The organism is Pseudoalteromonas sp. NZS37, assembly GCF_015864265.1.
GTDB lineage: Bacteria > Pseudomonadota > Gammaproteobacteria > Enterobacterales > Alteromonadaceae > Pseudoalteromonas > Pseudoalteromonas arctica.
Map to the genome: position 1 here is coordinate 1 of NZ_JADYXL010000005.1, position 57,671 is coordinate 57,671.

General features: G+C 38.2%; 58 protein-coding genes, 1 rRNA gene and 1 pseudogene (1 of these 60 running past the window's edge). 34 read left to right on the forward strand and 26 right to left on the reverse strand.

Translation table 11 applies throughout. From position 1 onward, the window contains the following. The first annotated feature begins 82 nt into the window (after positions 1-82). A 5S ribosomal RNA gene (gene rrf / locus I6F47_RS10485) occupies positions 83-197 on the forward strand. Here rrf and I6F47_RS10490 read toward each other — a convergent pair. Then, positions 189-587, reverse strand: a complete 399-nt coding sequence (locus I6F47_RS10490) for a hypothetical protein (protein ID WP_197183795.1) — start codon at positions 585-587, stop codon at positions 189-191. The genes rrf and I6F47_RS10490 overlap by 9 nt on opposite strands. A gap of 346 nt (positions 588-933) precedes the next feature. Between I6F47_RS10490 and I6F47_RS10495 the strand changes: the two genes are divergently transcribed. The 5 genes from I6F47_RS10495 (at position 934) to ihfA (ending at position 6,730) form a co-directional block, all read left to right on the forward strand. Beyond that, entirely contained in the window at positions 934-1,989 is a 1,056-nt protein-coding gene (locus I6F47_RS10495) for a DUF2066 domain-containing protein (RefSeq protein WP_010554011.1), read from the forward strand. Further along, the gene (gene hda / locus I6F47_RS10500) at positions 1,989-2,699 is read left to right on the forward strand and encodes a DnaA regulatory inactivator Hda (RefSeq protein ID WP_007580342.1); all 711 of its coding nucleotides are present in this window, start codon (positions 1,989-1,991) and stop codon (positions 2,697-2,699) included. The genes I6F47_RS10495 and hda overlap by 1 nt, the downstream gene beginning before the upstream one ends. A gap of 345 nt (positions 2,700-3,044) precedes the next feature. Continuing rightward, positions 3,045-4,025 (forward strand): phenylalanine--tRNA ligase subunit alpha, encoded by a 981-nt coding sequence (pheS, locus tag I6F47_RS10505; protein ID WP_002960692.1) that lies wholly within the window; start codon positions 3,045-3,047, stop codon positions 4,023-4,025. A gap of 15 nt (positions 4,026-4,040) precedes the next feature. After that, complete coding sequence (gene pheT, locus I6F47_RS10510; RefSeq protein WP_197183796.1) at positions 4,041-6,428, forward strand: phenylalanine--tRNA ligase subunit beta; 2,388 nt, start codon at positions 4,041-4,043, stop codon at positions 6,426-6,428. Positions 6,429-6,430: 2 nt separating this feature from the next. Beyond that, positions 6,431-6,730, forward strand: coding sequence for an integration host factor subunit alpha (ihfA, locus tag I6F47_RS10515; protein WP_002960690.1), 300 nt, complete (start codon positions 6,431-6,433; stop codon positions 6,728-6,730). Between the two features lie 239 nt (positions 6,731-6,969). Here ihfA and I6F47_RS10520 read toward each other — a convergent pair whose 3' ends face one another. After that, entirely contained in the window at positions 6,970-7,770 is an 801-nt protein-coding gene (locus I6F47_RS10520) for a DUF2989 domain-containing protein (RefSeq protein WP_197151143.1), read from the reverse strand. Between the two features lie 174 nt (positions 7,771-7,944). On the opposite strand from I6F47_RS10520, the gene I6F47_RS10525 reads away from it, so the two are divergent. From I6F47_RS10525 to ccoG, 10 genes are all read left to right on the forward strand, one after another. Further along, positions 7,945-9,387 carry a glyceraldehyde-3-phosphate dehydrogenase gene (locus I6F47_RS10525; protein ID WP_010554014.1) on the forward strand — a complete coding sequence of 481 codons (1,443 nt, stop codon included), beginning with the start codon at positions 7,945-7,947 and terminating at the stop codon, positions 9,385-9,387. A gap of 183 nt (positions 9,388-9,570) precedes the next feature. Next, entirely contained in the window at positions 9,571-10,698 is a 1,128-nt protein-coding gene (locus I6F47_RS10530; protein ID WP_010554015.1) for a M14 family metallopeptidase, read from the forward strand. A 376-nt stretch (positions 10,699-11,074) separates the two neighbouring features. Beyond that, complete coding sequence (locus tag I6F47_RS10535) at positions 11,075-12,577, forward strand: alanine/glycine:cation symporter family protein (RefSeq protein ID WP_010554016.1); 1,503 nt, start codon at positions 11,075-11,077, stop codon at positions 12,575-12,577. A gap of 139 nt (positions 12,578-12,716) precedes the next feature. Continuing rightward, the gene (locus I6F47_RS10540) at positions 12,717-13,043 is read left to right on the forward strand and encodes a hypothetical protein (protein WP_007580349.1); all 327 of its coding nucleotides are present in this window, start codon (positions 12,717-12,719) and stop codon (positions 13,041-13,043) included. A gap of 1 nt (position 13,044) precedes the next feature. Next, positions 13,045-13,326 (forward strand): YeaC family protein, encoded by a 282-nt coding sequence (locus tag I6F47_RS10545; protein ID WP_007378333.1) that lies wholly within the window; start codon positions 13,045-13,047, stop codon positions 13,324-13,326. Continuing rightward, positions 13,316-15,997 carry a DUF349 domain-containing protein gene (locus tag I6F47_RS10550; protein WP_197183797.1) on the forward strand — a complete coding sequence of 894 codons (2,682 nt, stop codon included), beginning with the start codon at positions 13,316-13,318 and terminating at the stop codon, positions 15,995-15,997. The genes I6F47_RS10545 and I6F47_RS10550 overlap by 11 nt, the downstream gene beginning before the upstream one ends. 366 nt (positions 15,998-16,363) lie before the next feature. After that, complete coding sequence (locus I6F47_RS10555; protein WP_002960677.1) at positions 16,364-16,918, forward strand: DUF1439 domain-containing protein; 555 nt, start codon at positions 16,364-16,366, stop codon at positions 16,916-16,918. 68 nt (positions 16,919-16,986) lie between these two features. Then, on the forward strand, positions 16,987-18,291 hold the full coding sequence (locus I6F47_RS10560; protein ID WP_197183798.1) for an ABC1 kinase family protein: 1,305 nt from the start codon (positions 16,987-16,989) through the stop codon (positions 18,289-18,291). Positions 18,292-18,384: 93 nt separating this feature from the next. Next, a complete protein-coding gene (locus I6F47_RS10565) occupies positions 18,385-19,803 on the forward strand; it encodes a sigma-54 interaction domain-containing protein (RefSeq protein WP_197183799.1) in 1,419 nt (472 codons plus the stop codon). A gap of 144 nt (positions 19,804-19,947) precedes the next feature. Next, entirely contained in the window at positions 19,948-21,330 is a 1,383-nt protein-coding gene (ccoG, locus tag I6F47_RS10570; RefSeq protein ID WP_197183800.1) for a cytochrome c oxidase accessory protein CcoG, read from the forward strand. A gap of 25 nt (positions 21,331-21,355) precedes the next feature. Here ccoG and I6F47_RS10575 read toward each other — a convergent pair whose 3' ends face one another. The 3 genes from I6F47_RS10575 to I6F47_RS10585 form a co-directional block, all read right to left on the reverse strand. Beyond that, the gene (locus I6F47_RS10575; RefSeq protein ID WP_197183801.1) at positions 21,356-21,775 is read right to left on the reverse strand and encodes a hypothetical protein; all 420 of its coding nucleotides are present in this window, start codon (positions 21,773-21,775) and stop codon (positions 21,356-21,358) included. Positions 21,776-21,920: 145 nt separating this feature from the next. Beyond that, positions 21,921-22,844 (reverse strand): M14 family metallopeptidase, encoded by a 924-nt coding sequence (locus I6F47_RS10580; protein WP_197183802.1) that lies wholly within the window; start codon positions 22,842-22,844, stop codon positions 21,921-21,923. Between the two features lie 114 nt (positions 22,845-22,958). Beyond that, positions 22,959-23,696 (reverse strand): hypothetical protein, encoded by a 738-nt coding sequence (locus I6F47_RS10585; protein ID WP_197183803.1) that lies wholly within the window; start codon positions 23,694-23,696, stop codon positions 22,959-22,961. Positions 23,697-23,978: 282 nt separating this feature from the next. Here I6F47_RS10585 and I6F47_RS10590 point away from each other — a divergent pair, with 282 nt between their 5' ends. Both I6F47_RS10590 and I6F47_RS10595 read left to right on the forward strand, forming a co-directional pair. Beyond that, positions 23,979-26,828 (forward strand): UvrD-helicase domain-containing protein, encoded by a 2,850-nt coding sequence (locus I6F47_RS10590; protein ID WP_197183804.1) that lies wholly within the window; start codon positions 23,979-23,981, stop codon positions 26,826-26,828. Positions 26,829-26,954: 126 nt separating this feature from the next. Continuing rightward, positions 26,955-29,225 (forward strand): putative bifunctional diguanylate cyclase/phosphodiesterase, encoded by a 2,271-nt coding sequence (locus tag I6F47_RS10595; protein ID WP_197183805.1) that lies wholly within the window; start codon positions 26,955-26,957, stop codon positions 29,223-29,225. A 77-nt stretch (positions 29,226-29,302) separates the two neighbouring features. Here I6F47_RS10595 and I6F47_RS10600 read toward each other — a convergent pair whose 3' ends face one another. From I6F47_RS10600 to I6F47_RS10610, 3 genes are all read right to left on the reverse strand, one after another. Then, positions 29,303-29,701, reverse strand: coding sequence for a hypothetical protein (locus tag I6F47_RS10600; protein ID WP_024590534.1), 399 nt, complete (start codon positions 29,699-29,701; stop codon positions 29,303-29,305). A gap of 1 nt (position 29,702) precedes the next feature. Next, positions 29,703-30,617: a zinc dependent phospholipase C family protein gene (locus I6F47_RS10605; protein ID WP_197173371.1), complete on the reverse strand. Its 915-nt coding sequence runs from the start codon at positions 30,615-30,617 to the stop codon at positions 29,703-29,705. Between the two features lie 96 nt (positions 30,618-30,713). Then, the gene (locus tag I6F47_RS10610) at positions 30,714-31,301 is read right to left on the reverse strand and encodes a hypothetical protein (RefSeq protein ID WP_197183806.1); all 588 of its coding nucleotides are present in this window, start codon (positions 31,299-31,301) and stop codon (positions 30,714-30,716) included. A gap of 262 nt (positions 31,302-31,563) precedes the next feature. Between I6F47_RS10610 and I6F47_RS10615 the strand changes: the two genes are divergently transcribed. Together I6F47_RS10615 and I6F47_RS10620 are read left to right on the forward strand one after the other, a co-directional pair. After that, positions 31,564-33,201: a cyanophycinase gene (locus I6F47_RS10615; protein ID WP_197183807.1), complete on the forward strand. Its 1,638-nt coding sequence runs from the start codon at positions 31,564-31,566 to the stop codon at positions 33,199-33,201. Positions 33,202-33,304: 103 nt separating this feature from the next. Further along, positions 33,305-33,553, forward strand: coding sequence for a hypothetical protein (locus tag I6F47_RS10620; RefSeq protein WP_007580368.1), 249 nt, complete (start codon positions 33,305-33,307; stop codon positions 33,551-33,553). 73 nt (positions 33,554-33,626) lie between these two features. Here the strand turns inward: I6F47_RS10620 and I6F47_RS10625 are convergent, their stop codons facing one another. From I6F47_RS10625 to I6F47_RS10635, 3 genes are all read right to left on the reverse strand, one after another. Beyond that, entirely contained in the window at positions 33,627-34,382 is a 756-nt protein-coding gene (locus I6F47_RS10625) for a DUF1266 domain-containing protein (protein ID WP_197183808.1), read from the reverse strand. Further along, positions 34,366-36,477 (reverse strand): CDC27 family protein, encoded by a 2,112-nt coding sequence (locus I6F47_RS10630; protein ID WP_197183809.1) that lies wholly within the window; start codon positions 36,475-36,477, stop codon positions 34,366-34,368. Before I6F47_RS10630 ends, I6F47_RS10625 begins: the two co-directional genes overlap by 17 nt. A 75-nt stretch (positions 36,478-36,552) precedes the next feature. Further along, positions 36,553-38,211, reverse strand: a complete 1,659-nt coding sequence (locus tag I6F47_RS10635) for an Hsp70 family protein (protein WP_165722333.1) — start codon at positions 38,209-38,211, stop codon at positions 36,553-36,555. 419 nt (positions 38,212-38,630) lie between these two features. On the opposite strand from I6F47_RS10635, the gene I6F47_RS20595 reads away from it, so the two are divergent. The 6 genes from I6F47_RS20595 (at position 38,631) to I6F47_RS10660 (ending at position 43,780) form a co-directional block, all read left to right on the forward strand. Next, the gene (locus I6F47_RS20595) at positions 38,631-38,828 is read left to right on the forward strand and encodes an integrase arm-type DNA-binding domain-containing protein (RefSeq protein ID WP_331458555.1); all 198 of its coding nucleotides are present in this window, start codon (positions 38,631-38,633) and stop codon (positions 38,826-38,828) included. Positions 38,829-38,873: 45 nt separating this feature from the next. Next, positions 38,874-39,209: a phage integrase central domain-containing protein gene (locus I6F47_RS20600; RefSeq protein ID WP_231609212.1), complete on the forward strand. Its 336-nt coding sequence runs from the start codon at positions 38,874-38,876 to the stop codon at positions 39,207-39,209. 866 nt (positions 39,210-40,075) lie between these two features. Further along, the gene (locus I6F47_RS10645) at positions 40,076-41,017 is read left to right on the forward strand and encodes a retron St85 family RNA-directed DNA polymerase (protein ID WP_197183810.1); all 942 of its coding nucleotides are present in this window, start codon (positions 40,076-40,078) and stop codon (positions 41,015-41,017) included. Between the two features lies 1 nt (position 41,018). Next, on the forward strand, positions 41,019-42,629 hold the full coding sequence (gene ptuA, locus I6F47_RS10650) for a retron Ec78 anti-phage system effector ATPase PtuA (RefSeq protein ID WP_197183811.1): 1,611 nt from the start codon (positions 41,019-41,021) through the stop codon (positions 42,627-42,629). After that, positions 42,613-43,368: a retron Ec78 anti-phage system effector HNH endonuclease PtuB gene (ptuB, locus tag I6F47_RS10655; protein WP_197183812.1), complete on the forward strand. Its 756-nt coding sequence runs from the start codon at positions 42,613-42,615 to the stop codon at positions 43,366-43,368. Before ptuA ends, ptuB begins: the two co-directional genes overlap by 17 nt. A gap of 43 nt (positions 43,369-43,411) precedes the next feature. Then, positions 43,412-43,780 (forward strand): Fic family protein, encoded by a 369-nt coding sequence (locus I6F47_RS10660; RefSeq protein ID WP_331458556.1) that lies wholly within the window; start codon positions 43,412-43,414, stop codon positions 43,778-43,780. Here the strand turns inward: I6F47_RS10660 and I6F47_RS10665 are convergent. Next, positions 43,773-43,925, reverse strand: a complete 153-nt coding sequence (locus I6F47_RS10665; protein ID WP_165722321.1) for a hypothetical protein — start codon at positions 43,923-43,925, stop codon at positions 43,773-43,775. The genes I6F47_RS10660 and I6F47_RS10665 overlap by 8 nt on opposite strands. Positions 43,926-44,407: 482 nt before the next feature. On the opposite strand from I6F47_RS10665, the pseudogene I6F47_RS10670 reads away from it, so the two are divergent. Further along, positions 44,408-44,817, forward strand: a pseudogene (locus I6F47_RS10670) (LexA family protein). A gap of 80 nt (positions 44,818-44,897) precedes the next feature. After that, positions 44,898-45,566 carry a hypothetical protein gene (locus I6F47_RS10675; protein WP_197183814.1) on the forward strand — a complete coding sequence of 223 codons (669 nt, stop codon included), beginning with the start codon at positions 44,898-44,900 and terminating at the stop codon, positions 45,564-45,566. 31 nt (positions 45,567-45,597) lie between these two features. Here the strand turns inward: I6F47_RS10675 and I6F47_RS10680 are convergent, their stop codons facing one another. After that, on the reverse strand, positions 45,598-46,077 hold the full coding sequence (locus tag I6F47_RS10680; protein WP_197183815.1) for a hypothetical protein: 480 nt from the start codon (positions 46,075-46,077) through the stop codon (positions 45,598-45,600). A gap of 73 nt (positions 46,078-46,150) precedes the next feature. Beyond that, a complete protein-coding gene (locus I6F47_RS10685; RefSeq protein WP_197183816.1) occupies positions 46,151-46,363 on the reverse strand; it encodes a hypothetical protein in 213 nt (70 codons plus the stop codon). A 140-nt stretch (positions 46,364-46,503) separates the two neighbouring features. Between I6F47_RS10685 and I6F47_RS10690 the strand changes: the two genes are divergently transcribed. Beyond that, positions 46,504-47,538 carry a hypothetical protein gene (locus I6F47_RS10690; protein WP_197183817.1) on the forward strand — a complete coding sequence of 345 codons (1,035 nt, stop codon included), beginning with the start codon at positions 46,504-46,506 and terminating at the stop codon, positions 47,536-47,538. 29 nt (positions 47,539-47,567) lie between these two features. Further along, positions 47,568-48,335, forward strand: coding sequence for a hypothetical protein (locus I6F47_RS10695; protein ID WP_197183818.1), 768 nt, complete (start codon positions 47,568-47,570; stop codon positions 48,333-48,335). An 87-nt stretch (positions 48,336-48,422) separates the two neighbouring features. Here the strand turns inward: I6F47_RS10695 and I6F47_RS10700 are convergent, their stop codons facing one another. From I6F47_RS10700 to I6F47_RS10750, 11 genes are all read right to left on the reverse strand, one after another. Next, positions 48,423-49,598, reverse strand: a complete 1,176-nt coding sequence (locus I6F47_RS10700; RefSeq protein WP_197183819.1) for a recombinase — start codon at positions 49,596-49,598, stop codon at positions 48,423-48,425. Between the two features lies 1 nt (position 49,599). Next, a complete protein-coding gene (locus I6F47_RS10705) occupies positions 49,600-49,821 on the reverse strand; it encodes a hypothetical protein (protein ID WP_058549596.1) in 222 nt (73 codons plus the stop codon). Between the two features lie 98 nt (positions 49,822-49,919). Further along, a complete protein-coding gene (locus tag I6F47_RS10710; RefSeq protein WP_197183820.1) occupies positions 49,920-50,501 on the reverse strand; it encodes a 3'-5' exonuclease in 582 nt (193 codons plus the stop codon). 12 nt (positions 50,502-50,513) lie between these two features. Continuing rightward, complete coding sequence (locus I6F47_RS10715; protein ID WP_197183821.1) at positions 50,514-50,759, reverse strand: hypothetical protein; 246 nt, start codon at positions 50,757-50,759, stop codon at positions 50,514-50,516. A gap of 12 nt (positions 50,760-50,771) precedes the next feature. Further along, on the reverse strand, positions 50,772-50,942 hold the full coding sequence (locus I6F47_RS10720) for a hypothetical protein (RefSeq protein WP_197183822.1): 171 nt from the start codon (positions 50,940-50,942) through the stop codon (positions 50,772-50,774). Beyond that, positions 50,942-51,700, reverse strand: a complete 759-nt coding sequence (locus I6F47_RS10725) for a hypothetical protein (RefSeq protein WP_197183823.1) — start codon at positions 51,698-51,700, stop codon at positions 50,942-50,944. The genes I6F47_RS10720 and I6F47_RS10725 overlap by 1 nt, the downstream gene beginning before the upstream one ends. A gap of 162 nt (positions 51,701-51,862) precedes the next feature. Next, positions 51,863-52,126, reverse strand: a complete 264-nt coding sequence (locus I6F47_RS10730) for a hypothetical protein (RefSeq protein ID WP_058549599.1) — start codon at positions 52,124-52,126, stop codon at positions 51,863-51,865. A gap of 112 nt (positions 52,127-52,238) precedes the next feature. Beyond that, positions 52,239-52,403 (reverse strand): hypothetical protein, encoded by a 165-nt coding sequence (locus I6F47_RS10735; protein ID WP_016899782.1) that lies wholly within the window; start codon positions 52,401-52,403, stop codon positions 52,239-52,241. A 19-nt stretch (positions 52,404-52,422) separates the two neighbouring features. After that, a complete protein-coding gene (locus I6F47_RS10740; protein ID WP_197183824.1) occupies positions 52,423-52,827 on the reverse strand; it encodes a helix-turn-helix transcriptional regulator in 405 nt (134 codons plus the stop codon). 161 nt (positions 52,828-52,988) lie between these two features. Further along, complete coding sequence (locus I6F47_RS10745) at positions 52,989-53,714, reverse strand: zinc ribbon domain-containing protein (RefSeq protein ID WP_197183825.1); 726 nt, start codon at positions 53,712-53,714, stop codon at positions 52,989-52,991. A gap of 41 nt (positions 53,715-53,755) precedes the next feature. Then, positions 53,756-54,382, reverse strand: coding sequence for a LexA family protein (locus I6F47_RS10750; protein WP_197183826.1), 627 nt, complete (start codon positions 54,380-54,382; stop codon positions 53,756-53,758). Positions 54,383-54,516: 134 nt separating this feature from the next. On the opposite strand from I6F47_RS10750, the gene I6F47_RS10755 reads away from it, so the two are divergent. Both I6F47_RS10755 and I6F47_RS10760 read left to right on the forward strand, forming a co-directional pair. Continuing rightward, positions 54,517-54,741, forward strand: a complete 225-nt coding sequence (locus I6F47_RS10755; protein WP_197183827.1) for a transcriptional regulator — start codon at positions 54,517-54,519, stop codon at positions 54,739-54,741. 111 nt (positions 54,742-54,852) lie between these two features. Next, positions 54,853-55,092: a hypothetical protein gene (locus I6F47_RS10760; RefSeq protein ID WP_197183828.1), complete on the forward strand. Its 240-nt coding sequence runs from the start codon at positions 54,853-54,855 to the stop codon at positions 55,090-55,092. Here I6F47_RS10760 and I6F47_RS10765 read toward each other — a convergent pair. Beyond that, on the reverse strand, positions 55,052-55,492 hold the full coding sequence (locus tag I6F47_RS10765; protein WP_016899789.1) for a hypothetical protein: 441 nt from the start codon (positions 55,490-55,492) through the stop codon (positions 55,052-55,054). The two genes, I6F47_RS10760 and I6F47_RS10765, sit on opposite strands and share 41 nt — an antisense overlap. Before the next feature lie 88 nt (positions 55,493-55,580). Here I6F47_RS10765 and I6F47_RS10770 point away from each other — a divergent pair, with 88 nt between their 5' ends. Both I6F47_RS10770 and I6F47_RS10775 read left to right on the forward strand, forming a co-directional pair. Beyond that, positions 55,581-56,624: a PriCT-2 domain-containing protein gene (locus tag I6F47_RS10770; protein ID WP_197183829.1), complete on the forward strand. Its 1,044-nt coding sequence runs from the start codon at positions 55,581-55,583 to the stop codon at positions 56,622-56,624. Continuing rightward, positions 56,624-57,671: the 5' portion of a virulence-associated E family protein gene (locus I6F47_RS10775; RefSeq protein WP_197183830.1), read on the forward strand. 320 nt of this gene lie beyond the right edge of the window; 1,048 of the gene's 1,368 nt are visible here — the first part of the coding sequence; its start codon is at positions 56,624-56,626; its stop codon lies beyond the right edge, outside the window. The genes I6F47_RS10770 and I6F47_RS10775 overlap by 1 nt, the downstream gene beginning before the upstream one ends.

The following is a 57,671-nucleotide window of genomic DNA, read 5'->3' on the forward strand; positions in this document are numbered from 1 at the left end:
ACTTAGAAAGACTTAAAAAATATTATCAGATATTTTCCAAATTCAGTTAGTGCGTAGCGATACGGATTAACGCCCAAATTTGCTTGGTGACAATAGCGTTTTGGACCCACCTGATTCCATGCCGAACTCAGTAGTGAAACGAAACAGCGCCGATGATAGTGTAGCATTTACTATGTGAAAGTAGGACATTACCAGGCTTCAAATTGTAGAAACCCGTTACAGCAATGTGACGGGTTTTTTGCTGTCTGAGATTTAGTAAATAGCCAAGAGCCCATGCCGAACTCAGTAGTGAAACTAAAGCTTCGACCGATAATAGTGTAGCATTTCACTGTGGCTCTCCACCGCTGTGGGCACCACGACATTACACAAGCTTCACATTGTAAAAAGCCCGAATCTAACGATTCGGGCTTTTTTACGTCTGTAGAAAAGTGAAATGCGCGCAATAAATACACACTCACATCAACACCTAGCACGTAGGGCGGGCGAGCGTAGCGATTCCCGACGCTAAAATCACAACAAAAACCCTCAATACCCCAGTCGGCTAATACAATAGCATTTTCACTGTGACTTTCTACCGCTGTGGGCACTACGACAAGCCCACCGACTTAGCCCGTATCTAACGATTTTTTACGCCTGAAGAAAGATTAAATGCGAGCCAATAACGAATAATCTTAACCATAACATCATCAAGTACTTACATTAAATACCTTCATGATCTAACTAAACCCGAGAGGTTCGCGTTTTGAAAAGTGTAGTAAAGTTAAATGTAGGTGAATAGCGTACAACTCACTCAACTATCTTATTCATATTTAATCTTTTTTACTTTCTATAAAAGCTAATTACTTTCATTTCCTTAGATAACAAATTTAATTTTGCTTTGTTACTGTCTTTGATTTAGGATCAAATCAGTTTAAAACCAAGAACTAATAGCCTGTGTATAGATTATTAATTAGCGCCATATCCATTTTATTTTGTTTTTCTGCGTCGGCAGTTGAAGTAACTGATCTATATCAAGATATTTTAAAAGTGGATGACAAAACACGAGACACTCGATTAGCTGCGAGTCGTAAAGCTTTGCTCAATGTTTTAGTGAAAGTAAGCGGTGATGAAACTGCGGATCAAAATAAATTAGCACAGCAACGCACTAAAGATATTTCTGATTATATGCTTAAGTTTGAATATGACGAGAGAGCAAATGGACAATTGAAACTTGTTGTTAAATTTGAAGCTCGAAAGATCAATGCGTTAATCAAAGAGTTAAACTTACCTTTATGGGGAGTACAACGCCCGTTAGTCGCAATATGGTTAGGTATTGAAGACAATTGGCGCAGAGAATTAGTAACACAAGAAAGTTACCCGCAATTAGAGCAGTTAATTTATGACAAAGCAGGACGCCGTGGTCTGCCTGTCGTTGTGCCATTACTTGATTTACAAGATAGACGTTTAGTAGGTATTCCTGAGGTATGGGGTAACTTTTCAGAACCAGTAGAAGAGGCCTCTAGACGCTACAGTGCTGAGCGAAGTATTACAGCAAGAATGTATAAAGAAGCGGATAGCGAAAATTGGATTTTAGATTGGCGTTTTACTAATGATGATCAATTTGATTCAAATAGATTAACGGGCGATAAGCAGCAAATAGTGAGTCAAATGATTGATACCTTAGCTCGAGGCCTTGCAAGCGAGTACGCTATTGATCCAAATGCTTATTATGAACAAGCCGCGGCCACGCTAACATTAAAAGGCACGCAAAGTTTTGTTGATGTTGAATTAGCAAAACAAAGATTATTGAACTTAAGCGTTGTTACGCAAGTTAAAATTGTTCGTAAAACACCAGAATTTGTAGAATTTAAACTAAACCACACTGGTAACCTAAGCGATCTTAAAAAAGGGTTAGGGTTAGACTCCTCATTTAAAGATTATGAGGATCCACGCGCTTTTTATCATGTTGTTGATAAAAATAGCTTAGAGTATCAATGGATAACGCCATAATGCTAACTTCTGAGCCGATGCAAATGGCATTACCGGTTACCTTGCCGGATGACGAAACATTTGCATCGTACTTTGGTGGGGAAGATTCGTTAGAGGTTAACCATTTAAAAGATAGCTTTTCGAAGTTAGCTAAAAAGTTTCAGTATACTTATTTATGTGGGTTAGGTGATTCGGGTAAGTCTCACCTTTTGTATGCAACCTGCATTAAAGCACAAGAGCGTGGCTTATCTAATATGCTGCTTTCTATGCGCGAAGTAATTGACTTTGGACCTATGGTATTAGACGGTTTAGAAGCACTTGATGTTCTATGTATTGATGACGTGCATTTAGTTGCAGGCAATGATGCATGGGAAAAAGCACTATTCAACTTTTTTAACCGGTTTAACGAACCCGGAAAAATGTTAGTAGTAACTGCCGATTTACTTCCTAGCATGCTTAATATCTCGCTGCCTGACTTAGAGTCTCGCTTAACGTGGGGAACAACCTTTCAAATTCGTTCTATGAGTGATGATGATAAAGCACAAGCACTTGTTAAGCGCGCTCATATGCGCGGCCTTGAATTAAGTGATGAGTGTGCACGCTTTTTACTAACCCGTTTAAGCCGTGATATGCGTGCTTTATTAGATGTACTCGACAAATTAGATCATGCATCTATGGCAGCACAGCGAAAATTAACTATTCCTTTTATAAAATCAACGTTAAAGCTGTAGTAGGTCTAGAATCTAGACCCTTCTTTCAGTTATCATAAGCTATTATCAGAGCGTGTTTACCTTTCCTGATTGGAATTTGTTTAACTTAAGAGTGCTTTAATCGCGTCGTGAGGACTTTAGCGTAGTATTTATATGCGAAACCCGAACAACAAAGAAAGTAGCCTCCGAGATAAACACTTCAAACTGCATGTGTTTGGTCTTTATTTAGCGTTATTGCATGACTTATGTAGGAAACTACAGTCCAATGATTAACCTTATTTAATAACCAACCACACTGTTGTAAAGCAATCTTGAAAGGCCAACACGCTCTTAAGCAATCACCTTCTGTGAAAGGTCAGGTATCGAATGAACTTAGAAAACATATTAGCGCAAGCACTTGAGGCGGTAGCCAGTGCCAGTGAAATAGCGCAGTTAGAAGATATCAGGGTTAATTACCTTGGTAAAAAAGGCGAAATCACTAGCTTACTTAAAACGTTAGGTAAAATAGCACCTGAAGAACGTAAAGAAGCAGGCCAAGTTATAAACCAAGCTAAACAAGATGTACAAGCTGCTATCAACGAAAAGCGTGAGTTGCTAGCAAGTAAAGCACTTGAAGAAAAACTAGCTGCTGAAACTATAGATGTAACTCTACCAGGGCGTGTTATGCCTACTGGCGGTTTACACCCAGTTACGCGCACTATTGAGCGCATAGAAAGCTTTTTTGGTGAGTTAGGTTTTGAAGTTAAATCTGGTCCAGAAATCGAAGACGATTTTCATAACTTTGATGCGCTAAATATTCCAGAGCACCATCCAGCACGTGCTGATCATGATACCTTTTATTTCAATCCTAAATTAGTACTACGTACACAAACAAGTGGCGTGCAAATTCGTACTATGGAAACTGAGCAGCCACCACTGCGCATTATTTCACCTGGACGCGTATACCGTAACGATTACGACCAAACACATACACCTATGTTCCATCAGGTTGAAGGTTTAATGGTTGATACCGATGTTAGCTTTACTGAGCTAAAAGGTATTTTGCATGATTTTTTACGTAACTTTTTTGAAGAAGATATGGAAATTCGTTTCCGTCCTTCATTCTTCCCGTTTACAGAACCTTCGGCTGAAGTAGATGTTATGGGTAAAGACGGTAAGTGGTTAGAAGTACTAGGCTGCGGCATGGTACATCCAAATGTACTTAAGTCTGTGGGCATTGACCCAGAAAAATACACCGGCTTTGCTTTTGGTATGGGTGTAGAGCGTTTAACTATGTTGCGCTATGGCGTAAACGATTTGCGTGCATTTTTCGAAAATGACTTAAAATTCCTGAACCAGTTCCGTTAAGAGTGAAACAATAAAATGAAATTTAGTGAAAAGTGGTTAAGAGAGTGGGTTAATCCTGCTATTGATACGCAAGCTCTTTCGGAACAGCTTTCAATGGCTGGTCTAGAAGTTGATGGCGTTGAGCCTGCTGCTGCCAAATTTAATGGCGTAGTTGTAGGTGAAGTTGTTGAATGTGGACAGCACCCTGATGCAGATAAACTGCGTGTTACCAAAATTAACGTAGGTGGCGATGAGCTACTTGATATCGTGTGTGGTGCACCAAATTGTCGTTTAGGTATTAAAGTTGCTGTTGCAACTGTGGGCGCTGTACTGCCTGGTGACTTTAAAATTAAAAAAGCCAAACTACGCGGCCAACCTTCAAACGGAATGCTATGTGCTTTTGTTGAGCTAGGTATTAGCGAAGAAGGCGACGGCATTATGGAATTGCCAAGCGATGCACCAGTAGGCACTGATTTACGTGATTACCTAGGTCTTGATGATAATATTATAGATGTTGATTTAACACCAAACCGTGGTGACTGCTTAGGTATAAAAGGTCTAGCACGCGAAGTAGGCGTTTTAAATAGTATTGACGTAAACGTATTAGATATTCCAGCTGTTACTCCAACAATTGATGACAAAGTATCAATTGAGCTAGTTAATGAAGATGCATGTCCTCGTTACCTTGGTCGTGTGATAAAGGGCATTAACCTTGATGTAGAAACACCGCTTTGGATGGTTGAAAAGCTACGTCGCAGTGGCGTACGTTCAATCGACCCAGTAGTTGATGTTACTAACTATGTATTACTTGAACTTGGTCACCCAATGCACGCGTTTGATTTAAATGCGATTGAAGGTGGTATTAAAGTACGTAGTGCAAACGCAGGTGAAGAACTTGTTTTATTAGACGGTAACACCGCTAAATTAAACGATACAACACTTGTGATAGCCGATCATAACAAAGCACTTGCAATTGCAGGTATTTTTGGTGGTGAACAATCAGGTGTTACAGATAAAACATCTGATATATTACTTGAAAGCGCATTTTTTAATCCTGTAGCAATTGCAGGGCAAGCACGTAGCTACGGTTTACACACTGATGCTTCACACCGTTATGAGCGCGGTGTTGATTTTGCTCTACAACATGATGCAATGGAACGTGCAACAGCACTTCTTCTTGAGATTGTAGGTGGTCAAGCAGGCCCAGTAGTTGAAGCTGTTGCGGCTGACAAACTACCAAAAGTGACTGAAGTACGTCTTCGTCGTGCACGTTTAGACCGTGTTATTGGTCATCATATTGAAGATGCTAAAGTAACAGATATTCTTACGCGTTTAGGTCTTGATGTTAAAGTAGAAAATGAAAGCTGGAGTGCGGACGTACCAAGCTACCGTTTTGATATTCGCATCGAAGAAGATTTAATTGAAGAAGTAGCACGTGTTTACGGTTACAACAGCATTCCAAATGTTGCACCAACTGCAAAACTTAAAATGACGACACATAACGAAGCAACTATTGCGCTTAGCAAGTTCCGCAATACGTTAGTGACTCGTGGTTACCAAGAAGCAATTACATACAGCTTTGTAGACCCTAAAGTACAAGCTATTTTACACCCAGAGTGTAAAGCAATGGTATTACCGCACCCTATTTCAATTGAAATGTCAGCGATGCGTGTAAGTTTAATGCCGGGTTTATTAGCGTCTGTAGCGTATAACCAAAATCGCCAACAGCCTCGTATTCGTTTATTCGAACATGGTCTTAAATTTATAAGCGACGAAAGTGCAGAAAATGGTGTTTACCAAGTACCGGTTATTGGCGGCGTTATTACGGGTCTTGTAAATGGTGAACATTGGGTTGAAGAAAAACGTAACGTTGATTTTTACGATTTAAAAGGTGATGTTGAAGCCTTACTTGCAATTACTAATGATGTTACTCGCTTTGAAATTAAAGCAGAGCAGTCAGATGGACTTCACCCTGGTCAATCAGCTGTAATATATGTTGATGGCAAAAAGGTTGGTTTTTTTGGTGCTTTACATCCTCAAGCTCAAAAGTCGTTAGATATCAACAACGCAACTTTTGTTTTTGAAATTGAAATGTCAGCAATAGAAAAAAGAAATTTACCGCAAGCAGAAGGGGTGTCTAAATTCCCTTCAAATCGCCGCGACATCGCGATTTTAGTGGCAGACAGCGTTAAATCTGGCGACATTTTAAGCGTGATCGAAAAAGTTGGCGGAAATCAATTGGTTGACCTAAACTTATTCGATGTGTATAAGGGCAAAGGTATTGAGCCAAATTATAAGAGTTTGGCGATTGCTCTAACACTGCAAGCGGTTGATAGAACACTCGAAGAGAAAGATATCAATCTAGTAGTTGATAACGTGGTGGCCGAATTGGCCGAACAGTTTAATGCATCGTTGAGGGACTAGATATGGCGCTTACTAAAGCCGACATAGCTGAACACCTATTTGAAAAGCTCGGGATCAATAAAAAAGATGCCAAAGATTTAGTTGAAGCGTTTTTTGAAGAAATCCGCTCAGCGCTAGAAAAAGGCGAGCAGGTTAAGCTCTCTGGATTTGGTAACTTTGATCTTCGAGACAAAAAAGAAAGACCAGGCCGCAACCCGAAAACAGGCGAAGATATTCCTATTTCGGCACGTCGCGTGGTGACTTTTCGACCAGGTCAAAAGCTTAAAACCCGCGTAGAAGTGGGCACAAGCAAAGCAAAATAAAAAAAGGCAGCGTAAGCTGCCTTTTTATTTGCCTGAATAACCTAGTTATTAAATTATACCAACCTGCATAAATCTTTGATCAATTTAACGAATTAAATTGCACTATAACGTCGTTAAAAATGTTTTATTTAGAACAACTAGATACAAAAATTTTTGCCTAGTTCTAGCGTAATTCCCTTAACGTTAAATAGACCCCATATATAAGCAGATTGGTATTAGGTTATTTTTGCGATTATAAATTAAAACTCTCGAGGAGATACAAAATCACCTGCCATTATTTGCTGAAATGTTTGCTCTGCAAGTACATCTAGGCTGTCTAAGCTTTTACCATTCGTTATTAATTGCTGCTCAATTTCAAACACGTCAATATTTTCAATCCCCGACATTTGCGCTACTTTAGAAAATATATATGCATGCTTAAATTTATCATGTTTATAAAAAAGACTAATAAGTGATGTATACACTTCAGGATTCGGTACGTTGTCTTTTTTATTGAGTTCTAAAGTTTTATAAAGCAAATCGATGGTTTTTTCATCGTCGAACTTAATATAGTACGATGCTAAAAAAAATTGCATTTCGGCACTTTGCGTTACACTTTTGTCATTTTCTATCGCCAATAATTTTGTCAGTGCGTTTTGGTTATTATTTCGTGACCATTGGTAGTAGAGCAAACCTGGATGGTTCGTATTTTGAGTATCTTGATATAAGCGAGTCATTTCTTTAATGCTCGTTAATTGACCGTCAATACGTGACGTTTTTTTAGCTTTTAACTTAATATGTTCAATTTTGGCGGCCAAAGTTATGCATTGGTTATAAGATTCAAAGTCCTTGAGTAATTGGTATTTATTTTCATCAGTAGGGTCTTTGTATTCTATGTAACGTTTGATAATTACATCAGAACGCTCATCCTTGCAGTGGCTGTCTTTGTTTAAGTCGCTACAAAAGCCAGGTGTTTCTTTGCACACTTGTGCGAGTGTCAAGGGCTCTTCACACCCTGTCAACGTTAGCAAACCCAATAGTACACTTGCTTTTTTAAGCATCCCTTAACCCCAAATGAATATCTACCTTGTTATTCTAACGCAATCATTTAACGCCTAACAGTAGAGAATAACTTCAGATTAAATTAGAATAGCCCTGCCTGAAGTGCATTACTCTCAAAATATAGTGCATTTTTAAAGGCTATCCGTTCAAAATGATAAACTTAGGTAAATAAAATGACCTCATCTCACGAGTTAGAATACACAAATAGTTGGCAAGAGCGCCAAGATTACGCAGAAAGCATGCAACCAATCATTGGTAAACTTTACCGTAATCGTGGTATCGAAATCGCTGTATATGGCCGTCCTCTCGTAAATGCCAGTACTATCGATATTATCAAATCTCACAAAACCGTTGCTCAGTTTGAAGGCACTAAATTACGTTTGCGTGAAAGCTTCCCATTTTTAGAAGCTATCAGCAAAATGGAATTAAACTCTGCACGTATTGATATTGGTAAGCTTGCATATAGTTATTTGTTCACTGAAGCTGCAAAAGGCCGCTCAGTAGAAGAATTTGTAAAAGATGAACTTGCAGAAATAGCTGACTTACCAGCGAAAGAACCACGCGATGTTGTATTGTATGGTTTTGGTCGTATTGGTCGTTTACTAGCGCGTTTATTAATTGAAAAATCAGGTCCATATTCAGATTTACGTTTGCGCGCTATTGTTGTGCGTGGCGGTAAAGAGGGTGATCTTGAAAAGCGTGCAAGCTTACTGCGTCGTGATTCAATTCACGGTCCATTCAATGGCTCAATCACTATTGATAAAGAACGTAACGCAATTAAAGCCAACGGTAGCTACATTCAGGTTATTTACGCTAACTCTCCTAGCGAAATTGATTACACTCAATACGGTATCGACAATGCATTAATTGTTGATAACACCGGTATTTGGAAAGACGAAGCGGGCCTTGGCCAGCATCTAGAGTGTAAGGGCGCTGCAAAAGTATTATTAACAGCTCCTGCAAAAGGTAATATCAAAAACATCGTATATGGTGTTAATAACAAAGATATTTTACCTGAAGATAAAATTGTTTGTGCAGCAAGCTGTACAACCAATGCAATTACACCAACGCTTAAAGCACTAAACGATAAGTTTGGTATTAATAATGGCCATGTTGAAACTGTACACTCGTACACGAACGATCAAAACCTTATTGATAACTACCACAAAGCAGAGCGCCGTGGCCGTGCCGCAGCACTTAACATGGTAATTACTGAGACAGGGGCTGCAAAAGCGGTTTCAAAAGCATTACCAGAGCTTGAAGGCAAATTAACAGGTAACGCAATCCGCGTACCTACACCTAATGTGTCGCTAGCTATTTTGAACCTTAACTTAGCAACAAGCACATCAGTTGAAGAGCTAAACGCATTTTTACGCGATACTGCACTTCATTCAGACTTACGTGACCAAATTGATTACACAGCATCAACGGAAATTGTTTCTACCGATTTAGTAGGTAGCCGTTACGCAGGTGTTGTTGATTCACAAGCAACGATTGTTGAAGATAACCGTATTGTTTTATATGTATGGTACGACAATGAGTTTGGTTACAGCTGCCAAGTAGTTCGTTGTATGCGCGATATGGCCGAAGTGTCATTCCCAAGCTTACCTCGCTAATTTATTTGCAGTGACTTAAAAGCCAGCATATTGCTGGCTTTTTTGGTCGTGTATTATTTTTAAAGCGTGTGCCTTGTGATAGGCTTTAATTAAGAAAATGCACATTCGTTTTACTATTTACAAAATAATGTCAGTTCTGTGAATTAATAAGCAGATAAACTTATTCAACCTAAAGGTTTTTTCATGAAAATCAGCAGCAATTTCGACAGTGGTAATATCAAAGTTATTGAAGCCACCGATCCTTTAAATATTCAATTAGAAATTAATAAAGATCACCAGTCTGAATTTTATCAGTGGTTTCACTTTCGTCTTGAAACAACACCTTACCAATTGCATAAGTTAAATATTAATGAGCTTGATAAATCAGCTTACCCAGATGGTTGGGAAGGGTATCAAGCCGTTGCATCATATGACCGCCAAACATGGTTTCGTGTACCATCAAGCTATGAAAATGGCACATTAAGCTTTGAAATTGAACCAGAGTGCGGCAGCGTGTATTTTGCTTACTTTGCGCCATACAGTTACGACCGCCATTTAGATTTATTATCTTGGGCACAAAGCCAAGGTGCTTGCCAATTAATAACACTTGGTGAAACACTCGATGGCCGCGATATGAGTGTGCTTAAAATTGGTGAGCCAAGTGAAGATAAGAAAAATATCTGGATCACAGCACGTCAACATCCAGGTGAAACAATGGCCCAATGGTATGTTGAAGGTCTACTGCACAAACTTCTTGATGACGAAGACCCACATGCAGCTGCGCTTCTATCAAAAGCAGTGTTTTACGTTGTGCCAAATATGAATCCAGATGGCAGCGCACGCGGACATCTCCGTACTAATGCTAAAGGCGTTAATTTAAACCGTGAATGGCAGACACCAAGCATGGAAAATAGCCCTGAGGTTTACCTAGTACTAAATAAAATGCGCGAAGCTGGCTTAGATATGCACTTAGATATACACGGCGATGAAGCTATTCCGTATAACTTTGTGGCAGGCAGCGAAGGTATTCCAAGTTACGATGCTCGTCTTAAAGGCCTTGAAGATAGCTTTAAAGCTGCGCTTTTAACTATTACTCCAGAGTTTCAAGATGAGCATGGCTATCCAAAAGATGAGCCAGGCCAAGCTAACCTTACGGTAGGTTCATCAGCTACTGCTGAAGAATTCAAAGCATTAACGTACACAATTGAAATGCCATTTAAAGACAACAACGATTTACCTGATCCAGACTATGGCTGGTCAGACCGTCGTTCGTATCAATTTGGTCAAGATACGTTAGCGGCAATTGTTAATGTTGTTGATAATTTAAGATAAAACGTTTATTTGAAGGGTATCAATAGTTTTGATGCCCTTTTTGCTTTTAGTAAAACCCCTTTTACAAAAAATAATAATCATATAGCAACTTCACTCCAAAACGTTTTTAACGTTTCTTCGCCGCGTATCATCACCGTATCGGTACAAATCAATCTACTTTCCTTTAAATACTGCTGATGTAGTGCCTTGCAATAGCTACGTAATTAGATATTTTGAAAATTAAGTGTTAACAAAGTTGGGGTACTTAAGTTAAGATTAATTAAATAATGAGTCGGGACGGGAGAGGTAAAACCTTATTTCGTGAAACTTATGTTGCGTAGTAGCTAAAGCAGAGTCTCGTAATTAAAAATAATAAATATAACTATAGAGGATATCCATGGAAGCTTTTGTAAGCGCTGTTAATGATGTTGTTTGGAGTAATGCACTCATCTATTTATGCCTAGGCGCAGGCTTGTTTTATTCAGTATTAACTCGATTTGCTCAAGTTCGACATTTTAAAGAAATGTGTAAGTTATTATTTAGTCCAAACACGTCTGATAAAGGTATCTCATCTTTTCAAGCCCTTGCAGTATCGTTGTCTGGACGAGTAGGCGTAGGTAATATTGCAGGTGTTGCAGCAGCTATCGGTTTTGGTGGACCAGGTGCTATTTTTTGGATGTGGGTTGTTGCTTTTCTAGGTGCAAGTACCGCATATGCAGAATCTACTTTAGGCCAAATTTATAAAACAGAAGAAAACGGGCAATATCGTGGCGGCCCAGCGTATTATTTTGACCGTTGTTTAGGGCAAAAATGGCTAGCTGTTTTATTTGCTGTTTCGGCAATTATTGCATGTGGTGTTTTTCTGCCAGGCGTACAAGCAAATGCGGTAGGTAATGCATTTACTCAAGTGTTTGGCGATGGCAATATGGTTTCTACTAGCTTTGGTGACGTAGGCAGCTTTAAATTGGTCGCTTTGGCAATTATCCTTATTGTTTTGGCGTTTATTATTTTCGGCGGAATAAAGCGTATTGCGAACTTTACGCAAATAGTAGTGCCATTTATGGCGCTTGGTTACATAGTATTGGCACTAATCGTAGTATTTTTAAATTTAGATAAAGTGGGTGATATATTTTATTTGATTATTAGTGATGCGTTTACTGCGCAGGCCGGTTTTGGTGCTGCTATTGGTTGGGGCGTTAAACGCGGTATATATTCTAACGAAGCAGGCCAAGGTACTGGGCCTCATGCAGCAGCCGCTGCAGAAGTTGATCACCCTGCTCAACAGGGGTTAGTACAAGCTTTCTCTGTTTACGTTGATACCATCTTTGTGTGTACTGCAACAGCATTAATGATTTTAATAACGCAGCAATACAACATTGTGGGTGAGTTACCAGCAGGGCAATTTATTGTTCAAAATGTTGATGCAGCCACTGAAGTGGGTTCAGCAGCCTTTACGCAAATGGCTCTATTTAGTGTATTTGGTAGCTTTGGGCAGGCATTTGTTGGCATCGCATTGTTCTTCTTTGCTTTTACCACAATACTTGCTTATTACTTTATTGCAGAGACTAATATTGCTTATTTAAATCGTTATTTTAAAGGCAGTATTCCGCTTGTTATCGTGAAGTTTGTGATTATGTTTATGGTTGCATACGGCATGGTAAACAATTCAGGTTATATCTGGACTATTGGTGATATTGGCGTTGGCTTAATGGCCTGGATTAACATACTAGGTATTTTAGCTATTTTCTTCGTAGCTAAGCCTGCTTTGTTATGTTTGAGCGATTATGAAGAACAGAAGAAAAAAGGCGGAAAAATCATATTTGATCCAGTTAAATTAGGCATTAAAAACGCGACGTTCTGGGAAAAACGCTTAGAGAAGCAGTCAAAAGACGCAGAGTAATTAAACTTGGTGGGCAACTTAGAAAATTATCGCCCCAAAATTAGTTATTGGTTTGAATTCAAAAAAGACAACGAGAAATAAAACAAGTACAATAAAGGCGCCGAAAGGCGCTTTTTTTATGCGTAGTATGGAGAGAAGTATGGCGATTATTCGTTGCCCAAAATGTGCAAAATCAATTTCAGATAAACATAAGCAATGTCCGCATTGCGAAAGCAACATTGCAGAGCTAAACGACGAGCAAGTTTTGCAACTTCAGCGCGAACAGCGAATTAAAAAAAAGCAGATGTTTATAAATCACTCCTTTTTGGCGCTTATCTTATTTTTAGGTGGTTTTTTCTGTTTGTACTTTTTACAACCGCAAGAAAAAACGCTTCAGTGGTATGCTTATACTGCGGCTATTGGCGTAGGGTGTATTTGGTATCTTATAAACCGAATTGTTTTAGTGACTCTAAAAAAGAAAAAATGACATGAATATCGACAATCTTGTACAAAATATTACTCCCGAATTATTCGAACGCTTACAATACGGTGCATCAACTGGCAAATGGCCAGATGGTACCGTTTTATCAGACGAGCAAAAGCAACAAACAGTGCAGTTGGTTATGTTGTATCAAGCAAAAGTGGCTCAATCAAACGAGCAATTTACGATTGGTGCTAATGGTGAAATGATCCAAAAGACAAAAGCTCAACTACAAAAAGAATTTAAATCAGACAACGAAATAGCTAGGTTTAGTGAACATGATCTTTAAGCACCTTTTTACACCGAAATGGAAACACCCTAAGCAACAAGTACGTCTTGATGCTATCGAAAAATTAGACATTGAACGTGATGCAACCATATTAAACACGTTAGCACTTGAAGACAGCTCAGCTGAAATACGCCGCAAAGCACTACAAAAAGTAAACGAGTTACCACTTTGGTGGAAAGCGTATAAACAAGATCAAGTATTAAAAGATATAGCAGAGCTTCAAATATCTAATGCTGTTTTAAATAGCGAAAGTGCACTAACACCGCAAATTAAAAACGAATACATAGAGCGTTTTGCACCCGTTAAAACACTCGAAAAGTTAGCGTTTGCAGAAAAAGAACTGCAAGTACGCGTTAAATTATTAAAACGTTTAGCAAATCCAAAACTAGTAGAAAAAGCATTTAAAGAAGGTAGCGAAGAGCTACAAACTCAATTAGTTGAACTTGTTATTACCCATCAATTAATTAAGCCATTAGTAAAGCATGCAAAGGATGGTGCAAAAGCAGCACTTGAAACGCATATTGAAAATGAGCGTTTAGCAATAGAAATGCCACTGCAGGTTGAAAGTGCAACACGTGTTATTTTAGCTAAGTTAAATGCTTTACGTGAAAAAACAGATTTTGGTGTTGTAAATCCACAAGCCGGCGAATTAATGGCCCAGTGGCAAGCACTTGAGCTCAAATGGCTAAGTGATGAGCGTGTTAAGCTTCTTGACGAAAAATATATTTCGATTACCACTAAGTTAGATGCACACATTGAACAGCTAAAAGCGATACACGACAAAGAGCAGCAAAAATTAGCGCTACAACAGCGCCAATTGCTAGCGCTTGCAACTGTTGAAGCGTTAAGTGAAGAAATAGAAAACGCCTTACAGCTAGGCCTTGAAACACCAGAGCAAATTCAACAAGATTGGCTTGATGCAAAAGTAGCGCAAGCTAAGCAAGCTATTAGCGAAACAGAACTTGCTAATAATACGCAATCTAAACTGGCTGTAAGCAAGTTAGAAAAGCTATTTACTCAAGTTGCTAAATTACCTGAGCTAACAACGGCTATTAAAGAGTACAAACTCGCTTTTGCAGCATTATGCGAAATTAAGCCAGCAGAAGATTTAGCGCAATACGATGCAACTCTAACTGAATTTAATAATGGTTTTAAAGCAGCGCGTAGTCATTTAAATATTTTAGATGGTGCACTGCAAAGTACCTTTAAAACACAGTTAAATACGCATAAAAAGCAATTTTTAGCACCAATGAGTGAGCTAGTTAAGCCACTTGAAAAAAACCAAAGCCAAGCAAAACGCAAAGCTCGTGATGTTAAACGCCTAATTGAAGAAGGTCGTTTTAATGTTGCCTTTGGCGTGTTTAAAGGGTTTGAAGAGTTATTTAATACACTCACTGAGCAATATCAACAGCCGCTTGTAAATATTAAAGCGGAACTTGAAGCGCAACTTGCAGATGCTAAAGATTGGCAAAAATACGCTGCAGCACCAAAGCGTGAAGCTTTATTAGAAGAAGTAAGTGTATTAGTAAGTGAAGAGTGTACTGACCCACAACAACGTGCAGAGCAAGTAAAAGTGCTACGCAAACGTTGGAATGAGTTAGGTCGCTTAGATACAGATGAAGAAAAGCAACAAGGCGTACAGTTTGATGAAAAAATCGAGCTGTTATTTGCACCTTGTCGTAGTTACTTTGCAGAGCAAGAAGTACAACGCGAAGCGTCAAAAGCACAACGCGAAAGTATTATTAGCGACATGCACGCGCTTCATTTACAGCCTACGGCTGAGGATGACTTTGATTGGAAGCAATATGAAAGCCAATACAATCGTTTAAACAAAGCGTGGCGCAGTGTAGGTAAAGTTGACCCTAAAACATACCGTACACTAAACGATCGTTATAAAAGCGAGCAACAACAAGTACTGGCTTTATTAAACGCATTTCATAAAAGTAATGCCGTACTTAAAAATGAATTAGTAGAAAAAGCGCAGCAATTATCACAAAGCGATGATTTAGCCGCTGCGTGCCAAGAGTTGAAGCAAATGCAGCAGCAATGGCAAACAATTGGTTTTGCAGGTTTAAAAGCTGAAAATGCGTTATGGCAAAAATTTCGTCAATTTAACGATGAAACATTTACTAAACGTAGTAGTGAATTTGAGCAGCAAAAACTTGATCAAAATGAGTCAGATAAACAAGCAGTTGCAGAACTTGCTGAGCTTGAAGCAGCACTTAGCGATGTAAATCAAAGAGCACAGTTGCATGACCTAGAAACAAAAGTGAAAGGGTACACGCAATTTAGATCGTTAGCGCCAAAAGTTACTAAGCTACTAGCAGCTATTGACGATAAACTTGCATTGCTTACAAGCAAATCAGAGCAAGCTAATCTAGATGCGTTAATTACAGCACTTGAAAACAATGAAGCGTTACCAAGTCAGTATCAAGCACCACTTAAAACAGCATTAAATACAGAGCAACTTATTACGCGCATGGAAATATTAGCGAACGTAAGTTCAACCGATAAGTCACTTAGAATGGCAGAGCAAGTAGCCATGTTAGATGACAAACATCGTGGCGAACATGCTGATTTAAACTATTATTTAAAACAGTTATTAGCGCTCAGTGCTGGTTCAGTTGAACCTGACACACTAACGCGACTTAAAGCGACACTTGCAGCTTAATACACTAGGGCGTGTTGACCTTTCGTGGTTGAATTTGCAGCAGACTGTTTGGTATTTAGGCAAGGCAGAGTCTATGTAGTGTGGTTATTCCCCATAAATAGGCGATAACGCAGCATAAATGCCAAACATGCGCTGCCCTTTGGGTTCTTTCTAGGGACGATTAACTCTTTGTTGCTCGGTTTTGACTTAGCCCGCTAGGTTACAAACCTCACGCCGCGATTAAATCGACCCTAGATTGAACAAATTTCAATCCACAAAGGTCAACACGCCCTAGAACCAGCGTAATATATGCTGGTTACTATTTTAATAAGCCGCTTTAATCGCGGCTTTTTTATGTACCACTAATTTATAAACAAAAGGGTTCTCATGAGAATTTTAGTTATTATTGCAGCGTTATTTTTAACTGCCTGTAATACCACGCAAGGCATATCAGTATATTCATTTACTAACTCTGAGGTTGAGTCTGTACTGGGTAAGCAATTACCAAAGTTAAGTGAAAAAGTAAGCTTAATGGGTTTACCTGTTCAGTTTGATGTAAACGACTTAAGTGTTAATATTGGACCTGATAACCGCGATGTTGTTGTGCTTGGTGCCGATTCAAGCGCTGAAATTAATGCATTTGCACTTAAATACCCTGTGCGTTTAAAGCTGCAAATTGAAGGTAGCCCATTTTACGACAGTGAGAAAAAAGCAGTGTTTTTACGTAATATTAAATTACTTGATTCGAGTGTAGATGCCGGTGGTTTTAAAGGTAATTTAGGTGCGCTTGATAGCCAAGCAATGGATGTTATTAATGCTTTTTTAGCGGTTAACCCTGTTTATACCCTAAACATGGACGACCCTAAAATGATGCTACTCAGTAAACTTCCACTTGATATGAAAGTGGTTGAAGGTGCAATTAAGCTAGTACCTCGTCTATAAGTAGATCTACCTACTTACAATATACGTATTAATTAGCCTGACTTTCAGGCTAATTAGGTTTTAATATTATGGCGGCTCCTCGTACTGTTCCCACTTCTCGGCTTTCTCGCTTTGCAAAATTAGGCTCACTTGCCACAGGTGTTGCTACCAATATGTTAGTTGATGGCGCTAAGAGCGCGCTAACCGGTAAAGGTTGGGATAATAAAAGCTTGCTACTACAACCTAAAAATATTGAAAATCTAGCCACACAGCTATCTCATTTACGTGGCGCTGCAATGAAGCTCGGGCAATTACTTTCAATGGATGCCGGTGATTTACTTAGTCCTGAATTGGCTCAGTTACTTGCTTTACTGCGCTCAGATGCGAATCCAATGCCTCATAAGCAGCTTGTTGAGGTGTTAAAAGAGCAATGGGGGGATGAGTGGCTAGCGCGCTTTTCTCATATTGAGTTAAGGCCTTTTGCAGCGGCTTCTATAGGGCAAGTTCATTTAGCTTATAAAGAAAATGGCGATCAGCTTGCTGTTAAAATTCAATATCCTGGTATTGCAAAAAGTGTGGTAAGTGATGTAGATAACGTTATTTCTTTATTAACGATTTCTCGATTATTGCCAAAAGATCTTAATATTAAACCACTTATTAGTGAGGCTAAAGCGCAGTTATTAGCTGAGGCTGATTATAAGCGGGAGGCTCAGTACTTAATACGTTATAAAAATGCACTAGCAAGTAATCCCCACTTTAAAGTGCCTAACGTATATCCAGAGCACAGCACACAACAAGTACTTACTATGGAATATATAAAAGCAGAGCCCATTGAGAGCATTACAGAGCTACCTGATAGTCAAAAAAGCTTTGTTGCAGAGCAGCTCATTGATTTATTTTTTAAAGAAATGTTTGAATTTAAATTAATTCAAACCGACCCTAACTTTGCCAATTTTCATTATCAGCTTGATACACAAAAAATTGTTTTATTTGATTTTGTTGCAACGCGAGAAATATCAACCGAGCTTAGCTTAGCGTACTTAGCCTTATTTAAAGCGGGTAGCGAAAACAACCGAGAAGGTGTACTTAAAGCGGCATCACACATAGGTTATTTTAAAAATGACTTAGTTGACGAGTATAAAAACAACGTCATTGATTTATTTTTAATGGCGTGCGAGCCGCTAAGAGCAGAAGGGGAGTTTGATTTTAAAAATAGCGAACTAGCGCTCAAAATTAAAAATGCAGGGCTTGCTCTTAGTGGGCAATCTCAGCAATGGCATACACCGCCCGTTGATGCGCTATTTATTCACCGAAAACTTGCAGGGCTTTATTTAATAGCCGCAAGGCTAGGTGCAAAAATTGATGTGAAAACGCTATTTCAGCACTATTTATAGCGTTTTAATTTACACGTAAGCGCATTTTAAGTAATGAGTGCACTTAATGTATAAAGTTACCATAATGCTCGCGATATTTCGCGAGGTGCATTTATGATAAAACAATTTTTAAACGATCCTAAATTATTGCTAAACGCAGTAGGTGAGGGCATATACGGTTTTGACCTGTCGGGTAATGCGGTGTTTGTTAATCCTGCCGCTGAGCGCATGACAGGCTGGCGAGCAGACGAGTTATTAGGTAAAAAAATACACCAATATCATCACCATACTCATGCTGATGGCACACCTTATCCCGCTGATGAATGCCAAATTTACTGCACCATGTTTGACGGAAAGCGTCGTGAAGTTAAAAATGAAGTTTTTTGGCGTAAAGACGGTAGCTCATTTGCAGTGGAATACACCTCAACACCTGTTTATAAAAATGATGAGTTAATTGGTGCTGTAGCGGTATTTCGCGACATATCACTGCAACAGCAAACACAAAATGCACTGCAAGAGGCACTTGAGCAAGTAAAGCATTTAAGTGAGCAGCTAAAAGATGAAAACAACTACTTAATTGCAGAACTTAACGAAGATTGGCAAGACTCAGGGCTAGTTGGACAAAGTCATATATTTCAAACCATGTTAGATCAAATAAAACTGGTGAGTGAAACCGACAGCACAGTGCTTATACTTGGCGAAAATGGCACGGGTAAAGAATTAGTAGCTCGTAATTTGTATCGACTAAGCAAGCGTAGCGAACAAGCTTTTATAAAAGTAAATTGCGCTGCATTTACCCCAAGTTTGCTAGAATCGGAACTGTTTGGACATGAAAAAGGCGCGTTTACAGGTGCTAATGAACGTCGTAAAGGGCGCTTTGAGCTTGCTGATAAAGGCACCTTGTTTTTAGATGAAATAGCAGAGCTTCCACTTGAGGCGCAAAGTAAATTACTGAGAGTCCTGCAAGAACAAGAGTTTGAACGTGTGGGTGGCAGCAATACGCTAAAAGTAAATATTAGAGTGATTGCAGCGACTAACCGCGACCTGTGGGAAATGGTACAAAAAGGCACGTTTAGAATTGATTTGTATTATCGGCTTAATGTATTTCCTATAAAAGTACCCGCCCTTAAAGATCGAAAAGAGGATATTCCTTATTTATGCGCTAATTTAATTGCGCAGATAAATAAACGACTGGGTAAACACTTAAAAGGGCTGAGTAAAAAAGCAATTACGCAGCTACAAGCCTACAAATGGCCTGGCAATATTAGAGAGCTGCAAAATGTACTTGAACGCGAAGCTATTTTATCTAATCAGGCGATACTTCAGCTAAGTCAGCCTTTGCAAGCGGGTGGTGAAGTAGTTATTAACCCTTCACTTACGCTTGATGAGGCCCAAAAGCAGCATATAACCTCTGTTCTCGCGTTATCGCACTGGCAAATATCCGGTGATAAAGGGGCAGCAGTTAAATTGGGCTTACCTGAGAGTACACTACGCTCAAAAATGCGAAAGTTAGGGATTGCTAAAAATTCGTGATATATCGCGAAGCGCGTTTAATATCGCGAATTTCATTTTACTGCGTTGAAATAAACTGTTTAGTATCAATGATGTAGATAAAGTTTCAGCTCGGTCTGAAAGTTGCAAATACTTGCATAATACCGTCATTATGAAGCGAGTACTATGAAGTTTGATATTAAAGAAGAAGACATGATCATTAAGCCCTATAACACCGAAGGGCCAATTTATATCCGCGAGCAAAAAGGATTTTTTCAGCGTATACGCCGTAATTTAGGTTGGCTGTTAATGCTAACTTTTATTGCAATACCGTGGATCCAATATAACGGACAACAAGCCGTGCTGCTTGATGTGGCAACGCAAACCTTTACTATTTTTGGTTTAACACTCCTTCCTCAAGATTTTATGATTTTAGCCCTGCTATTTATGGTGGGGGCTTTTGCATTATTTTTTGTAACTAACTGGCTTGGTCGGGTTTGGTGTGGTTATACGTGCCCGCAAACTATATGGATGCTCATGTTTTCGTGGGTAGAGCAACGCATAGAAGGCACTCGAAATCAGCGAATTAAATTAGATAAATCACAGTGGACGCTAAGCACTTGGCGCAAAAAAATTACTAAGCACAGTACGTGGATTGTTATTTCAGTTTTAACCGCCACCTCGTTTATGGCATATTTTATTCCGGCAAAAAGTTTGTATATGGAAATGCTTACGTTTGAGTGGTCAGGTATAACGAGCTTTTGGGTGTTTTTATTCGCTTTTTGTACTTATGGCAATGCAGGGTTTTTACGCGAGAAAATGTGCACTATTGCTTGCCCGTATTCTCGTTTTCAGGCTGTTATGTTTGATAAAGATACGTTGCTTGTTACATATGATAGCGAGCGTGGTGAAAGCCGAGGACCACGTAAACGCAAAGCTGATCCAAAAGAGCTTAACTTAGGTGACTGTGTAGACTGTAACTTGTGTGTAGAGGTATGCCCTGCAGGAATAGACATTCGAAATGGATTGCAATATGAATGTATAAACTGTGGCTTATGTATTGATGCCTGCGACGATACCATGGAAAAATTTGGTTATGAAAAAGGCTTAATTAAATACGCGAGTGAAAAACAAATGGAAGGTAAAAAAACCAATCCATTTAGGTTAAAACTAGTAGGATACGGCGCATTAACGGCTTTGTTAATCATTTCTATGTTTGCATGGATGCTGCAACGTACACCAATAGAAGCCTCAGTACTACGCGATAGGAATGCGCTTTATAGAGTGAACTACGAGGGTCTTGTAGAAAACCCTTATACACTTACTATTATTAATAAAACGCAGCAAGCACTGCATTACAGTATTGCCATAGAGGGTTTACCAGGAGCAACGCTCTCAAGTCCGAGATCTACGCTTGTACAACCGGGTGCGATGAAAAGAGTCCCCGTTACTGTAACAGCCGATGGTTACGATATTGAGCGTAAAGTGAGTAAGTTACAATTTATTGTAACAGCGCAAGAAAACGCCAGCATTACGATAACCAAAGATAGTCAGTTTTACAAAAACTAAGATTGATAAAGCAAGGTCAATTATTTTATATCAGTTGGCCTTGCTTACTTTTTAAGTTGTGAGAAACAAACTGTTTAGCGCTATCTAAATCTGTAAATAGGCACTCACTAAAATTAACGTTTCTTTTTGCGCACTCTAAAATGCGCTTCATTTGATTTATAGCGATAGCGGATGTGAGTACAAACGCGCTACTTAGGCAGTTGTTTGCTTTCATTAAATGGCTAATATCTATCATTTCTTTTTCTGCCTCAGGCGTTGCAGCCAAAACATCAAAAGAATCACTAATATAGGCCCAAGGCTGATTTTTGAGTGACTTTATTTTTTCGCATAGCTCAATTTTAAACGCATGAAGAAGCGCCGAGGTGATGTATCCCGTAAAGTGAGCTATAACAACGTTATTTTCAGTATAGAGGCTTACCTGTCCATATTTGTTTTTAAACCCCAATGTATACTCCTTGAATTTGAGGGAAGGCTAACCTTATACCTTTAAATTCAATAAAACCAGTTCTTTTAGGTTGTTTTTTGTTATCAGATTGTTTCTTTGTTGGGGCGGGTACTTAATTTAATGAGTACCCGCTTTTGAACAGTGGTTAATCTTTTGTAGAGGTTGTAATGTAATTTAGCGCGCTCGTTATAACGGCTACTTGCGCCAAAATACATTCTTCATCGGTGGCTGTTGGGCTATCTGGGTACACTTCGGTAGTGGTTACATAGGGTGCATCAGTAAAGCCCATACATAAACCTAAATCGCGTGCTGCATAGTTAATCACGCCAAATTGCTCTTGAGGCACGCCTATTAACTGGTTATTTTCATCGCTCGGTGCAATATGAGTTACCTTTGAAACGCTTTCTATAATGACCTTTTGAAACTCTGGCTCAGGCTTTTTGGTATCTGCAACTAAATAAAACCCGTCAGGTATGTTCCAGTTAGTATTTGTAGTGCCTTCACGCGCAGCGAGTGCGGGTCTAAATTCACTGTTATCGCTATCTGTTGTTTCGTGTAAATCAATATGAGCGATTAAGTCAGTACCTAATGATTTTACAAACGCCATAATAGCGGCTGATTCTTGAGCTGGGCTGCCCTCGTAAAATGAGCGATTAGGATCAATAGCGTCTGGGTTCCAGCGGTTTATAGTCTCATATCCCCAAGGGCTAATGCAGGGGGCAACAATAATATTAAACTGTTCGCAATATTGCATAGCCGATGTTTTAGCAAACCTAAGTGCGCCATGTACGCCACTGGTTTCGTAGCCATGTACACCACCGGTGATTAAAACAGTTGGTTTATTAGCATTAAAATTAGGTGTTTTTAATATATATAATGGGTAAGTGCCAGCGGTGTAATTAAGCTCGCCGTATTGCTCTATATCTAAGGTGCTCTTAAGGTCATTAATTAGCGTTACGACTTCGTTTTGGTAACTGCGTTTAATGTTTTGGCGTGTTAACCACTGGGCTTTATCGTTGTCATTCCATTTTTTGCCAGGTGTGCCAATAGGGTATGTGCTGTTAGTCATAATAAACCTTTATATCAATTGTTATTAGCTTTCCTATAAATAAGGAGGGCAATTACAATTGGTAGAGTTACTTAATAAAGGCGTAGCTTAACGCTGAGTAAATTAGCGTGCAAATTAAAACGTTAAAGTCATATTTTTTATAGCGCGCGATTGCTGGGATTTAATATAGCTTTGGTTTGCGTATTCACCCGAAATACTACCGAATCGATCGCGTTTCACACTAATTGTTAAACCACACGTTTTACCTTGATCTACTTGCGAGCTGCTAAACATATCTAAACTTTGCAGATTTATTTCAAGGCGCGAAGTGTTAAGCGCAAAAAGCGTTGATTGTAAAAGTGTTTCATTATTATTGTTAGTGCAGCTACTGCTAAGTTCTACTTGGCTAGTACTATTAGGATCAGTGCCATCTAGCTGAACTGTAAGGGGACTATTAATATTAAAATTTTGATTGTTACTCGGGGTTAAAATAATAAAATTTAAAGGCAACTCCACGCTCGAATTAGCATTTATGCCATCATCCCGTTTAAATTTTATATCAAACTGTTGGTTATCGTCAGTGGCATTTATATACGCTTGGTAATCAACGTCTAAAAAGTCGGTATCTTTTGTAAGTACAATAGCAGTGCTATTAACAACAGCTTGTAATGAGTCGCTATCGCTTAAAACAATGTTAGAGCCATTAGCATCGCCTGCATTTAGTTCTGCGTTAACACGCGTGCGGTTACCGTCAGAAACCAGTTCAAAACCTGCCCAAATACCTTGTGTTTTTACTAAATCCGACTCTGTTTCTGACGTGCAAGCGCATAATGCTAAAATTAAAGCCGTTGTGGTAATGCATTTTTTAAGCATGTTAGCTCCTTTAAACCACTTAATTAGGCTGTAAATAATTGTTTAATTGGGAATATACCTAACAATTATATGAAGTGTAAGTTTGTATATGTGCATTGTTACACAACAAGCTATCTATAAATGTTTAAATTTGTTAACGGTTGTAAATAAAGCATTAACCATTAGGTTTAAAAACTAACTTACCAATTAAATTGTTTACTAAGTAAGCATCTATTTAGCGCTAAATGTATTACAAAAGAGTATGTTACAATTAAGGTAAAGCATATCTTCATATTGAGTATTATGGCGCAGTATATTGCTACTCCAAGTTGGCTAGGCCGTTTTTTTACCCGTATTAAACACGTAGCTATTGAACAAGAGCGCCTTGTTGTGCATTTTAGAAGTGCTCCCGCACGGACATTTTTAATCAAAGACTTTTATAATTACTCAATACTTAAAAACCGTTTATTTAGCGCCAAAATTAATTTGTGCGACAGTAGCAATACATCAATTAGCTTTTTAAACAAATCACAAGCGAACGCTTTAAATACGGCCCTTAACACGCGGTTTTCAACCCTGCTTGAGCAAAAGGTAAATAACGCAAAGATTTCGCTCAAGCGCTATGCTTTAGATGAGTTTTTACGTGATAGTTCCATAAAAACACTTAATAATGATGTGTTTTTGCTTACCAAGCAGTACGCTAAAAGTACAAGTGTGTGGCAACAGCACTTATCGCCAAGTAGTATTAAATTTTTAAATATACTGAGCACTACACCCAATACTCACGATGCAATTGCACAGTTGCGCCATAAATATGAAAAAAAACAACTAACTCTTAAAAATGACTTTTTTAATCAAGTAGAGTCAAATCCATTAACAACAGAGCAGCGCTTAGCGGTAATACGCGATAACGATAAAAATTTAGTATTAGCGGCAGCAGGCACAGGTAAAACATCTGTGATGGTAGCAAAGTCTTTAGATTTAATAGCATGCAATATTGCCAAGCCTGAGCAAATTTTGGTGCTGGCCTATAATAAAACAGCAGCAAATGAGCTTAAAGAGCGCTTTATTAAACGCGCCACGCATGCAAAATTGCATACCAAAGCACCCACTATTTTAACATTTCATGCGCTTGGGCTTAAATTATTACAAAGTGCTAAAAAGCCAATCGAGTTGTCAAAATTTGCAACTGACCCGGTTCAATTAAATAGTTGGTTAACTGGGTGGGTAAGTAAAAAAATACAAACCGAGCCACAGTTTTTAAAAGCATTTTTAGATTTACTCCATGAGCCGATTGATATATTTAGCTTTAAAGATAATGCACAGTACGAGCGGTACGTACGCGATAACGAATACCGTAGCCTTGCGGGTCATAAAGTAAAAAGTTATCAGGAAGTGCTTATTTCAAACTGGCTACATTTGAATTGCGTACCGCACAGTTATGAGGTGAATTATCACTTTAGCCAAGGCGCAGAGCTAAGTGGGCAATACCAACCAGACTTTTATATACCTCAATATGATATTTACCTAGAGCACTTTGGCATTGATAGGCAAGGAAACACACGTGCCGATATAGATAAAAAACACTATAACGAGCAAATTGCATTTAAGCGCAAACTGCATAAACAAAATGGCACCACCTTACTCGAGACCTTTCATTACAACTGGGTAGAAGGAAAGCTAGAGCAAACCCTCGCAAAGCAATTAAAGCAGCATAATGTTGAATTAACACCTTTAAGTAACGACGAAATATTTCATACTTTAAATAACTCAGGGCAGTTACAGCAAGGGATTGATAAGTACATAAAATGTTTACAAGCTATTCGAGTGGAGCAACTAAGTAATAAGCAAATAGAACAGCGCATTAAGCAAAGTGGTATTAAAAATTACCAGCAATATGCAAACTTGTTAGTGCAAATTCATGATGCTTATATAAATGAACTAAACGCGCAAAGTACCATTGATTTTGACGACATGATTATTCAAGCAACAAAGGCGATAGTAAGCGGAGATTTTAATATTCCATGGAGCCACATTTTAGTTGATGAGTTTCAAGATATATCAAGCGCGCGCATGGCTTTTTTAAGTGCCATATTAAAACATGGTAACGGAATACGCTTTACTGCGGTTGGTGATGACTGGCAAGCAATTTATCGGTTCTCGGGTGGTAATTTAGCGCTTACTACACGCTTTAATGAATTAGTGGGCAGCCACTCACTTACTATGTTGCAAAAAACATTTAGATATAACAATAGTATTAGTGATGTAGCAGGGCGTTTTGTAATGCAAAACCCTGAGCAATATAAAAAGCAGATCAGCACACATACACAAGTAACCACACCACAAGTTATTTTATTAGACGATTTATACCAAGGTACTAAATCGATAGAAATGAAAGTACAACAGAGCATAAGCACTATTCAAAAAAATGATGCATCAGCGAGCATTGCCATACTTAGTCGATATAGATACATGTTAAATAGCGTGCAGCAGCATTTAAAAGATAAAAAGCATACAAACTCTCTTTATTTTTGGACATTGCATAGTGCCAAAGGGCTTGAAGCCGATTACTGTATTATTATTGGTTTTGAACAAGGTAAATTAGGGTTTCCTAGCGATAATCAAAATAATGTGCTGGTGGAGGCGTTATTACCAGAGCAAGATGAATTCACTCACTCAGAGGAAAGGCGTTTGCTTTATGTAGGTATTACTCGCGCTAAACATAAAGCGTATTTAATTGCAGACCCTTATGCATGCTCAGCGTTTGTAAAAGAACTAGTAAATGACAATTATCCCATTCAAATCGCTTCAACGTTGTTTAATAAGTCGCAACTAAAGCAAAGAGAGTGTAGTACGTGCAGCGACGGTTTAATTATGCCAAAAACGGGTCAATATGGTGATTATTATAGTTGTACTAATACGCAAATTTGCGAAACTAAATTACGAGTGTGTAAAAGCTGTAGTGGCCCATCGATTGATAAAAACACGTACTCACAATGTGTGAATACAGAGTGTAAAACGCAGCACCCAATTTGTGAAAAGTGTGGTCGCGAAATGCGTAAACGCAAATCTAAGCACGGTGAATTTTTAGGGTGCAGTGGTTTCGCTCTTAAAGAAGATAACTGTAAAAACACTCGAAAAATGATTGTTTAACGGCTAACAGGTAGGTTTACACTTGTCTATTTTATAGAACTATGTAAATAGAAATTACATTCATTAGATTGATTTTAACAAGCTATCAATGTCTAATAGAATAATGAGCTTTAACTGTTGTTTATTATGCATTTTTTCAATAGATTCTTTTTATTAAATGACCATTATTCAGCCCCTGGTCAGGTTGCTAATTGGCGAATAAGTGCACTGCGCATTATTCTATCATTAGTAATGGTGTTATGTTTTGCTGTGGCGTGCCACACGTACACAAGCGCTATTGAATTTAACTTAATTTATATTGTTGTATTAACAAGCAGCTTTCTTGCTACTGCATGTGGTTTACTTATAGCAAGTAAGCGTTTTTATCACTTTAGCGCTCATGCACTTTTAATAGCCATTGTAGCTGCTAGCGTGTCAATGAACTTATTTTTAACAGACCTAGAACTTGCTAAAGTGGGCTCTATGTATATGTATTCTTGCCCGATAATCGCACTTATGCTACTTGGTTATAGAACAGCCCTTGCTTATGGCGTATTAAATATTGCGCCGTTTTATATGATCATCAATAACGTTGATGTCTCGGGTTTAACCGGCATAGCTCAACAACTTCCCGACGCTGACTTATACATTACAGGGCTTATATTTTTATTTTTTAACATTTGTATTCCCCTTGCTGTGGCGCGCACAATTGTGGCTGCTAAGCGTTTAAACAAAACAATGATAAGCGCTAATACACACCTTAAAGATAAAAATGAGCTTTATCGAAGCCTGTTCACCGAATCAAATAAAGCCAAAATTATTGTTGACGAAAACCTTGTCATTACTGATTTTAATCAACATGCTATTGATATGTTTGGTATAAAAAAAGAATTAAAAGAAGGAAGCGTTAATCTTTCTCATTTATTTCCGGCCTTAGTTTTTGACGACTCTAATGCTCAAAATAAAATTGTGAAGTACAAAAAAAGTTATTTTAAAGCCAGTTATCAGCAAATAACAATGAGTACAAACTACCGTGTATATGACTTTTACGATTGCACGCAAGAGCAGCTCATTAAACAAAATTTATCGATGATGGAACAAGAAAATAAACGTTTACGCTTTAGAGACTCGCAAACAAAACTACCTAATAGAGAATGGTTTGAGCTGCAATGCGACAGATTAACAAGCAAATACCAAAAAGGTTTTTATATCGTTGTTGCGCAAAGTGCAAATAGTGAATACTTAAATTTGAAGCTCACTAAAGCCGACTCTCAAGCATTACTTATTAACGCGTACAAGCGTTTAAAAGCGATGCCAGATGGGCCGCTGTTGTGTGCTCATATAGGAGTAGGAAAGCTTGCTTTTATAATTGGCGCAAACTCGCAAAACGAGCTAGAAGATAAGCTATTAATGCAAATAAAAAATACATTAGATAAAACATATAATGTATTTGGTACTAAGTGTCAGCAATCATTTTTATTTGGTTTTGCAAAGTATCCTGATCATGGAAAAAACAGCGCAACAGTACTTAGCAATGCATGCGAAGCACTTAAACTAGCAAATTGTAATATGGCCCTTAGTGGTTATAACGAAAAACAATCACAAGCTTTTATCGAAAAATACGAAATTTCAATGTTATTAGATGAAGCGCTTCAGCAGGGCGATTTGTCGGTGCACTATCAACCTAAAGTAGATGCAACGGGTCAATGTATAGGGCTTGAAGCCTTAGCGCGTTGGAACAGTCCAATACTGGGTAATGTGTCGCCAGTGGTATTTATTCCTATTGCCGAAGAATACAGAATGGTTAGTCGGCTAACCGACCTGATTATTCAAAAGGTGTGCGCTCAAATTGCCGATTGGACCAAGGCGGGTTTACCGAGTGTGCCGGTGGCAATAAATATATCTCTAATTGATTTTAGCCAAACCGATTTTATGTCAAAACTGGTTAAATACCTTGCCGACTTTAACGTAAAGCCACCTCAAATAGAGTTAGAACTGACAGAAACCTCTCTTGAGGCAAACCAAGCGCATTCGCTAAAGCTTATGCAAACGCTGCAATCGTGGGGTTTTACTATTTCGGTCGATGATTTTGGGGTGGGTTATTCTAATATTGCACGCCTTGCCGATTACCCTATTAACAAGCTCAAGTTAGATCGCTCATTAATAAGCCAAGTAACGAGCTCTACGCGTCAAAAAAGTTTAGTTAAAGCGGTGCACGTTATGTGTGAAGAGCTTGATATTAAGTGTGTAGCCGAAGGAGTAGAAACCCAAGAGCAAGTAGCAATAATGACGCAAATGGGGTGTAAAGAATTTCAGGGCTTTTACTTTGCGAAACCAATGCCAGCCGAAAATTTTGCAGAACATGTTAGTCGCCATGGCTTAGTGTTTAACCCTAAAGAGATGACGGCTCAACTTTAAATGTATTTAGTGGGCACTATATAGAACATATACACCTAAGGTATGTATGTTCTATAAAACTAGCTGGGTTTTATTACCTAATTACAGAGCTGTTGGGCGTTTATGGTTATTTCGCACTGATGAATAGCCTCAGCTCCCCAATGCTGTATATCTGATTGAGCAGTGCAGCCTGCATCTTCAATTAAAGCAGTATTGGCATCACATAAGAGTAGCACTGCGTTATCATCTTGTATGTTCACGATAAGCGTGTATTCCCCAAAGGGTGCAAGTTTGCTTAAATCGTTATTAACAGCAGCTTTTAATAACTCATCAGTTGTTGAATAGGGTGTTTCACTAAATTTTAATGTGCCATCAACGGCTGTAGCAATATCTTTTAATTGCGAGGCTAAGTCGGCCATCACTTCTGGATTGTTATTTTTTGAAGTGTAGCAACCGCTAAGTAATACTATGAGGCTTATACAAAGTAAGTGTTTCATTTTATTTGCTCCATACCGTCATCGTGTTGCGTTCATCGTAGCCTGTATCTAGGTTCCAATTTTTAATTGCACTGCAATCAGTATCTAAAAATACGGCATTGGCAATAACGGTTATGTAGTGCTGAATATTACTAACGGCAAAGTCAAAAATATCGTTGTAATGCATAGGCTCGTGCGGCGTTTTTAGTTGTTCAATAAAAGTGGAGTCAACTTCGTTTGGGCGAGGATAAAACAAACCTAAATCAGCAGCAACATGGCGTGCGCAGGCAAATAATCGATAGCTTTCTTCAACATTATTTACTACAAGCTGAAAACCGTTATGCCATGAATTAAAGTTAGGAGCGTGTTGTGCTGCGTAGCTTGGGTGAACCGTTAATAAAGCATGTTGCCAAATTTTTGCAATATCGGTATCAAAATTATCGTCTTTGTTAGTACAAGATCCAATATTTTGTTGCACGCGGTCAGCATAACCTAACTCACCTAAGTTTAAACGTTGCCAAATAAACGCATCTTGGTTCATTTCGCAGGTACGGTGCGCCGTTTGATTTTGCTCATACGGGCCTACTTTTAATTCAACAACCGGATGCACTGTTATATCCGCAGCAACATGGGCCATATAACCGCATAACCAAGCAAAACACTTTTCAAATGCTTCACTTTCAAGTGTTTTGCAGTATTCAATCATGGCTTTAAGTAAATCGCCTGTGTGCTCATAGTGCATTAGGTCGGCCCACGCATTTTGGCTAGGCTGCGCTACTGCTAAGTAAGGATAATCGGGGGCTACACAGCCTAGTTCAAGATATGCTTGGCGTTGGCTTAAAATAAGTTTTGCCTTTTTAGGCATATCCATTTTAGCGAGTGATTTGGTTTGCGTTGCAATATTAACGGCTGTGATGTGCGCAAAAGCACCTGGCATTGTCATATCCTTATGATTTATTAATAGGGGGACAGATTAACATTGAGAGGGGGTTAAATAAAGCCAAGTGAAGTGCTTGTGAGTGTTTAAAAGAGACTAAATTAACTGTTCAATTAGTTGTCCATCTTCGTACAGCTTAGCGTATTGGCGTTTATGTTCTTCAAACAGATAGGCGCGTAATTGCTCTTGTCCGCTATGAATCTGAGTGATTTTTGCTGCAATCCCTAGGCTACTTTGCCTAACGGGTTCTACATCTATCGATATGCTTTCTTTGTTGGGTAAGGTAAAGCTCATGTGCTGTAATTTTTTTAAGCTCTCTCCACTTTTTAATGGTTTTAAAAATATTCCAGTACTGGAAATCGATTCAATATTAAAACCTTGGCTTTTAATATTTAGCTCACTCCAGCGCCAACTACGTTGAGTGCCCTTTGTATCAATTACTTCTGGTGCGCTCAAAGTGGGGTTAATTACACCTAACTCATCAATTTTTAATTGCAAGGGAAACCAAAGTTGGTAATTAGCAACTTCAGCAAGCAAAGTTAGATTAGCGTGGGTAAAAAGGTGAGCAATACTCGCGGGTATAGATCTTTTCATTGTAAGCATATGATCGCGAGGGGAACGTTGTTTTGTATTTGGTTTGAATAACTCAGCTAAAAAATTTACCTCTTCATTAGAAAAGTCCATATTTCACCCTAGTTACATAAAACAATGCACCACCGTAATTTAAACAATGAATTTGATCAATAAATGCTCTGTTTAAATTTGTTTAGTTAATATTTACAAGGGCAAGTATGTAAGCTAAACAATTTATTTAAATGAAGTGCTTAACGCTATCGCTTTTCAGGGGCTTGAATTATTTAACATTTATAAAAATATATTTAGGCTCAAGTGGCTAGCTGTTAAACTACAACATATTAGTTTTATAATTTATATTAGAGTTTACATTATGATATGTGCATTTTTACGTGATCAACAGCCGAAGTTACTAGGTATGTTAGTGGCATTGTTTGGTGTTGGGTATTCAATAAATGCAGTGGCTCAAGAGCAAAACCAAACTTTAATTTTAGTGGGGTCAGAGCTTACTACCTGTACTAGCGCAAAGCTTAACAATTGCCAAAAAGGGACTGCTATTGATGGTAAGTCACATAATTTATATACTGTTAGCAACGCTCAAATAAAAAACATCACGCAGCACTGGCCTAATAATAACGTTGAGGCAAAAACGGCTGTATTAAAAACACTTAAAACCTTGCTAGGTAAATCGTCAAATAGCGTATCTAAAACAGATTTATTATGGCTATGGCGCGATATAAATAACCAGCAATTAGAAAGCCTGACTCAGCAAGAATACAACTTTGTATTTGATATGCTAGAAGTGCCGCTACTTGATAAAAACGCTGAGCGCTTAAAAGAGCAAGTAAATACCGATTTTAATAACGAGGTCGCGACTAATAGTATTTTACAATTTGTGTCGGGCAGTTTAAAAGTTAATAACGCAAAACCCACCATGCTTGCTATTACGGCATCGAGCCGCGACCCTTATGAGTCGGCAGATGTAGCGCAGAGTCTTTTAGCACAATCAAATATAAACACTCAATGGTTAGCACTAACGCCAGCACTTGCTAAAGCGATTACGAGTAACTCGTGCGATGAATTACCCGCTCTCAGAAATACATTAATGAATGTGTATAACCGGGAAGCAATTTATCCAGAGTACACAAAGGCCGAATACGCTTTATGCAAAAGTGGCACTAATGCACTTGTATCACTTATTAAAAATAGTACCGGTGTGATGTTTAATAGCGGTAATGCAGCATTAACTCACAAGGTATTATTTGATCAAAACAATAATCCATACCCGTGGACGCAAGCATTGCAAACTCGCCCAGTAATTGTAGGTGAAGGCGCGGGCGCAGCAATCCAAAGTAAAGTGACGGGCATGCTTACAAATACGACAAGCCTTGAGGCACTTCGTAAAGGTGAAAATAACACTAATGCTGGTGGACTTGGCAGCTTTAATTTTGGTGTACTAGATACTCAGTTTAGCGAACAAAACCGTACATTTAGGCTCGCAGCGGCGTTAAATAAAAACGAAGTAAAAAATACTAAAACAAAGATTCAACATGGTTTTGGTATTGATGAAAATACGGCTTTGGTTGTTATTAAATCATCAGAAGGTAGTTTAATAACCGTAATAGGTAAAAGTGGTGTAGTGCATTTAGCTAATAAAGATAAAGTACAGCCAAGTGTTAAAGATTATAGTTATTCGTACTGGCCTACAGGCAGCGTAATTGAAATTACCAATAACACGTTTACTCTAAGCAAGCGCACCATAGATGAAGCGTTACCCGCTATAAAAATACCTCCACTGCCAGTGCAGCGTTTTGGCTCAATTTTAACAAACTCAAAACTGCGCTCACTTACTCAAGCTATGTGCCTAAGCCAAGAGCAAAGTGCGGTAGCTCAACAAGATGAGTTTATAATTAGCCTTACAGCAACGAGTGACACACAGTATCATCGTGTTAATGCAAAAGAGTTTGGTTGTGCGCTAAGCAATTTAGAGTTAGCTATAAAGTCTATTTAGTTACTAACCTGAGCCAAGGGTTTAAGTTTTTGGCTCTTCTCTATAAAATAGCCACCATAATGATTTAAAAGCCTAGCCAAGGCCTTACTAAAAGAGTTTTAAAATGAATAATGAAAATGACGTAATTGATACTTTAGCCGAACTAGAAAGCTTTTTAATAGATGTCGAAAACGGTGGTTTTGGACTTAAAGGTGTTGCCGGTGTTGGCATGGCTACTAATAACAAAGATGGCAGCCGTTTTGTTGCTGTGTTTGACGATAATCAAAAGCTACTTTTAGCACGCATGATTACAGAAGACGTATTCCAAACAGGGCAAGACATGGTACGAAATGGTGTAGGGCGCAAGCACTAACATTAACTTTACTGAATAACGACACTGCAAAATGCGTTATTCAGTAAGTATTTATAAAATCAAAATATTGAAATTAAAAGTCCATTTCCCAATCTAGTTGGCACCATGGGTGCTCGTCATCAGCTAATATACTTTGCAATGTAGCAGCCGTATCATTTATTTTCTCAAATAAATCATGGCTAAAATTAAAGTCAGGGTTTGGCTCGCTGTACGTTTCTTGAGTTGTAATCTTTTGCCATATACACCGACCAACTACATAACTAGTTGCATACTCTTGCCAGCTAATAAATAAGGTTTGTGCCAGTTTTCCAATAGGCTTAAGGTAATGCCATGCTTCTTCTTCGGTTAAAAAATTAACGCTAACACCACAACGACATAAAAAAGCATAGCGGCCAATATCAAAAGCTCTAATACCACAACGAGCCAGTGAGAATTTATGTATTCCTGCCCAGTCCGACATAATATCTATAGGCGTATTTTGATAGGCAGTAGATTTATTCTCAATGTAGTATCTTGCTAATAAATCATTTCTGGTGAGTTCAGCCATACAACTCATGAAAACTTGGCTATTTGATGTGTTATAAAAAACATTTAAAGTTTCAATTAACTCTTCTTTTGTTGTAACGCCATAAGCATTATCTAAAATACTTAAATTACCGTTAGCAACTGACTCGTCAGTGTAGTTTTTATTGTTATGCTTTAAGGTATTCAATGAATAGCCATTTTGCATTGAAAGGTGCCCTGAGAGGCTAATAAGCCATAATTTTTGTTCTGAACTTAAGGTCGCATCATCCGCAATTACACAAGGTACTTCACTTTGATTGTGCATCTACAATCTCCTTTGTTATTTGCAGTTTTTGGCATATATCATTGTAATTAGGATGCATTGGCTGTCCATGTTCAACGAGCTTTTCACAACACTCCACTGCAAATTCAAGTGAGTATATCCCAAGCCTCTGATGTCCGTATTTATCTGCGGCTAATATTAATATGGGTATTGCTGCATCATATTGATCTAAGGCAGCTAGCGATCGCCCTTTGTAATAGTAGGTTTGTGGTAAATTAGAAAACTCGCTCATCGTGATGTTTGCGAGCTTAATACAGGTATCAAAATCATCTATATCAAAAGCTATGTGAATAAACTTTAAGCTCCAACTTGGTTGGTGTGTGATTTTTGGCATAGCTTGCTTAATAGCATAAATAGCGGCTTGTTTTATTTGCTTCACAATCGCTTTATCTTCGAAGTTTGCCAATTTAGCCATTAACGCATGTAGCATTGCCCACGCATATTGCTGTTTATAGTCTAAATCAGCATAGAGGGCGTAACCCATGGGTTTATTGGGTTTTCCATCATGATCAGTCGCTGGAAGATCTAATGTTTTGAGTTCTAATTGTGAGTATATATTCTCTTGTACAGAGCCTAGCACGCGAGGGGTTTTATAAAACTTGTTAGGAGATGGTTGTATTTTTTTTGCGATAGTTTCCATTATCAAATTGAAATCAATTGAGTCTGGGCAATATATAAATAAATCAACCAGTAGTGGCCAAGGATCTATCTGTTTTTGTAAATGTAGATTCATAAAGGCGATAAAAACGTTAAATGCTTCATCTAAGCGTTCTAGCTTAGCAAGGCATAAAGCCTGTAAATAATTGCAATCAGCGTGAAAAATTAGAGGGTATGTTTGAGTCGTTATTAAAGCATCTTTGTAGCGACCATTTTCAAATTGTAACGTCGCTATTTTAAGAGCGTTACTTTCCTCATTTTTTTTAAGATCTTTTATGTAGTATCGACGGGCGATAATCAAAGCAGAGCGAAGGTCTATATCCTCAGGGCTAGTATAAAAATAAGAGTTTAAATACGTATATGCTTTTTCATAATTTTTAAGGTGCAAATAACACAGACCAATCTCTTTAGTCATATTCATCGCATAAAAACTTTTCATAAGTTCTCGCTGCGCAAGATAAATAGTGAGTGCTATATCATAGTTTTTAAGCTTAAATTCTGCGTGTGCTTGTAAATCTCGCAGCTGATCTATGCTTGCATCTGTAGGCTCTGGCAATGAGGCAAGTAACTTACTAATTTCTGTATATGCACCCAATGTCCATAAATAGTTAGCAACATAAAGATAAAGTGACTCGTCATTATAAAATACCAAATTAATTCGCTGCATAAGCGTAATTAGCTGCTCAGCTGTAAGCTTAGAATATATACATTGCTCTTCTATTAAATTACGTAACTGAAGATGCTGCTGCAGTTGTTCAAAGCTAATATTGTGATCAATGTTAGATAGGGCATCGATTCGCAGTGGTAGGCTCTGAATATAATGATGCAGTGCAATAGCAAGTTCACGGTAGTGATTATTTTTATTGGTTACTAACTCACTAGAGATTTTCATACTCTCATCTAAAAATTTAAATACCGTGGCAGATAAAAAGTAATTCTCTGAAAAGAAATCAATTAAAGTAAATGAGACTTGCTGACTTTGATCGACATCCCAAAATAATGGCGACGAAAATAATAACTTCCATTGTTCAACATCGCTGCGAGATAACACATTACAATATAATTCATTGAGTGCTGCTTGCAGCTCTGAAATAGAGCGAACACAATTTAACTCGATAGGTTGAGGCTTAACTATTTCAACTTCTGTAGGTGCGGGAGAGGGCTCTTCTTCATCAAAAAATGACTCGTCAACAACGCCTTTTTTTTCGTGCTCATCTTCAAATACTTGATTGGGTGCTGTGTCTTCATTTTTAGCAGGTCGTTTAGCCTCTTTAATAGCTAACTCATATGCTTTTCGTAAATCTTTAAACTCTTCGGGAAACTCTGTTGGCGATGTTTTTTTTAGAATCTCTGTATAAGCGAGTTTAATAAGGCGTTTATCTGTTGTGGCTTCAATGCCTAATATTTTCCAATGGTTCATTACTTCACTCTTTATTTAATGCATGTAATTTTTTAACTGAAACTATTTTTTATTAGTTAACTTTAATAACTAATTTTAATAACTAAGATAGCGCTTTATATTTTCGATCATACGCTCTATTTTGTGGTTATCGTGTGTTTCTAACACTTCCATAAATTGACCAATCGCCTCGCCAATCTCTCGCCTTTTATCGCCTAAATTTTCTTGGAATAAACGCTCTAACTTTGCTTTAAATGCAGTATTTACAAGTTTGTCTTTAGGCAAAACCTTAAGTGCGTTAAGTCGTGAAAAACGTTCACGTAACTCACTTTCACTCAAGCTTTCTTCATTTTCGCCTACATAAGTGCGGTATTTTTTGTCACTTGCAACATTAGTTACTTCAACCTCAAGTACACCATTAAGATCGTAGGTATATGTTAAATATAACTCTTGTATTATATTTAACGGCTCAAGATTTATTTCTAAATCGCCTAAAAACACATTATCTTTAGGGAGATAATGTTCACCCTGATAAATTTTAATGAGTACTTTTTCTTGTTCAGGGTGAGCTGAATAAACAGAACGAGTTTCGCTTACAGGAATCGTCGCGTTACGTTCTATAATAGGCAAAAACTCAGACTGACCATGTTTGTTGTTTACCTCCACGCCTAAAGTGAATGGGCAAACATCAGTCATTATTACGTCTTTCAATTCTTTAGCACGTGCGCTCATACCTGCCTGAATTGCAGCACCAGTAGCGATAGCATGGTCAGGGTTATATTGAGTTTGCGGTATACGTGAAAACACACGGCTAATTTGCTGTTGAAAAATAGGCATACGCGTAGCGCCGCCAACAAGAATAAGTCCATCAACGTCTTCAAGTGTTAAGTCAGCGTCAGACATCGCACGGTTAATAGGAAACTTAATTCGCTCAATTAACTCGCTACACAATGTACGATAATCTTCCAGAGTGAGGGTATATGAATACGTTTTTTCTTTATATTCAAAATTAAAGCTGGCTGTTGAATCGTTAGTTAATTGGCACTTTAAACGCTCGCACAACGACCAAATATTACGTAGTTCACTATCTGAGAAAAAACCTTTGTACAAATCGTTTTTCTTATAAAGATCTTCTTCAATAACGTTCGTAAAGTCGTTACCGCCTAAGTAGTTATCACCCGATGAGGCGTGTATTTCAAATATGTCGTTAAATACCTCAATAACCGACACATCAAATGTACCGCCACCAAGGTCCAGTACTAAGTAAGTTTGCTCACAGTCTTTATTATCGAGCCCATAAGCGAGTGCTGCGGCTGTGGGTTCATTAAGTAATCGCTCAACTTTAAGGCCTGCAAGTAAAGCCGCTTGTTGCGTTGCTTGGCGTTGTTTATTGTTAAAATAGGCAGGTACCGAAATAACGGCTTCAGTAATAGGCTCTTGTAAATAATGTTCGGCTTGCTCTTTAAGGCTTTTTAATAAAATGGCTGATAGTTCAGTTGCGCTATAATCTTGCTCGCCCAATGAAAAGGTTTTATCAGTGCCCATAAAACGTTTAAATTCACAAATTGTGTGCGCGGGGTGGGTTGCTAATCGATCCCTAGCGGCTTGGCCTACAAGAATATAATTGTCTTCCGACAAGCCAACAATTGAAGGAACGAGCACATTACCCTCCATATCTGGAATTAACTTAACCGCGTTATCTTGCCATATTCCCACTACGCTATGAGTTGTACCGAGATCTATCCCTATTTTCATTTTATTTCCCTTACTGAATGACTTAAATCATCGCTATGCTAAGTTACTTAATACAGAGCCTTAAATTCAACTTAGTTTTGCATCGACGTAATTATACACTTTAATTAAAAACCTATTATTAATATCTGATTGAAAATTATACGCTTAACTTTATTTTATTAAAATAGGTAGCGGTTCTTGATGAGAGCAAAGAGGTCTTTAAAACAAGACGCAGTGGTGCAGTGGAAACAGGTTGGTATTAGGTTTTAAATTATACCTAGTGAATAAACGTGAAGTTTAGTGAACTCAAATCAGCCCGTGCGATAAGTGTGCGAAAAATGGCGTAAATCAAAGTGTGATTAACTGAATCTTTACTCAAAAATATCCCTTTAGAAATTATCAGGATCAATGACATTGAGATCTCCGGTTTTTATTTAAATATTGGTAAGCCGAATAAAGAAGGAAAGCGCTCACAGGTATATTATCTGTATTACCGTCTAGGAGGGCGAGGCTCGAAAGAAAGAAGATTAGCCTTAAGTAATTCATCGGTAATAACAGTGAGTGAGGCTAGACAGCTTGCTAAGCAATATATTGGTGATGTGTCGCGCGGTATTGATGTTTTTTTACAAAAAAAGTAAGCAGCGCTGATTGAAAAGCAAGAAAGCACCTCGCCGACAATCGCTGTGCTTGCAAATGAGTTTATTGAAAGAGATATTAAAGCTAACCGGAAAGATGTAGACCCAGTTATTAGAATGTTTGATAAAGACATTCTGCCATTTATTGGCAACTATAAACTTAAAGAAATAACCCGCCGTGAAATTTTTAAAAAAGTGCTTGATCCAATAACTGATAGAGACTCTAAAACGCAGGCTAATAAAACGCTATCCATCCTTAAGCAAATGTTTAATTTTGGTGTTGAGCGAGATTTAATACAAGGTAACCCAATAAGCACAGCTAAAAAGAAAGCGTGGGAGGCCTCGAAAAGTCTCGAACCAGAGCGCTGGAGTTTGAAGAAGTAATTCAAGTATTTAACCGACTACCAAAGCTGGGTATAAGCCAACAAGTTATTTATGCATTGAAATGTATTACTTTAACAGGTTGTCGGCCAATAGAGGTTATAGGCGCACAGTGGCAAGAATTTGATTTTGACAAAATGGTATGGACAATCCCAGTCGAGCGCGTGAAGCAAAAAAAATGGTGAAAGAACCCATAAAGTGCCAATTACTCAAAATATGTTTATTTTGCTTGATGAATTGCGTGCAGCATTTGGCTACCTTAATTCTAAGTATGTATTTCCAAGTACAACAACGAATAAACCAGGCCCAGGTGAGCAACCGATTGACAGGCCCAGGTGAGCAACCGATTGACAGGCACTCACTGTCACGCCCCGTAAGCCGTAAACTAGAGTAATTGGGAGTACCAAAATTTGTACCTCACGATTTACGCAGAACGGTTGCGACTCGGTTAGGTGATACTGATATTGGGACAGTTCCAATCGTGATTGAAAAAATACTAAATCACCAATTGCAAGGTGTGCAGGGTGTTTATAATATGCAGGAATATATGGAAGCCAGAAGAAAATCTTTGGAAGTGTGGGGGAGAAAAGTAGTTAGCTCAAACATTAATTGTAACTAGCAATAGGTTAAGTTAAAATCATCCAGCACTTTAGCGTTATTTTGGTTAGATATTAAATATTTAATCTAGTTTGGCGATGCGCCGAACTCTAATTTATTGAGTACATTCAAAGTTGCGAAATAAAACTCCTGAACTGCAATCCGTTGTTCGTACCTCACAGCCGTTTGCAGATCAGGAGTTTGATTCCGCGTCTACTAGTAAAGGGCATCAAGTGTGACAAGGAAGTTATCACTTACAAGTTGAGTTTATAATGCATTTAGAGTTATCTGATTTTCTTCATAAAAAAATCCCTGAGTTTGATGCTTTTTTACAAAGCAGACCATCAACTCACTATAAAGTATTCAAAATACCAAAAAGAAAAATTGGCTTCAGGGTTATTGCACAGCCAACACCTCAAGTTAAGGCTGTACAATCTCAAATAGTTTCTTTTTTAGAAAAAAAATCGAAAATACACCCCTGCTCAATGGCATATCAAAAAGGATGCAGTATAAAAAAGAATGCTTTAGCGCATTCAGACTCTGAATTTATATTAAAAGTTGATTTAGAAAATTTTTTTAATAGCATTAATCCTGAAATGTTATTTAATGCACTTGAAAGTCAGTCAATAGTTATTTCTGATGACGATAAATTTATTTTAGAAGAATGCTTATTTTGGAATCGTAGTAAAAAAAGAACTTCAAAACTAATACTAAGTGTCGGAGCACCTAGCTCTCCTTATCTATCGAATATCGTTATGTATGATTTTGATCGAGTAATCCATAAAATTTGTATCAATTTGAATGTTAATTATACTAGATACGCAGACGATTTGACTTTTTCAACAAAAGAAAAAAATGTTTTGAGTGAAATGATTTCTAAAATAAGAGAGGCTTTAAAAACGTTTTTTACGAGCAAAATTATTATAAATGAGTCGAAGACTATATTTTCCTCAAAGGCCCATAACAGACACGTTACAGGTATTACACTAACAAACAATAACAAAATATCGGTAGGTAGGGAGAAGAGAAGATACATATCGGCTCTTATACATAAATTTAAAAACTCATTGCTAGATGAAAGTGATATTTATCATCTTCAAGGGCTTTTTTCATTTGCTTGTCATATTGAGGTGGATTTTAAAAAGAGAATGAAAAAAAAGTATGGCGATGATGTTGTTCATAATCTAATAAAGTATAGCTCTAGGGAGAATTAAAATGAATAGCTCAATTCGTAAGCATATTCAAAAATCAATTAAAGGCGATTTTGCATCATCATTTCAATTGGTTAAAATTTTTTCAGGGGAAATAGGAGAAAAATTCGTTGATGATAATGCTGCTAATCAGTATAGGAAAAAAGCAATTGAGCAGTTAGAGCCTAGTGAACTTAGGTTAACTAATATAAGAATAGTTAATTTTAAAGGCTTTACTGATCTTGAATTAAGTTTTTCTGAGAAAACGACAGTATTAGTTGGAAATAATGGTTGCGGAAAATCATCTGTACTTGAGGGGATTAAGAAGTCTATGACTCACCTTATCTCTCGCTTTTCAACGAACTCTACTAATGGTGATTTGATAGAAGATCATGAAATTAAAAATAATTGTGACTTTTCTACAATTGTATTTAATTACAGTTTAAATGGGGTTAACTTCTCAATGGAGTTATCTCAAGGAAGGTCATTATCGAGTGTCAAAAGAAAAGGAAAATATACTGAAATTACAGAGTTAACCTCGCTTTTTAAACAAGCAAATGACCTGTATAGCGATTTTAATTTCCCTCTCTTAGCCTCCTATACTGTAGACAGAGCAAATGATGTAACGACAAAAGACATTGATAAGTCTGATGAGATACGTGATAGCCATATTTGGAATAAAGCTAAGGCATATGAGAAATCCACTTCAGGTAAAGCTGATTTTAAAATTTTCTTTAGATGGTTTAAAGAACTCATTGAAGATGAAAATTCTGAAAATTCAGAAGCAAAGAGTGTAAGAATCTTAATTGAGCAAAAAGAAAGGGATTTAAACAGCCCACTAATCAAGTCCATTATAAAGAAAAGTAATAAATCTGATGTAGAAAATGATGCTATAGAGCAGTATAAAAACGAGATTATAGAATTACAAAAGAGGTTAGAAAGTCTCACTTCACAAAATAACTTTTCATTAGATATAACAAGGAATGCGATATACAGCTTCCTTAATGGCTTTAGTAACCTAAAGTTATCTAGAAAACCACTGGATTTAACTATTTGCAAAGGAAATGAGCAATTTAGTGTTTTACAATTATCTCAGGGAGAAAAAAGTATTCTTGCATTAGTAGCTGATATTGCAAGAAGGCTTACTTTATTAAATCCAAGCTTAAGTAACCCATTAGATGGTACTGGAATTGTTTTAATAGATGAGATTGACCTGCATCTACACCCATCATGGCAACAAAAGATAATAAAAAGACTGGAAGCAACCTTCAAAAATATTCAATTTATTTTTACCACTCATAGCCCTCAAGTTTGTCATACAATGGACAGTGAAAATATTTGGCTTATAAAAGATGGATCTAAGTTTAAAGCTCCTAAAGGTGTTAGAGGCGCAGTTTCTTCGTGGGTATTAAAAAACTTGTTTGAGGTTGAAGAAAGGCCGCCTGAAGATAAATATACTAAGCTACTAGAAAAATATAAAGAGTTAGTATACGCAGATAAATATAACTCAAGTGATGCGCTTGATATTAGAAGGAAGTTGGTAAGCCATTTCGGTCGTGATTATGATGTTGTGATTGAATTAGATTTGTATATTGAAAATAGGGAATGGGAGAAGGGGCTTGAAGAAAGTAACTAAATCGTCAGTTGAAAATGCTTTAACGATTTTTGCTTCTAACCACCCTACCTCAGATTGGGATGACTTTAGGGATAGTGGTGATTATGCAGAATTTAAGAGCTTAGTATTTCAGGAACAATTTTATTTATGTGCTTATTGTGAGGTCGATTTATCTGATGTTGGCTCTCATAATCAAAGAATTGAGCATTTCAATTCTAAGTCTTCGGTAGATGGGCTCGTTAATTTACACTTAGATTGGCTTAATATACTTGGCGTTTGTATTGGAGGCTCGGATAGGGATAGTAGAACAGAATTTTCTCTACCTGCAAATCTAAGTTGTGATTCACATAAGGCTCATTTAGAGAAAAAGAATCCATCTCATTGGGATGGTAAAGTAGTTTCCCCATTATTATTGCCAGATGATATGAGTTTATTTAATTTTAAAAAAGGCACGTGGGAGCTTCTTCCTGATTATACAAATTGTCAGCGAGTTACATTTGAAAAAAATTGTTACCCAACCACACATGAGCTTGTACAAGAAACGATTAATGTATTTAATTTGAATTGTGATAGATTAACTAAGGCTAGATCAAAGCTCTTTCATGAATATCAAAATAGGCTGAGAAATTATAGGCAAACAGGGAATAAAGCTATTTTGGAAAATTTAGTTTTGACCTGGTCTGGTAACCCACCTAGATCTTTTCAAACAGTTAGAGATAATATAGTAAGAGAAGTATCTTTAATTATTGATAAGCTCTGAGTGCTGCTTATTAATAATTAAATTATACTAATGGGCAGGTAAAATAAGAAGTATTGATTTGGGCAAGGGCGGATTTCAGTTTATGTCGCCTTTACAAATTGAGAAAAATATTAGGTTATTTGAAAATGAGTATTTATCTCGATTTAATAAATTACCAGAAATGACAAATGAAGAGCTAGTGTCATTTTTAGCACAGAGCCATGTTGAGTTTATTTTAATTCATCCATTTCGTGAAGGTAACGGTAGGATAAGCCGTTTATTAATGGATTTTTTGTGCAGTAAAGCTGGTAACGGAACGCTTGATTATAGCTTGTGGGACGAGCATAAAGACTTTTATTTCAAGTCAATTCAAGCGGGTGTAAATAAAAATTACCAACACATTGAAAGGCTTGTGAGAGATATAATTAAATAGCGAGCGAAAGAGACTCATATTTGAGTTTGTTAGCTTTTAGCTTTTTCTCTATTGTTTTAACTGTTTCGCCAGTTTCGATGGCAGTAGAGCTAGCAACAGATCTTAAAATCATACTCTTCGTGATTTTTTTCTTATCTTTACTCATTTTACCACCTCAAATAAATTTATATCTGGAATTAACCTTACACTTAGATACTCGTGATATCAATTAACGTTATAAGTATTATTTTACGGAAGTATTGAAAGCTCAGGATTAAGTTTGGATCTAAGGTTAGATGTTGTTAATTGGTCGGTATGGAGAGATTCGAACTCTCGACCCCTGCCACCCCATGATGTGACGCTATACCGAGTTAAGTTATTGTAATTTAAAAACTAAGAGTTAAATTTGCTGATTTTATGTACAGTTAATTTTGCAATTTTTATAATTTTTACAATTCAATAAAATCAAGCGGTTAGGGCGCTTGTTACAAGTCGAGTATTTACGTTATCAGTTAAGTTCAATATAAACAACTCATTAGAAAATCTTAATCAAAACCCTTACTTTCCTAAGCCGACACTTTATCGTTTCAAAATGAATCGATCCAATTTACACTGTGTAAATGAACAGTGTTTTATTTGGGTGTGTGTATGTTTGTTATTCCTATTTATATTGAGGCGGGTATTACAGGTTTTGAATCGCCGGCTGCTTAATATAAAGAGCTGGGTTTAACTCTAGATGAGTTACTTATAAAGCACCCAGATGCTACATTTATCGGGGTTGCATCAGGGGCGTCTATGCAGGAGTTAGGGATATTTGATGGCGATTTGTTAATTGTTGATCGTGCTGTTGATATAAGTACAGGTGATGAAGTGGTTGCTACTTATAATGGCTGCTTTGTTTGTAAATAATTCATAAAGAAAAGCGTTTGCTAATGTCAGCATCTGATGAATATGCTCCTGTCTATATATCACCTGAAGATGGCTTTTGCTTAGAAGGTGTTGTTACTAAGAGTATTAGGCTACACAAGTACTGCGCAGAGTTAAAAAGATTTGATTGAATCTTTTGAGGTTGTATAGTTGAGATGCAGGTATGCAGGTATGCACTTATTGGATATAGTGGTCTTTAAAAGGAAGATATATGAATAATCGATTTATCGTAGAAAATACAGGGCCAAACCAAGGTAATCTTGAACTGGCTTTTTATACGGCATTAGAAGTTTGTAAGGGAAGGTCACTTACAAATATAATAATAGTCTTTCCTACGAAGCAAGGATTTAAGAATTCTATCGTAGCTAACTTTTTAGGTAAGCAAGCAACAAAGACAATTTTAGATGGTGGCACAGTTAATGCTATCGATGGTATTAAGCTTACCTTTCGAACCCCCAAAAATATTGATAAATTTTCAAATAACGAAGTGATTTTTGCTATTTATACTTCAGAAATTGACATGAATTTAGTTGATTCAGCAAGGTCTGAAGCGATTGTATTTTTGCCTTGGAGGGAAGATGAAGGTAAAGATTGGTTAGCAATTTGGAATCCTAAAATTATTGGGCCTACAACTTGGGCTATTGATACAGATGTTCTTAGCTCTGAAGCTCAGGAAGTGATACTTAGCTTAGGCCGTAGTATAAATATGTCAACAGGTCTAACTCATCCATCTGATAAAGACTTAGCTAAAAGATTGTTTTCTTCTCTCAGAAATACAAACACTTTAACTCCTGAGTTAGTAAAGAGGTTTGCTATTCAAAATGGTTGGGAACCATTACGAGCTCAGGAGTTAGCTGTTTTTTCTGAGAAATATTGCTAACTTAACTTTTAAATAAAAGCGGATTTTGTAATTATTCAATGTCCGCTTTATTAACTTTCAAGATTGTTTGGTGCGTTTCGTTTAAATACTGGCGCATTGCTCGTAAAATTTTACCTGTCCAGCCGTCTGATGTTACATCGCCGCTGAATCCTATGTCTTTAGAGCCTTCAGCTATAATCTTTACTTTAGTTGTATTCTCTTCTTCCTTAAAGTATACGCCAGCAATGACGTTCCAATCATGTGCAGTCATACCATGTTCACCAATAACAGCGCCTTTGGATTTATCTGCCATGCGTAAAGAGAATCCCGCACTACCTAATGCTACTTTAGCAGCATCGTAAATTTGGTCGCTTGTATAGCCATGGAATGTTTCAACATGTTGATATTGTGACCAACCTGTTTTACCTTCTGGTGCATCAAAATCGACCATAGCTACATCATGGGGAACCATATTTACATTGGCGCATGCGTACAAGAATATAGGAAGGGTTAGGGTAATTAATTTACGCATTATGTGTCCTTTAAATTCCATTTTTAGTTTTTCTATCTTACCTAATTATTTTATAAGGTGTAAACATAACCCGCTAATTAAGCGGGTTTTTATATATTGTAATACCTCTCACACTTCGTTTTATCTTTTCAAGGTTGTCTGATAACACCCATAACATCCCTGCTAGGGTGTCTTTATCCATTGCTTCAAAGTGATCTTCGATACATAGCGCGTTAATTGCGGCTTCTGCTTGGTAGATGTTTTTATCTAGTTCGTTTTTAAGTTGTAGCGCTTTGTTGTTTTGCATTTGGTATTTCCTGCTGTTTTCGTTGAGGAAAAGATACAAGTAATTTTGTTCATTAAAAAGTGAAAATACGTACGTCCTGTGGTACAAATTACGTCGTGAAGTTCGTATTTAGATATTATATATCAAGAAGGACGTAGTAAATGAAGCGAATTACCCCCGCAAACTTAAGAGAGTTACGTAAAAAATTAGGTTTATCGAGTCAACAAGCGGCAGATAGTGTTTATAAGAACCGGCGATTATGGCAAAGGTATGAAGCACCGGTGACTGCTAGTAGCAGCTTGAACATACCGCCAGCAACACTTGAACTATTTTGCTTAAAGCACGGTTTACCGTACCCGCCAAATAAGCAAGGGAAATTAGGAAAGCTAGTTAGCTTTTATGGTGGCCAAAGTGGTGCAGGGCATACGTCACTAACTATTGATATATGCACTGCTTTAATGGCCGATGGGTATGAGGTACTTGTTATTTCTGACCCTGATGGTTGCGCAATGTATGGCGAGATGTCTGTTAAACATAACTATCCATTTCCAAGAACGATAGAAGTTGAAAGCTCAAATAATTTGAGTTTCACGAATGACTTAGTAAATTTACCTTACTCTTCTTCTCCAGGTGCCTTAAAGCCGATAATAGATAACTACGATTTCGTATTTCTTGATATTGGTTTTATGATGGCTGAAAAGTATTTTGATGTTTTAGAACCTGATTTGATTATTGGTCCTGCGAAAATCAATGAATTGCCGGACCGTAATGGGAGAGCTTTTAATAATTTAGAGAAGTTAGCTGCAAGATTCTCAGAGCAGAAAAATAACAAAACTAAATTAGCGTTATTGATGGTCGCAGTATCAACAGGTTATGCATTTAGCCCCGGATACTATGGTTTATTTGATTCAAGTGCTGATGATTATGAAGAAGAGAGAGATATTTATTTTAAACAGCAGGAGGTAAAAAAATTAAATCAAGAAAAATTGTTGGAACTCTTTAAAGGTTTAATAGGGAAACCGAACATGTTTTTAATGAATAGTTATACATCAGATGCTTACGATAGCTATAGAGAAAGATATGCTAAAGGATATAGCATATTCAACAAAGCGCCTAATTCGCTACCAGCTCATGAACTACGAAGTGTTAAAAATGAAATTTTAAGGTTGCTTGGTGTTCCAGAAAGAGCTTATTGATATATAACTACAATTTAAAAGGGATATTTATGTCTAACACTAATAGTGAAACTTCACCAAAATGGCTCTTGATTGTACTTATAGCTCTTGCTTTTGTGTGTATCGGTGGTGTGTACTTATTATGGTTTAAAGGCGTTGGAGTCGGTTATGGTGGAACTACTGAAACATGGTCTCATTTTGGTAGTTTTTTTGGTGGCGTGCTTGGCCCTGTTCTGTCATTTTTCTCCTTTATAGGAATTATTTATACTGTTTATTTACAGTCAAAAAGTAATAAAGAACAAGCAAAGGCAAATGAGCATACGACTGAGGCTATTAAGTCATCTGAAATATTGAGTAAAGAAAATTTAGAAGAACAACGGAAACAATTTAAAGAACAAATTGAGTATGACAAACAGCAAAGACTTTTAGATTTTTTGACAAAAATATTGGACGAGTTAGAAAGTGCAGGAGGAGATGTGTACTCTGATTTTGTTCCAAAAGAAACTAGCGCAGCTAGAAAGCTTGGCCCTCACTTCAACTTATATTCTTGGAAACTTCGAAAAACCTGTGTTGTAGTTAAGAGGCTCAGGGATAAGCTGGACATAGATAGTGCTAGAATTGTTAATTTACTTCTTGAAGCTGTGATAGGGCAAATTGAAGGTTATATTAATGCTATTGAACAACATAAAAATGTATTTATTAACCAAAGTGATATTCCACAATCTCTAATTGATTTGGAAACCGCTAAAAAGGCTTTTAGTAGAAATCTCGAATACTTGAATGAAAAGTACAAACTAAAAGATGAAAATAATAAATAATATTACGTAAGAACCCGCTAAATAGCGGATTTTTGCTCTTATGGTTTTAGAGTATGTGCGTCATTGGGCAAAGTACACATTGGTGGTTTAGCTTAGGTTTACGGTTAAGTTAGGCACTTGCACCCATTCTATTTGCTTGCCGAATTCGGTGTAGACTTTGGTTGATTTGCTGTCTGAGTGGCCCATTCGAGTTTGTGGGTCCCAGCCTTGGGCTTTTATTAGGCGTGCTGATAGGCCGCGTATTTCGTGGTACGTTGGGCGTTCTTCTGGTTTTAGGTTGTTGTATAGGCCTAGTTGGTCGCGTACGTTTGAAAATTCGCGGCTGATATTTTTGCTTACTATTTGGGTAATGTGGTTTACCAATGCACTGGTTGGGTTTGAGTTCTTTTTAGGGAGCTTATGCACGACGTAGGGTGATACGGTGTTATCGCGGCTGTTGTCGATAATGGCTTTTATGGTGTCGTTGATGGGTATTATTACGTGCGACGCTTCACTTTTATAGGTTTTTTGGCGGTGTATGGCCAGCTCGCCGTAAATTTTACCGTGTTGGTCTGTGAGTGGTTCTTTATACCAAATGCAACCACAGCGTCCTGGCTCTGCTTTTTTTAGTTTGTATTCTATGCGTGAGACTTCAAGCACTGCGTGGGTGGTTTGCATGGTTAAGTCCATGGCTGTTTTTAGCCAGAGTGGGGCGGCTGCGCGTATTTTTTCAAATGCGTTTACGTCCAGGGCTTTGCGCTTTTTGGCTTCTTTTGGCTTTTTAATTTTAAGTGCTGCTGGGTTGGTGAGCATATGGCCTGTGTCTTTGGCATAGTCGAATACCAGTTCAAGGAAGCTTAGTTTGCGGTTGTATACGTTGTTACTGGCGCTTTGATGAAAGTGCTCCATGTAGTCGGTAACATCACTTAGGGTGATTTCTTCGCCTGGCATGGTGAAGTATGACTTAACGCGCTCGGCATCGTTTAACCACGTAGATGCTACACTGGTGCCGGGCTTTTTATCGGCGGTCATGCGTTCAATTATTTTATCTACTAAGCTGCTAAAACTGGTTTTTGATGCGGTGTCGTTTATTAGGTCGTCTAGTAATGAGCCGCCGCGTTTTATGCGGTTGTACTCGTTGGCTATGATGATTGCTTCGGTACGGTTTTGGCTAATAATTTTGCGCTTGCCGTTTACCAGCTTGAGTTGATAGCCGGCGTTTTTATCAAAGTATAAAAACGGCGGCAGGTCTCGGTTTTTGTTAAGTCGTTTTCTTGGTGCCATGTTAGCTGTTCGCTGCTAGTTGCAATGCAATTTCTTTTGCTTTTGCATGCGTTCCTGGTTGTTGGTCTTCGTAAATATACACTTGTTGGCCTGGGCCTACCAATTCACCTAGTACATAACCGGTTGCTACCCAGTCGCGGAGCGATTGATAACTTGGTAGTGAGTCGCTGTGAAAGTGGTTTTTGGCCCAGCAGCGGGCTTTCATTAATTTAGGCTTTTTCATAAGTCACCTTGCTCTCATTTGGCTGTGTTTTTTTCATTGTATGTTTACGTTTATAAAATTGGCGTATGCGAGCCCGTTGTTGGGCTATGCAATTGCGTTTAAATTTGTGCATTGGTGTTTAACTTTAATTGTTTGTAAATGTCGCTTACGTATTTAGCTTGGTGCTTGGCATCGTCTAGCGCGTTATGTGGGTTGCCTTTAAATTCGTTTGATTTTTTAGGGTCGATGCCTAGTACTCTGCGACCAATATCTACAACGGTGCGAACGTCGCGGTCGTTACTAAAGTGCCATGTTTTGGTCATTTTTGTGGCGGTGTAGGCGTTGGTTAAAATGGTGTTGTCGAACGTGGCGCCGTTGCCCCATACAATGCGGTTTTTGTAACCTTCGATTTGGTATAGCCAGTCATTAAGCTCAAGTAGGGCGTCTTTTAATAACATGGTGTCTTTGCTGTTAAAAATAGCGCGGGCTTCATCGCTTTTTTTCATCCACCATTTTAGGGTTTCGCCGTCTACTGTGCCGTAGCTCATGGCGTCTTCTAGGTCGATGACTTGGTAAAATTCTGCTCCAATGTTGCCTGTAAGTGGGTTGAAAAATACGGCGCCAATAGAGACGATAACCGCGTTTGAGTGCTGGCCTATGGTTTCAAGGTCTAGCATTACGTCGTTTAGTTCTGTGTTCATGTTGGTTGCCTATTAATTGTTAAAAATAATTCGTGCATCTTGATCACGGCCAGCATAAAGCCAGCCGTCCATTGCTTCTTTATCGTCTTTAGATAGGTGGCGATATTTAGCAATATAAGCATCTCCTTTAACTATGCCTTGAGGGCCATCATGGCTGCTTGAACCATAACTAAAGCCATTTTCTCTAAGCCACTCTTCGGCAGTGAATTTAGCGCCAAAAGTGGTGCCGTCATGTTTAAACACTTTTTCGTTTGCCATTGTTATATCCTGTTATTCCCATGGGACTAAGCCCAGTTGTTTACGTTTGTCGTTCCACTTTTTAACTAGTTGGCAGGCTTCTTGTTGAAGCTTTTTGTTAGTTAGTAAGCGGCTGATCTCTTCTGGCTTTTTTGCTTTAAAGCTGACCAAGGTTTCGAGCGTTACTTGCTCAAAGCTGTTCATTAGTCGCTGCTGTTTGCTAATGCTTTTATGTCTTTTACGTCGGTTTGCCAGCCATTTGCTTTTGCTCGGCGAAGCCATTTACCGCAGTGCTCAAGTGTTTCTTTTTTAGGGCGTAAACCACCTTTGGGTGCTTCTACTAGTTCGGCTTCGTCGTCTTTGTTAAGCAGTATTAAACCGCCACGGCCGCTCTGATTTAAGTAGAGCAGAGGCGTTTGTTGTTCGTCGTGCCCTTCAACCATGCCACCTAGGTGGTAGGGGTAGGTTTGAATTATGTCGTTGTCGTTTCTATAAATTTGGTTTATTGCGGCTACATCTAGGCGGTTTTCAAGTTCAAGTATTTGCTCTTTTAACTGCGTGTTTTTCTTGCATTCGTCTTGGTATTTACGCTTTTGCTGCTCTGCAGCTAGGCGTTGGCTTTCTAGGCGCTCTTTGTAGCTTTTAACTTTTTCGCGCAGCTTTTTAGGTGTGCCGGCTATTTCTTTAAATGCAGCAAGGGTAATGTTTGCATCTTGATTTTTGGTTAATGCATGGTCGCGTTCACGGTTCGCTTGCGCCAGCTTTATTTGGGCGTTTTCTAGGTTTTTAAGCAATACCGCCGCGCCTTGTTCGTAGTCTTTGATTAATATGTTTAACTTGTCGTTTTGCTCTTGCAGCTGGTCTGCTTCGGTAACCATTTGGTCAAACTCGGCTACTTCATGGTTGTATGCTGAAACTAAGCTTTCAATTGCATTAACGACTGATAAAGGTTGGTTGCTCATGTTCATTATCCTGGTGTTGTAGTAACTTCAATTCAGCCCACTCATTGAATGAGCTGTCAAAAATTACTGGTTAAAGCCATTGGTCTAGGTTTTGTTCAATGATTAGCAGTGCGATGAGTGCGATTACCCAGAGCATTGACGTTAGGTTTTTCTTGAATGATTTCATGCGGCCATTGCTGTTTTTAATGTGCGGGTGTTTTCTATTAGGCTTAAAAAGGCTTTGGTAACGCATAGGTCGCGTTTGGCGCTGGCATTAAGTGCAATTGACCCTATTAGTTTTTCTTTATGAGTGTTGACCAGGACTATTACACAGAACTTGGTACCCGATTCGTAAAGGCGAAGTTCCTCACCCTGCATATGCTGGTTCATAAAGTGAATGCGTTGTTTTAGTTGGTTTATTACCAATGCTGTGAATACGTTTAGCATGATTGTTCGTCCTTTTTTCCTGTTGTGTTGTTGGTTGGTTGCTTACGGCAACCACTCGGCTGGGCTAGTTGGGCAAGTGCGCGCCAGCAGGTTGTGAGACTTTTGCCCTGAGTTAGGCCGCGTGTGGCGGTGGCTCAGGGTATGGGTTGTTGGCCGCTTTAATATTTGGAATTACCAGTTCAAAGGGGCTTGCCTTTTGTGCTTGCTTTAGCGTGTGAAGTAACGGGGCCGTGGCGGCGTTATTTCTGGCTGTTGGGAATAAAAATACTTTGGTCATCGCTATTCTCCTTGTGCCGTTAGGCTGCTAGTAAGTCGTTTTGTAGTTCACGCATGCGGCGTAAACGAGTGGTGCGAACTGTTCGGGCTACCCGAATAGTTCTAAAACTGCGTTCTAGGTCGTTATTTGCTGCGCTAATTAGGCAAAGTAATATGCAAACTGTGTAGCGCAATACGCCTTGCTTGATTGCTTGGTGTACCGTTTGACGCATGGAATGGGTATTAAATTTAAAGCTGAGCTCGTTACATGCTTGGCGAACCGTGCACAGTTTTACGCCTAACTCGTCAGCTATACTTTTTTGCGGTAGGCCTTTAGCGACCAATAGCAAGGTACGCGCCTGTTGAGTTGGTAAGCGTGAATAGGGCTTGGCATTAACGTGCATGTCGTCAAGCTGGTATCCGGTTTCTGTGCGTATTGTGTTCATGGTGGTTCAAATAACAAATTTATTTGTAATTTAATGTACTTGTACTTTTGTTTTTGGTCAAGTTAATTTAACAAGTTTATTTGTTTTTATATGGGGTGGGATTGAAAGGCACAAAAAAACCGCCGTAGCGGTTTGTCTGTTAATTTGGAAAGGAATTAAAATTAATCTATAAGGTAATTTTTTTGCTCTGTTTCAGTAACAACAGCGTTAAATGAATTGGTACCTCTATAAGTCGTTTGCACTAATATGTGATCGCCTTTATCCCAGTAAACGGTTTTAACGTGCTCATAACTATCAGGGTTTTTCATTTTACTCTTTATATATTTTTCGAATTGATAATGAGAGCCATCAAATGCGCTAAACTGCTTTTCTATAGAGCGTATGCGGTTCATTTTTTTATTATAAAAAGTATGTTTCTCTTTATATTTTTCATTATTTGGATCAAGGGCTATTAGTTTTTCGTAGATATCGAAGTTTTCTTTGGTTTGTGCGGTTGGAATTTTAGCAACTCGAGCAACCAAATCTAACTCTTTTGCTTTGTTGCGAAGAGTTACTAAATCAGGATCCTTTATAGTGTTGTAAGCACCAGCAGCTTTGATTGCTTTTAAGTATTCACCATTTTCTATGAATTGATTCATCTGTGCTATTAGCTGGTTTTTATTTTTATTGAACTTTGACTGCTGGGAGGCTTGTAATTGCTTTTGTGCGGTTGTGTCTTTGGCACCTTGAATACTTGAGTAACCAAAGTAAAGTATTGCTAAAACCACTAATAGGCCACCACAGCCTAAATTAGATCTTTTCTTTTTGCTAGTTGCTCCACAGTTAGGGCAGCTTGCAGCTTTTTTGCTTATTTTATGCCCACATTCCTTACAATTTATTAATGCCATGATATTCCCTATGTTTAGTTTCCATTTGATAAATTTTTATTCTAATTTCTTTTTCTATAACTGCCAATAACTACGCCGCAAATAACTGCATCAGGCAGCATTTCGATTATTGGGTTAGGCCAATTTGGGTTAAGTGCTTTTAAGTATTTTTGTGACCCGTCTATTATTAGTTGTTTGAATGTAGCCTCAGTATTGCCATTTTGACGAATAACTACACAAGAACCGTTACGCGCTTCGACCTCTGGATCAACAAAAATTATTTCGCCATTGATAAAGTCGGGCGACATTGACTCGCCTTTCACTTCAAGCGAATACGTTGATTGACTGTGTTTTTCTGGGCAAGGGTAAAACGTTTCTACATCACTTAAATGGATATCAGCCCAATGGCCTGCTTGCACCCAGCTAATCAAGGGAATACTCGACAGTACTTTGTAATTAGGTAACACATTCTCTGGGTCAACCTCCATTCGACCAATGCCTTTTTCTAACCAATCAGCAGATATATTCAGAACTCTTGCTATAGATGCTGTATTACCAGACCTTTGGGCTTTACCTGAGCATAAATATTGAATTGATTGTTGGCTTACTCCTATTTCACTGGCTAGCTTTGTTTGAGCCATTCCTCTAGTGGACAATGCATGTTTTAGACGTTCGCCTAAGTTATTCATATGAAACCTAATGAAATTTTAATAATTATAATGTTACAAAATAATTTGTATTCTGTATCTACAAAAATACATGTTGCAAAATAACAAGTCTATTTGTACTATTGATTTCTATCAATTCTTTATAGAGATGAATTATGAGCTCTAACTACCCAGCTTTAACGCAAGCAATTGCTACCTTAGGTGGCCAAATAAAACTTGCGGATGCAATTAAAACTTCTCAACAAAACGTATCTAACTGGCTAAGAACCGGCAAAGTTGCACCTGATAAAGTGATTCTTATTGAAAAAGTCACGGGCGTGTCTAGGTATGAGTTGCGGCCTGATATTTATCCGCCTGAGGAAAGCAAAAAAGCTGCTTAGGTTGGTAGTTTTCATGTGGGTTACTCCTGGGTTGTTGTGCGGTTAATTTTAGTGCAATAACACAACAAGGAACAAACCTGCGCGATATATGTTTTTTTATACAGGTGATTTATGGATAACAAAAAAAGCGAATGTATTGGTTTAGCAACATTTGAGATTAATGGTGTTACACACCAATTTGGTTTAACTAAAGATGATTTTGATATGTTTAGGCTAAGAAAACAAAAGCTCCAAGACAGTATTAAATCAATGACAGATAGCCTGAAGCATTTTAGTGAAGAGAGAGTAAAGCTAGAAAGTCAGCTTGCTGTTATTCACCAGGCTGAAGCCAATTTTCCGGTAAAAGATTAAGGGCTGGGCCGGTGCACTTCAGCTTGGCTATATCATATTGGCGATCGTTATATTTGAAGAAGTATTCGTTACCTTCCTTTGTAGCAATATATTGTTCAAACCAACTAGGTACTTGCTTTACTTTAAATTGTGTAACGGTTAATCCTTTCTCTGTAATTGTGTATGAGTCTTTATCACCAGTTGAACGGCGGATATACCCCTCGTCATTTAGCCAATTTAAAGTTGGATTAAATGATTTATCCATATCTTTGATGAGGCGGTTTATTCCGTGTTCATCAAAAAAAGCTAGGATTTTATCTTTGCTTAAAGATACTTCAAATGGAAAGTTTTTAGCTGTGTGATGGAGAACAAGTGAACTAACTAAAACAAATTGGTTTTGTGCGTCAAGTTCTAAAGACATTTTTTGCTTCCTTATTTTGGTTTGTTGGTTTGGTTACTGAACATACTAATTTAAGGGAGCCCTTTAATACAACACAGGAATAATAACAATGCAGCAAACGACTTTGCAGGATTTACAGGATGCATTGCAGTACCTTGACCCTAATTGCTCACGCGATGAGTGGGTTAAGGTGGGCATGGGTATTAAAAATGAGTTTGGTGATACAGGCTTTGATGTGTTTGATAGTTGGAGCGCAGGTAGCGAGCAATATAAACCGAGCGATATTAAAAGTACCTGGCGTAGCATTAAGGCTGGCGGCGGTACTACGATTAAAACTGTTTTTAAAATGGCAATAGATAATGGGTTTACTGTTAAGCGTGAACCGATATCCCCAGAAGAACAAGCCAGGCTAAATAAAGAATTTGCACAACGTGCTAAAAAGCGCGAAGCGCAAGAGGCAGAAGATGAAGCCGCGCGCCAGCGTTGGCATGGGGTGATTGCCGATTTTTCCAAAATACTTGTCGAACAATTTACTAAACCTGTTAACTCTAATAAATATTTGGCTGCCAAGAAGGTGGCCAGTTTTGGTTTAAGCAGCTTTAAAAGTGCTGTGATAGTTATATTTAGGCCTAATTTTACGGCTGAGGCTGTGACAGGTGGTAAAGAAATTAAACAATTTTTTGCTGATTTGCCTGATAAGGAAACCCGCGATTTTAGTTTTTTACATTTTAAGCGTGGTGATTTAGTGATGCCGTTAATTGATATTGAAAAGGTGCTTTGGAATATTCAGGTTATTAATGAGCAGGGAACTAAGTTGTTTTTAAAGCATGGCCGTAAGGCTGGGTTGTTTCATTTTATTGGTAAGGCGAGCAGCTGTAATATTTTAGCGGTTTGTGAGGGTTATGCCACTGGGGCGAGCATTCATATGGCAACTAAGTGGCCATGTGCAGTGGCGCTTGATGCGGGCAATTTGATGGCGGTGGCCACTGAGCTTAAACACAAGCTTGCTGATAAAACCTTTATATTTTGTGCTGATGACGATGCCAATACGAAGGGGAACCCGGGTGTAAGTATGGCTAATGATGCTGCAGCTGCGGTGGGTGGTTTGGTAGCAATACCTGACTTTGCTGCTGTTGTGGATAAGGCGGCATAATGGCTAAAAGTAGTTTAAACGATTGGAATGATTTACACGTTAATGCTGGCCTTGATGCGGTTAAAGCACAATTACTGAGTGTGGTTGATAAGCCTAGTGCTAATGATGGTAATAAAGAAAATAACCCGCCGCCGCAAAACGCTGACGCGCGACAGCGTTCTCTGGGGGATGAGCAGTGGCAGGCTAATTTCCAAAGAACGAATTCGGGTATGCCTCAGGCGAGTATTAGTAATACAAAGTTGGTGCTTGAAAATGACCCTGCTTTTGATGGCGTTTTGGGCTATTGCGACTTTAGTTATCGTATTATTAAACGTAAAAAGCCGCCGTTTTTAAAGGGTAAGGTGGGTGAGTGGACCGACACTGACACTGAGCGTTTACGTATTTACCTTTCTGAAACCTATGGCTTTACGCCTAGGGCCAATGATGTGCTGGGTGCTATTTTGGTTCACTCTGAAGAACATGCTTTTCACCCTGTTAAGGATTATTTGAATTCGGTTAAGTGGGATGGTACACCGCGCGTTGCAGTGTGGTTGCATAATTACTTGGGCGCTGAAGATACTGACTATGCGGCTATGGTTGGTACGTTTTTTTTAGTTTCGGCTGTGGCACGGGTTATGTGCCCGCCAGTTAAGGTGGACTCGGTTTTAATACTTGAGGGTAACCAGGGCTTAGGTAAGTCGACCATGTGCAATAATTTATTTGGTGATTGGTTTACTGATACGCCTATGGCGCTTGGCGAGAAAGATACGTTTCAGCAAATGCAGGGGATGTGGGGTATAGAGCTTGCTGAACTTGATTCGTTTAATAAGGCTGAAAATACAAAGGCTAAACAGTTTTTTGGCTCTAAGGTTGATAGGTACCGCCCAAGTTATGGGCGTATGGTACAGGAGTTCCCGAGGCAGTGTGTGTTTGTGGGTACCACTAACCAAGATAGGTATTTAAAGGATTCTACGGGTAACCGGCGATATTGGCCTGTGATGTGTACGAAGATATGCCAGGATGCGATTGCCCGTGATAGGGACCAGCTTTGGGCTGAGGCGCTTCATT

What these genes read in the sequence shown, in the direction of transcription:
- I6F47_RS10755 (WP_197183827.1), top strand. Translation starts at nt 54,517, where the DNA reads ATGAGCTCTAACTACCCAGCTTTAACGCAAGCAATTGCTACCTTAGGT.
- I6F47_RS10585 (WP_197183803.1), bottom strand. Translation starts at nt 23,696, where the DNA reads ATGCTTAAAAAATGCATTACCACAACGGCTTTAATTTTAGCATTATGC.
- I6F47_RS10740 (WP_197183824.1), bottom strand. Translation starts at nt 52,827, where the DNA reads ATGAACACAATACGCACAGAAACCGGATACCAGCTTGACGACATGCAC.
- I6F47_RS10635 (WP_165722333.1), bottom strand. Translation starts at nt 38,211, where the DNA reads ATGAAAATAGGGATAGATCTCGGTACAACTCATAGCGTAGTGGGAATA.
- I6F47_RS10750 (WP_197183826.1), bottom strand. Translation starts at nt 54,382, where the DNA reads ATGAATAACTTAGGCGAACGTCTAAAACATGCATTGTCCACTAGAGGA.
- I6F47_RS10690 (WP_197183817.1), top strand. Translation starts at nt 46,504, where the DNA reads ATGAAGCGAATTACCCCCGCAAACTTAAGAGAGTTACGTAAAAAATTA.
- I6F47_RS10675 (WP_197183814.1), top strand. Translation starts at nt 44,898, where the DNA reads ATGAATAATCGATTTATCGTAGAAAATACAGGGCCAAACCAAGGTAAT.
- I6F47_RS10695 (WP_197183818.1), top strand. Translation starts at nt 47,568, where the DNA reads ATGTCTAACACTAATAGTGAAACTTCACCAAAATGGCTCTTGATTGTA.
- I6F47_RS10605 (WP_197173371.1), bottom strand. Translation starts at nt 30,617, where the DNA reads ATGCCAGGTGCTTTTGCGCACATCACAGCCGTTAATATTGCAACGCAA.
- I6F47_RS10685 (WP_197183816.1), bottom strand. Translation starts at nt 46,363, where the DNA reads ATGCAAAACAACAAAGCGCTACAACTTAAAAACGAACTAGATAAAAAC.
- ccoG (WP_197183800.1), top strand. Translation starts at nt 19,948, where the DNA reads ATGAAGTTTGATATTAAAGAAGAAGACATGATCATTAAGCCCTATAAC.
- I6F47_RS10580 (WP_197183802.1), bottom strand. Translation starts at nt 22,844, where the DNA reads ATGACTAACAGCACATACCCTATTGGCACACCTGGCAAAAAATGGAAT.
- I6F47_RS10645 (WP_197183810.1), top strand. Translation starts at nt 40,076, where the DNA reads ATGCATTTAGAGTTATCTGATTTTCTTCATAAAAAAATCCCTGAGTTT.
- I6F47_RS10545 (WP_007378333.1), top strand. Translation starts at nt 13,045, where the DNA reads ATGAATATCGACAATCTTGTACAAAATATTACTCCCGAATTATTCGAA.
- I6F47_RS10745 (WP_197183825.1), bottom strand. Translation starts at nt 53,714, where the DNA reads ATGGCATTAATAAATTGTAAGGAATGTGGGCATAAAATAAGCAAAAAA.
- I6F47_RS10665 (WP_165722321.1), bottom strand. Translation starts at nt 43,925, where the DNA reads ATGAGTAAAGATAAGAAAAAAATCACGAAGAGTATGATTTTAAGATCT.
- I6F47_RS10735 (WP_016899782.1), bottom strand. Translation starts at nt 52,403, where the DNA reads ATGACCAAAGTATTTTTATTCCCAACAGCCAGAAATAACGCCGCCACG.
- hda (WP_007580342.1), top strand. Translation starts at nt 1,989, where the DNA reads ATGCTAACTTCTGAGCCGATGCAAATGGCATTACCGGTTACCTTGCCG.
- ihfA (WP_002960690.1), top strand. Translation starts at nt 6,431, where the DNA reads ATGGCGCTTACTAAAGCCGACATAGCTGAACACCTATTTGAAAAGCTC.
- I6F47_RS10540 (WP_007580349.1), top strand. Translation starts at nt 12,717, where the DNA reads ATGGCGATTATTCGTTGCCCAAAATGTGCAAAATCAATTTCAGATAAA.
- I6F47_RS10590 (WP_197183804.1), top strand. Translation starts at nt 23,979, where the DNA reads ATGGCGCAGTATATTGCTACTCCAAGTTGGCTAGGCCGTTTTTTTACC.
- I6F47_RS10760 (WP_197183828.1), top strand. Translation starts at nt 54,853, where the DNA reads ATGGATAACAAAAAAAGCGAATGTATTGGTTTAGCAACATTTGAGATT.
- I6F47_RS10610 (WP_197183806.1), bottom strand. Translation starts at nt 31,301, where the DNA reads ATGGACTTTTCTAATGAAGAGGTAAATTTTTTAGCTGAGTTATTCAAA.
- I6F47_RS10705 (WP_058549596.1), bottom strand. Translation starts at nt 49,821, where the DNA reads ATGAAAAAGCCTAAATTAATGAAAGCCCGCTGCTGGGCCAAAAACCAC.
- I6F47_RS10595 (WP_197183805.1), top strand. Translation starts at nt 26,955, where the DNA reads ATGCATTTTTTCAATAGATTCTTTTTATTAAATGACCATTATTCAGCC.
- I6F47_RS10725 (WP_197183823.1), bottom strand. Translation starts at nt 51,700, where the DNA reads ATGAGCAACCAACCTTTATCAGTCGTTAATGCAATTGAAAGCTTAGTT.
- pheS (WP_002960692.1), top strand. Translation starts at nt 3,045, where the DNA reads ATGAACTTAGAAAACATATTAGCGCAAGCACTTGAGGCGGTAGCCAGT.
- I6F47_RS10730 (WP_058549599.1), bottom strand. Translation starts at nt 52,126, where the DNA reads ATGCTAAACGTATTCACAGCATTGGTAATAAACCAACTAAAACAACGC.
- I6F47_RS10615 (WP_197183807.1), top strand. Translation starts at nt 31,564, where the DNA reads ATGATATGTGCATTTTTACGTGATCAACAGCCGAAGTTACTAGGTATG.
- I6F47_RS10525 (WP_010554014.1), top strand. Translation starts at nt 7,945, where the DNA reads ATGACCTCATCTCACGAGTTAGAATACACAAATAGTTGGCAAGAGCGC.
- I6F47_RS10770 (WP_197183829.1), top strand. Translation starts at nt 55,581, where the DNA reads ATGCAGCAAACGACTTTGCAGGATTTACAGGATGCATTGCAGTACCTT.
- I6F47_RS10550 (WP_197183797.1), top strand. Translation starts at nt 13,316, where the DNA reads ATGATCTTTAAGCACCTTTTTACACCGAAATGGAAACACCCTAAGCAA.
- I6F47_RS10555 (WP_002960677.1), top strand. Translation starts at nt 16,364, where the DNA reads ATGAGAATTTTAGTTATTATTGCAGCGTTATTTTTAACTGCCTGTAAT.
- I6F47_RS10620 (WP_007580368.1), top strand. Translation starts at nt 33,305, where the DNA reads ATGAATAATGAAAATGACGTAATTGATACTTTAGCCGAACTAGAAAGC.
- I6F47_RS10535 (WP_010554016.1), top strand. Translation starts at nt 11,075, where the DNA reads ATGGAAGCTTTTGTAAGCGCTGTTAATGATGTTGTTTGGAGTAATGCA.
- I6F47_RS10600 (WP_024590534.1), bottom strand. Translation starts at nt 29,701, where the DNA reads ATGAAACACTTACTTTGTATAAGCCTCATAGTATTACTTAGCGGTTGC.
- I6F47_RS10520 (WP_197151143.1), bottom strand. Translation starts at nt 7,770, where the DNA reads ATGCTTAAAAAAGCAAGTGTACTATTGGGTTTGCTAACGTTGACAGGG.
- I6F47_RS10710 (WP_197183820.1), bottom strand. Translation starts at nt 50,501, where the DNA reads ATGAACACAGAACTAAACGACGTAATGCTAGACCTTGAAACCATAGGC.
- I6F47_RS10630 (WP_197183809.1), bottom strand. Translation starts at nt 36,477, where the DNA reads ATGAACCATTGGAAAATATTAGGCATTGAAGCCACAACAGATAAACGC.
- I6F47_RS10530 (WP_010554015.1), top strand. Translation starts at nt 9,571, where the DNA reads ATGAAAATCAGCAGCAATTTCGACAGTGGTAATATCAAAGTTATTGAA.
- I6F47_RS10765 (WP_016899789.1), bottom strand. Translation starts at nt 55,492, where the DNA reads ATGTCTTTAGAACTTGACGCACAAAACCAATTTGTTTTAGTTAGTTCA.
- I6F47_RS10720 (WP_197183822.1), bottom strand. Translation starts at nt 50,942, where the DNA reads ATGAACAGCTTTGAGCAAGTAACGCTCGAAACCTTGGTCAGCTTTAAA.
- I6F47_RS10715 (WP_197183821.1), bottom strand. Translation starts at nt 50,759, where the DNA reads ATGGCAAACGAAAAAGTGTTTAAACATGACGGCACCACTTTTGGCGCT.
- I6F47_RS10700 (WP_197183819.1), bottom strand. Translation starts at nt 49,598, where the DNA reads ATGGCACCAAGAAAACGACTTAACAAAAACCGAGACCTGCCGCCGTTT.
- I6F47_RS10560 (WP_197183798.1), top strand. Translation starts at nt 16,987, where the DNA reads ATGGCGGCTCCTCGTACTGTTCCCACTTCTCGGCTTTCTCGCTTTGCA.
- ptuA (WP_197183811.1), top strand. Translation starts at nt 41,019, where the DNA reads ATGAATAGCTCAATTCGTAAGCATATTCAAAAATCAATTAAAGGCGAT.
- I6F47_RS10565 (WP_197183799.1), top strand. Translation starts at nt 18,385, where the DNA reads ATGATAAAACAATTTTTAAACGATCCTAAATTATTGCTAAACGCAGTA.
- I6F47_RS10680 (WP_197183815.1), bottom strand. Translation starts at nt 46,077, where the DNA reads ATGCGTAAATTAATTACCCTAACCCTTCCTATATTCTTGTACGCATGC.
- I6F47_RS10625 (WP_197183808.1), bottom strand. Translation starts at nt 34,382, where the DNA reads ATGCACAATCAAAGTGAAGTACCTTGTGTAATTGCGGATGATGCGACC.
- pheT (WP_197183796.1), top strand. Translation starts at nt 4,041, where the DNA reads ATGAAATTTAGTGAAAAGTGGTTAAGAGAGTGGGTTAATCCTGCTATT.